Raw genomic sequence first — 56,291 nt, forward strand, 5'->3', positions numbered from 1 at the left:
CCACACACGGGCATCCGCCCGTACCGACCCCCACCCCATATCCACCACAACGCCAAAACTGCCCAACCGTCAACGAAAGAACCGTTGCAGTACTAGGCCGTGGCGAAGTCCGGGAGTTCGGTGGACAGGAGCTCCTCGGCGCCGTTGTCCAGGAGCTCCTGCATCCGGGTCGAGCGGGGCAGCATGGTCTTCTCGTAGGCCCGGACGGCGTCTGCGACGGTGGGCTGGTCCGCGAGGGCGAGGGCCAGTTCGCAGGCGTCGAGCAGGGCCAGGTTGACGCCGACGCCGAGCGGGGGCATGAGGTGGGCGGCGTCGCCGAGGAGGGTGACGGTGGGGTTCGGCTCCCAGGTGTGCGGGACGGGCAGGGCGTTGATGGGGCGGTCGACGTAGCGGCCGTCGTTGTCGCTGATCAGGCGGCGCAGGGCGGGTGACCAGTCGCGGTACTGCTCCAGCAGGTGGGCGCGGATGGCCTCGGTGTCGCCCGTCAGGCCGTTCGCGGCGATCCAGTCGGCGGGGACGCGCTGGATGAGGTAGACGCGGATGTGGCCACCGCTGTTGCGCTGGGCGAAGAGGCCGCGCTCGCCGTCGGCCGCGGCGGCGCCGCCCTGGCCGACGAGTTCGGCGATGGCGGGGTGGCGGGTTTCGACCTCGTGGAACCAGGCTTCGAGGAAGCTGACTCCGGTGTACGCGGGGAGCGCCGGGGAGAGGGCGCGGCGGACCTTGGACCAGGCGCCGTCGGCGCCGATGACGAGGTCGGCTTCGATGGCGGTGCCGTCGTCGAAGTGCACCTGCCGGGGGCCCTCCTCGGGGCCTTCGACGGACCACAGGGTGTGGCCCCAGTGGACGGTACCGGGCTCCAAGGAGTTCAGGAGGAGGTCGCGGAGGTCGCCGCGGTCGATCTCCGGCTTGAAGCGCTCGCCCTCGTCGGGGGTGTGGTGGAAGAGCATCGTGCCGGCCGGGTCCAGCTGGCGCATTTCCTGTCCCTCGGGGCGGGAGAGCCTGAAGAACTCCTCCAGGAGTCCGGCTTCGCGCAGGGCGATCTGGCCGTTGTCCTCGTGGAGGTCGAGGCTGCCGCCCTGGTTGCGGGCGCCGGGACCGCTCTCGCGGTCGTAGACGGTGACGGCGACGCCGTGGCGCTGGAGGATGCGGGCGCAGGTCAGCCCGCCGGGACCTGCTCCGATGATCGCGATGCGGGGTGTGGTGGTGGTCGTGTTCATGGTGGCGCTCCGTTCGTACGGTCGGCAGTGCTGCCGCGTGGAGGGGCGGGGGCGGGGGCGGGGATATCAGCCGGCCGGGGTGGCGGCGGCCTTTTCGGGGGTGGCCGTGGGTGCCGGCGGTCCGGCCTTCTTCAGCGGGACCTCGATGACGAAGAGCGCGGCGATGAAGGCGAGGGCGCAGAGGATCGCGGCGGTGAGGAAGATGCGGCCGGTACCGTCCGTGACCGCGGTGAGGTAGGCCTCCTTGGCCCCGGCGGGCAGGTTCCGCAGGGTGTCCGGGCCGGTGTCCGCGCCGGCCGGCAGGGCGGGCTGTACGGCGCGGGTGAACAGGGAGCCGAAGACGGCGACGCCGAGGGACCCGCCCAGGGTGCGGAAGAGGTTGACCGAGCTCATGGCCGCGCCCATGTCGCGCAGGGAGACGCTGTCCTGGGCGATGGTGCCGGCCATCTGCAGGGTGAAGCCGAGGCCGATGCCGACGAGGATCATGTAGAGGCCGGTCAGCAGGGACGAGGTGGAGGCGTCCATGGTGGCCAGCAGGCCGAGGCCCGCGGTGAGGAAGAGCGTGCCGACGACGGGGAACATCTTGTACTTGCCGGTGGCGGACATGACCTTGCCGGCGAGGGTCGAGACGATCACGACGGGAAGCATCATCGGGAGCATCAGCAGACCGGAGTTGGTGGCCGAGGCGCCCTGGACGGTCTGCTGGAACAGCGGCAGGTAGAGGCCCGCGCCGAACATGACCACACCGGCGGCCAGGACCAGGACCATCGCGAGCGGGTAGTTGCGGTGCCCCGTGAACACGCTCAGCGGCAGCAGCGGTTCGCCGACGCGCTTCTCCACCTGGATGAACAGGGCCAGGGACACGATCGCGGCGGCGCCCAGCGACAGGATCTGCCACGAGCCCCAGGCGTAGGTGCTGCCCGCCCAGGTGGCGGCCAGGACGATCGCGGTGATGGAGAGCGTCAGCAGGGCGATGCCCGCCCAGTCGATCTTCGCTTGGATGCGGCGGGCGGGGATCCGCAGCTTCCGCCACAGCCACACCAGGGCGACCAGGCCGAGCGGGAGGTTGATGTAGAAGGCCCAGCGCCAGTCGAAGTGGCCGGTGACGAATCCGCCCAGGAGCGGTCCTCCGATGGTGCCGATCGCCATCACGGAGGCGGTCATGCCCTGGTACTTGCCACGCTCCCGGGGCGGCACGAGGGCTCCGATCAGCGCGAAGGCGCCCGCGCCGATCCCTCCGGCGCCGACGCCCTGGACGACGCGGTAGGCGATCAGCTCGCCCATCGAACCGGAGGTCCCGCAGAGGGCGGATCCGATGATGAACACGGCGATCGAGGCCAGGTACATGGGCTTGCGGCCGAAGAGGTCGCCGAACTTGCCCCAGACCGGGGTGGTGACGGCGGTGACCAGGGTGTAGGCGGTGACGACCCAGGAGATGTGCTCCAGGCCGCCGAGGTCGCCGACGATCGTGGGCATCGCGGTGCTGACGACCATGTTGTCGAGCATCGACAGCAGCATCGCGAGCATCACGCCGAGCAGTACCCAGCGCACGTTCTTGGGCACGGCCGTGGGTCCGGCCGACGGGTCGGCGGAGGGGAGGGATGTGGTCGTGGACATGACTGATCACCCCTTTCGGGCGTAGGGGAACGAGAAGGAGGCGGAGCGGGGGCGTGTGGAGCGGCGGCCCGGCTCACCTGTCCAGAACACCACACCGGATCAATAAGTGCAACAGCTCAACTTATGAACCCGTAAAACTTAGGCCGAGGGGCGGACCCCCTCGGGGTGAAGGAAGGCCGAGCGGGCATCCGCCGTCCTGCGGTCCGTCTACTGTGCGGACAACGGCGAGCCGCACATCGCGGCGACCTGAGGAGGAATCCCGTGGCATCGCAGTACGACCCCGAGCACGCTCCCGCGGGTGATGTGGGCGCGGCGCTGTTGATGATCGATTCCCGGCTCAAGGGCATTCACGACGGCAAGACCGGCATGGATCCCGAACAGCGGGCCCTGATAGCCCAGTACGCCTCGTCGCTCAGCGACAGGGAGGCCGACGACCTGCTCGACGGAGCGTGCACGCTCATCTACATGTTCATGATGTGGCTGCGCCGGGCCCACGAGGAGCACGGCAAGGACGTAATCGAGTACGTCGTTCCGAACATCGTGGCCACGATGCGCATGATGCCCAGGAGCGTGCGCCCCGAGACCATTCCCACCATGGCCGGACTCGTCATCGCCGCGGGCACCGGCCTGAGCCCCAACCTGTGGCGCAAGCAGTTCGGAGACTGGCGCGAGGCAGAGATGAATCCGCTCGAAGCCACGGCCTTCCTGCTCGCGGAATACATCAACCGCATGACCGGCGACCCCGACTTCGCGACCCGCCTGATCACCGATGCCCTGGCCGGCGCCGAAGAGGACTGAAGCGCGTCACCCGCCCTCGTGCGGCAGCCCTGGGGGGCGATCATGGGGTTTCCGTGGTGTGGTGCCGGGGGCGCCGATGAGTTTTCCCGCGACCGGCTGTCTATCCCTGTGGAAGACCGAAACCCCAGCAGCCGCCCCGGAAGGGTGAGGAACATGAAGTACATGATCCAGATGAACGTGCCTGCCGCCGAGTGGGACGCCATCATGTCGGCGTACTCCGAGGAGGACATGAAGGTCATGTTCGCCCACATGGGAGCTCTCAACGAGGACATCATCGCCGCCGGCGAGTGGGTGGACGGTCAGGGCCTCGGCGGTCCCTCGCTGGTCAAGACGGTACGGGCGGGAAGCGACGGCCGGCCGCAGGTGACCGACGGGCCGGCCCGGGAAGGGCAGATCCTGGCCGGGTACTGGCTGGTCGACGTCAAGAGCCAGGACCGGGCCCTGGAGATCGCCGCACGGGCATCGGCCTGCCCCAGCGCGGGTGGAAAGCCGGGCAGCGACCCGGTCGAAGTGCACCCGATCCCCGAGGGCCCGCCCCAGGCCTGAGCCGAGCGGTCCGGGGCGGTCCGGGCGGGCCCGGGGCTACGGCGAACTCGACTTCGTCCCAGGCGGGGCCGTCGCAGGCGGGGTCGTCCCCTGCGGGGCCGTTCCCGCCGGGGACGGGGCCCGGTCCGCGACGAGGCGGACCGCCGCGATGGTGAGGTCCGGGTCGTGGAGCTGCACGTAGTGGTCGCTGCCGGTGGCCAGCAGGTGCGGGGTCTGCGGCCGCAGGCCCACCAGAGCCTGCTGCGCCGTGGGCCAGGCCTTCTCCAGCTTCGCCACCAGGTCCTTGGACATCGTGGGCGGTACGGCGAAGGGCTCGGTCTTGCTGAGGACCGCGACGGGAACCGGCGGCAGCGGCCCGCCGCGGTCGAGGGCGCCGACCCCGCCCTCGATGTCGACCTGCTCGAACCGCGGATCGGCGTCGAAGGGCGTACCGGGATGCCGCAGCTCTTGCACGTACGCCGCCCAGTCCGCGCCCATCGCGGGCTTCAGCGCCGGCCCCAGCGCGTCGACCAGGACGAGCCCGCGCGTCCGCTCCGGATGCTCCTGCGCGTAGCCCAGCGCGAGCATCCCGCCGAAGGAGTGCCCCACCAGCAGGTACGGGCCGGGCACGTGCCCGGCCGTCAGCACCCGGTCCAGGTCCTCGACCATGGCGGGCAGAGCCCGGGTGCCCCGTACGGGCGTGCTGCGGTCGGTCAGCTCAGGGGGCTGCGTATAGCGGAGCGTCCCCGGCCGGTCGTAGGTGCACACCCGGGTGAACGCCGCGATGCCCGGCAGCACCGCCGGGGCCTTCGGCACGGGCGGGGTGGTGTCGGTCAGGGTCCACGAGTCGGAGGACTCGTGCAGCCCGGACAGCAGCACCACGGTCGGACTGCCCGAGCCCGAGCAGTGCAGGTACAGGCTCCGCCCGCCGCCGATGGACACGGACTGCCCGGTGTCCTCGCCGCCGGGCGGCGGCGCGGCGGCCGCCAGCAGTACGGCGGCCACCGCGGCCACCGCCGCAGCCGGCACGCGCCTTCGCATACCCCAAGCCTCCCTCGCGCCCCTCGACCCCGCCATCCGGGCCCGGTGCTCGGGAAGCGGCCGGTCAGACCATCAGCAGCAGCCGGGTGTTCGACACGAGCTTCCGGTTGACGCTGGTGCTCTGGACGAAGATCGTGAACTCGTCGTTGTGGTCCGGCTTCACCCGTGCCTCCACGGCGGGCAGTCCGAGCAGGGCCCGGGCCTCCGGCCCCGTGTACACCCGGTCCGTCTTCTTCTCCAGCACCGCGATCTGCTTCTTCGCCTGGATCTTCTCCGGCTTGCTCAGCTGGTAGAAGGCCCCACCCGTGCGGTAGGTGTGCCCGGACTCGACGACCCATTCCCGGATCGCCGCGTCCCGGGCCACCGGGATCAGCTCGTACGCCGAGGGGTCCGCCGGAGTGAGGCCGGCCGCCTCGATGGTGTCCTTGTTGACCACCTCCGCGCCCGTGGAGAACACGGCCCGCGAACCCCGGATGCCCTTCGCCCGGCCCACCATGAACTTCTCGGTGGCGTCCTTGATGACCTGCCCGGCCTCCTCCAGACCCTGCGTGCTCGTGGCGTCCCAGATGGCGATGTTCTCCTTCGGGAACCCGCACTGCATCGCCTCGCGCCTGCCCATCTGGTCCGGTACGAGGACGGCCAGGGTCCAGTTGTCCTCCTGCTTGTCGATCATCTCGGCCACGGCCTTCACCAGGGCCTGCGGATCGCGGGAAGGGGCGCCGGGGGAGCGGTGGCTGGCGTTCTCCTGACCGTCGGTCAGCACGAACGTCAGGAAGCTGTGGTCGCCGTACAGCTGAGCGGTCTGCGCCAGCTCGCGCTGCGACTTCAGCGAGGCCGCGAGCAGCGCCGTCATTCCACCGGTCCGGTACAGCTGCTTCAGGGACGGCATCCGCAGCACGTCCTTGTCGTAGACGACGCACTCCACCTTGTCCGCGAAGACGTACACGGTGACGCGCGTCTCCTGGTCCAGTTCGCCCGACCGGCGGGCCAGGTAGGCGATCTGCTGATCGGCGACCTCGACGACCTTGCGGCTGAGGTGCGACATGGACGAACTGGCATCCAACACAAGAGCGACGTGGTTGATGTAGTTCTGGTTTCCGGACATGGAAGCTCCCCCTCGTTTCCGACTGGATGCTCCTACCGTCTCATCCGCCACTGACAATCGACCGGGGCTCCGAAGCCCGGGCGAAGGCCCCCGCCCCGGCGCGAACGGGGGCGCACGAAAGCCCATGTGACGTGTCGAAACGTTACGCCAGTGGCGTTCGAGTGAACGGTCGTTCCTGGCGGCTCCGCCGGGCGTTGAATCCGCTGACGCGTCCGCCCATGGGGGCGTCGACAGATCCTTAAGTCCTTAGGGGAACCAATGCGTATTCGCTCTGCCGTCACCGCCTCCGTCCTCGCCGCCGGCATCCTGCTGGGCGGCGCCGGCGCGGCCCTGGCCAACGACGGTGTCGACATCGGCTACTTCGGTGGCGGCCACAAGGCCTTCTCGTCCAACTGCTCCTCCGCGGCCGCCGTCCCGGCGCCGTTCGGCCCCGCCTACACCTCCTCCTGCGCCAAGGACGGCGAGGCGGAGTGGGTCAAGGGCGGCCACCTCGGCGCCAAGTAGGGACCTCCGGCCCCGGCCGGAATGCGGGGGCGGTCGGACGGCAGCGTCCGCCGCCCCCGCGGTGTGCGCACCGTCAGCGGGCCCGGCCCCGCACCGCGAGCCGCCCCTGGTGCGGGCGCGGGCCCAGGTGCGGGCGTACGGCCAGGACGAGGACGAGCACCGCCGCCGCGAGGACCGCCACACCGCCGAGGCGCAGGATCGCGTCGTAGGCCGCCCCGGGCGAACGCTGCGGCGTCGTCGCCGAGATCCCCGCGGCCGCTCCGGCCAGCGCGGTCGCACCACCGGTGACCAGGAACGTCAGCAGCACTCCCGATGCCTCCCCGGCCCTGGCCGGCGGGACGAGCTGCTGGGTCGCCACGCTGGCGTAGGTCCAGCCCAGCCCGAGACCCAGTCCGCACCACGCGAACACCGGTACGTACAGCCACCAGGCGGAGACCAGGGTCAGCGCGTACATCCCCGTGCCCGCGCCGATCCCGGCGAGGGCCATCACCGTGGTCGGCCGCAGGTGGCGGCCCAGCCGCGCCCCCAGTGGCCCGCTGAGCGCCACGAGCAGGGCCGGGGCCAGGAAGACCGTGCCGGCCAGCAGCGGCGAGAGCCCCCGCACGCCCTGGAGGTAGAGGGTGGCGAGGAAGACGGTGACCCCGTAGCCCATGTTCGTGAGCGTGCCCATCCCGGTGACCAGCACGTACGGGACGTCGCGGAACAGCCCCAGGTCGATCAGCGGGTGCCGGGCCAGCCGCTCCCGGACCAGGAACAGCCCGCCGCTCACCACCGCCACCGCGAAGCCGAGGAAGACGCGGGCGCTGCTCCAGCCCCAGGCGTCCGCGCGCTCCACGGTCAGCGTGACGGCGGCCAGCGCGCCGACGACCAGGGCGCAGCCGAGCACATCGAGCTCGCGCGGCGCCGAGGCATCGCGCGAGTCCGGGACGTACACGAGGGCGGTGAGCAGCGACAGCAGGCTCAGCGGCGCCATCAGCCAGAAGATCCAGCGCCAGCCGGGCCCCTCGGTGAACCCGCCGCCCACGAAGGGCCCGATCGCGGTCCCGATGTTGGCGACGCCGAAGACGCCGCCCAGCGCCCTGGCGCGCGACTCCTCGGGGAAGGTGTTGGTGATCACCGAGACGGCCACCGGGAAGACGAACGCCGCACCCACCCCCTGGGCGATCCGGGCCGCGACCAGCGGACCGAGGCCGGGAGCCAGCGCGCACCCCACGGTTCCGGCGGTGAACAGGGCGGTTCCCGCCAGCAGAGTGCCCCGCCGGCCGAAGACGTCGCCCACCCGGCCGCCGATGATGAAGAAGCAGCCGATGGCGAGCATGTACGCGGACAGGGTCCACTGCGCCGCCGACACGGTGACTCCGAGCTCCGCCGCGATGCCGGGGATGGCGAGGTTGAGCGCGAAGAAGTCGAGCTGGATGCAGAACAGGGCTACGGCGACCGCGATGAAGGCCCCTTTACGCACCGCCGTGGACGCTTCCGCGTGCATGGGGGCGTCCTCTCTGCGGTCCGCGCCGTGGGGTCCCGCGGTCCGCGCTGTGCCGTCCCGCGGTCAGCGGGGTGCCACGGCTCCGGAGTCCGGGGACTGCTGGAGTCCTGACGCGTCGACCGCCTCGAAGTCCGAGCCCTTGAAGGCCTTGAGCGCGTTGAGCTGGGCGTTGTCCCAGCCGGGGTTCTCCTCACCGGTGAGGTACCAGGGTGACCCGTTGTCGGCGACGATGGCCCCGTACGTCTTGAGTGCCTCGGCGACGGCCCGGGCCTGGGGCCCCAGCGCCGAGGTGTCCACCGAGCTCTTGAGCCGCAGCCGCAGCCCCATGGGCGGCAGCGAAGCGTCCGCCGCGGCACCCGCCTGGTGCCGGGCCGGCCAGACGTAGCTCTGATCCGTGCGGGGGACGGTCATCCGGATCGCGTGGTCGACCTGCCCGGCGGCGGCCTCCTCGTAGCGGACCAGCCCGGGCAGGATCGCGAGGCCGGCGGCGTCGGCGGACGTCCAGCCGGCGGGCCGCAGCGCGTTGCTCCGCAGGTCGAAGACGGCGCCCGAGCCGGCCTGCCAGGCGTGATCGCCCTGCTGCCGTGCGTTCCAGAGCTCGTAGGACTTGCAGAGCGCGCGGTCCCAGACGACGACGTGGCGGTCCCCGGTGCTCGCCGGACCGTTCTCGACCGCGGCGTCCTGGGGGATCCGGTACCCGGACGCGTCGCTCTCCCCGGCGATGTCCAGCGCGACCTGGGATTCGGGCACCGTCGTGTCCGAGACGGTGATGGGGATGCCGAAGGGCTGACCGTCGACGAGCCCCGCCCCGAAGTCCGGGTGCAGGGGCTCGGCGGCACCGATCGAGGAGACGTACCGGGCCGAGTCCGGGTGCACGGGCAGCGTGTCCACGGGAGCGTGCCAGAAACTGTCCGGCGGAGCGGTCCGGCAGGAGGCGGCGTCCTGCGGGCCGGCGGCCACCAGGCACGCGGCGGCGAGGGTGGCGACGAGGACGAGGACGGGCGTCCGGCGCCTCGAGCGGAGTGCGGCTCCGTGCACCGTCGTCATGGCCTCACCTCGTCCGGAGGATGCGGACCGGCGTCCGCCGCCCGCGCCCGCTGTTGTCCCGGTGATCCCCTCCAGCGTAGGCACGTTCCGGCGCCAACGCCCCGTGCCCGGCCCCTGCGGAAGCCTCGGGCGCTGGTGCTTTCGGTGGGGCGTCAGGCGGCCTGGGGGTGTGCGGCGCGCTCCTGGCGCCCCACGAGTGCTCCCGATGGCCCGTTGTGGCCGAGGAGCGTCCTGCGTCGCATGAGACGGCCCGGTCAGGACCACGAGGTGACCACACTCATGCCCGAAACGCGGACGTACGAAGCCGGACGCGCCGTAGGCGGGGGCGCACAGCCCCCGTCCGAACGCCGCCGGTATCCCCCCTCGGCGCAGCCCCCTTCGGTCCGGCCCTGCGCGACATCGGGCTCCGGGCGGATGAGATCGCCACCCCGGTCCAGGCCAGGAGGCGGGTCGACGCGATGTGCGGCTGCTTCCTCGCCGAGACCCGCATCGGCGTCGCCCCGACAAGCGCCGTGAAGCCGCAGGACGTGAGCGACTACCTGCTCACCCGCCTGCACTCCGGAGGGGCGCCGACGGTACCTGTGCTCCCGGAGGAGGTCGGTGCCGCACCGCTGTGGCAGGCGAGCCGCAGCGGCAAATTAATCGCCCTCCTGGAAGGCCCGTACGGCCCGGAACCGGGAGCAGGGCCAGGTGCGGGGTCAGGGGCTGCACGCCGTCTCCGTGCTCCGGGAGTCGACCACGCGCCGATTCCTGTACCCGGGCAGGCAGACGCCGAAGGCTCCGGCAGACCCACGGAACCAGTGGTACCTAGAAGCGTTCACCAGTACCTCCGCAGCGCACGGGACTGGTCCGAGGAGCCCTCCCGCCATCACGCGGGAGGGCCGGAAGGCGGCCATCGCCGGTCCCCGGGAGCCGGAGCCGAGTCCGGCCCCCGGAGAAGACCCTCCCCGCACCCCCGCCGTCAACCGCCGGGGCCGCGCCAGATGTTGTCGAAGGCGGCGTTCTCGATGGCCCGGCGCTGCCGTACGCCCGCCAGCTCCACCACGGCGTCACTGACGGCGGCCAGCACCGTCGCGACGGTGTCGTCGGCCACCTCCGGAGCGTCTCCGTCCTGTTCGCCGCCGCCCCCGAGCGACTCCACCAGGAGCACCAGCACGGCATCCTGCGACCGCCACCGCTCCTGCGCCCGTCGGTGGTCGGTGGAGTCGGCCGGCACCAGGTCGCCGGCCCGGAGGGAGAACCCGCGGCGGCGTTGCCGTACGAGCTGTCCTTCCTCCTCGAGGACTGCCTCGTAGTGCGCGGACAGGCCGAGCCCGCGGCGCCACAGCCAGTCGGCGACGGACTCGTACGGCTCCTCCCGGACGAGCGAGGCCGCTGCCGCCTCCAGCAGTGGGTCGCCCGGCGCCGCCTGCTCACCGGGCACGAGGAGATCGCCGTCCAGCCCGACGGCCCCGGCGGCGAGGAGGTCGACCACCTCGGCCCCGGCGAGCGCGAGCGACAGCTCGCCCTGCTCGGCCTTCCGGCCGGACTCCGTTTCCATGGCGATCATCAACAAGTCCCGCGGTGTGGTCATCAGGGGCTCCTCTCAACCGTGCGGGCAGGGCGCTGACCCATTGTCGATCAGCTTGGCCGCACAGGGGCGGGACCGCCCCCGGCCGTTCGCAAGACGTCACATTCTCGCTCCCGGGCCGGGTGGCCGCGCCGGCCGCGGCGGACCGCGCCTTTCTATCGCCAACCTGCACTGTTCCTAGAATGGCCCCGTGGAGGACATCGATGTGATCGCGTTGCTGCAGGAACCGGTGCGACGCCGTCTGTACGAGTACGTGGTGGCGCAGGGCCGCGAGGTCGGACGCAACGAGGCCGCCGAGGCGACCGGGGTCGCGCGCACGCTCGCCGCGCACCATCTGGACAGGCTGACCGAGGCCGGGCTGCTGGAGAGCGGCAGCCGCCGCCTGACCGGCCGTTCCGGGCCGGGGGCGGGCCGCCCCGCCAAGGTGTACACGCGGGCGCGGGTCGAGCGCTCGGTGTCGCTGCCCGCCCGGGACTACCGCACGGCCGCCGAGCTGCTCGCCGAGGTCGCCGAGCAGGCGGGGCTGGACGCCGTGCTCACTGAGGCCGCCCGCCGCCGGGGCGAGGCCCTGCGCGGCTCGGCGGCGCCCTGCGGCGGCCTCGAAGAGGCGATGGAGATGCTGGCCGCCCGCGGCTACGAACCGCACCTGGAAGGCGCCGAGGCCCCGGGGGACGCCGGGGAACCCGAAGTCGCCGAGGCCGCGGCCGGGGCGGCCGCACGGGTCGTCCGCATGCGCAACTGTCCCTTCCACGCCGTCGCCGAGCGCTTCCCGCCGCTCGTCTGCGGCATGAACCTGGCCCTGCTGGAAGGGCTGCTCGGTGCGGACGGTCCCGTCCGTGCGCGGATGGACGCCAGGCCGGGGGAGTGCTGCGTGGTGGTCGAGCCTTCTAAAAATAATGAGCATTGACATAGAAAAGTCGGCCGTGTTGGGATGAGGTCATGACCGCATCCACATCCACGTCCACGCATGCCGCGCACCTCGCCCAGCTCAACGTCTCCACGCTCCGCCACCCCTTGGACGACCCCCGCATGGCGCCCTTCGTCGAGATGCTCGACCCGGTCAACGCCGCCGCCGACGGCGCGCCCGGCTTCGTGTGGCGGCTCGCGGAAGAGGGGGCGGGCGACGCCACCGGCCTGCGCCCGGCCGGCGAGAACGTCATCGTCAACCTGTCGGTGTGGGAGACCCAGGAGGCGCTGTGGGACTTCGCCTACCGCAGCGGGCACTTGGAGGTGATGCGGCGGCGCCGCGAATGGTTCGCACGGCACGTCGAGGCGCACATGGTGCTCTGGTGGGTCCCGGCCGGGCACGTCCCGACCGTCGGGGAGGCCCTGGAGCGACTCGCGGAGCTGCGGGCACAGGGGCCCTCCCCGCACGCGTTCACCTTCGCCTCCTCCTACACCGCCGCCGAGGTCGCGCAGCACCTCCGGGACGCGCCGCAGGGACGGCCCGAGCGGGCCGCACCGGGCGCGTGGGCGACGCTTGCGGGGGACTCGCCGGGGGTCTGAGCCATCGGAGCTGTCGGAGCCTTCGCCGCCGGGGCGTGCACGCTGCCATCGGGCAGGTTGACCCCGTAGGGCAGGACACGCCCTACGGGAGCAGCTCCAGGGTGATGTGCGGGGACAGCGCGCGCAGGAAGTCGGGCGCGTCGAAGATCTCGCCGGCGGAGGCCACGCCGACCGTGCGGGTGCGGCCGGTCAGGACCCGGTCCAGGGCCTCCACGACCAGGGGGGCCGTGACGGCGTAGATGTCCTGACCGCGGGCCACGGCGCGGCGGTCGACGCCGCCCGAGCGGACGACCACGTCGACGAGGAACGTCTGGTCGGACCGCCCGCTGTCGTCGGTCGCCGAAGGCTCCGGCGTGCCGGGGGCCGCGATGTCGCGGACCGCCTCGACCGTCATGTAGGTGGTCACCTCCGGGATCGCCAGGTGGCTGGGCACGGTCACCACGTCGGCCATCGTGAACTCCCCGATCACCTGCCGGGCACCCAGCGGTTCGGGGAAGGGCCACGAGAGGGTGGGCGCGGCGTCCGTGCGGTACTCCCACTGCCCGCCCGTGTAGCGCATGCGCCGCTCGCCGCGCCGCTCCCGTGAGACCGCGCCCGACAGCCGGGTCCCGGCGGTGGGGTGCCAGCTGCTCAGGGCGTACGCGATGTGCGCCTCCTCGGCCTCGGACCAGTCGCCCATCGCCGCGGTGGCCAGCAGGTCGCCGAGACCGCCGAAGAAGGCCATCGCCGGGACGACCACCGCTCCGGCCTCCCGCGCCCGGTCGGCGAAGTGCGCGAAGGTGTCGATGTTGGCCTCGAGCTCGGCAGCCACGTCCAGGTAGGGGATCCCGGCCCGCAGGGCCGCCTCGATCACGGGGCCGGTCGTCGAGGCGAAGGGCCCCGCGCAGTTGATCACGGCGGCCGTGCCGGCGAGTGCGCGGTCCAGGGCGTCGGGGTCGTCCACGGTCGCGGGCCGGGCCTCCAGGCCGGTCTCGTAGGACAGCGCCTTGAGCTTTTCGCTGTCGCGGCCGGAGAGTACCGGCACGAACCCGCGCTCCACCAGCTCCGCCACCACGAACCGCCCGGTGTGCCCGTACGCGCCGAACACCGCCACCGTCTGACCTGATCCCATGATCCCGCTCCCCGTCCCTCGCCCTGACACGAATGACCCGGCCGCAGGCCCTCCGGGCCCGCCGCGCTCCGTCAGGAACATCCTGTCGCGGACGGCGGTTCCCACACCACTGTCCGGAACGACACGACCCGTACACTTCCGGACATGACCACCGTCGCGCTCGCCGTCACCGACGGCATGCTGCACTTCGAGCTGTCCCTGGCCTGCGAGGTCTTCGGCTCCGACCTGACCCATCTCGTGGACCCCTGGTACGAGTTCTCGCTCTGCGGACCGGGCGCCGTACGCATCGACCGCTTCCGCCTGGAACCCGACCACGGACTCGACCACCTCGCGCGGGCGGACACCGTGATCGTCCCCGGCTGGGCCGACGTGGACCGGGACCCGCCGGCCGAACTCATCGACGCGGTGCGCGCGGCCCACCGGGCCGGCGCGCGCGTGGCCTCCCTGTGCACGGGCGCCTTCGTGCTGGCCGCCGCCGGCCTGCTGGACGGCAAGCGTGCGACCACGCACTGGTCGCACACCGAGGAACTGGCCAGACGCCACCCCCTGGTCACCGTGGACCCCGATGTCCTCTACGTGGACAACGGCAGCGTGCTCACCTCCGCGGGCAAGGCCGCCGCCATGGACCTGTGCCTGCACCTGGTGCGCCTCGACCACGGCTCCTCGGCGGCCAACAAGATCGCCCGCCGCCTGGTCGTCCCCCCGCACCGCGACGGCGGCCAGGCCCAGTTCGTCACCACCCCCGTGCCCGCCCCCGGCAACCACCCACTCGCCGACCTGTTCCCCTGGGCGCTGCAACGCCTCGACGAGCCGCTCACCGTGGAAGACCTGGCCCGCCGGGCCCGGATGAGCTCCCGTCATCTGGGCCGCCACTTCAAGTCGGTGACCGGAACCACCCCGTTGCAGTGGCTGCTCACCCAGCGCATCCGCCATGCCCAGGAGCTGCTCGAAACCACCGACGACACCGTCGACACCATCGCGGCGGCCACCGGCATGGGCACCGCCACCACCCTGCGCCGCCACTTCGCCCGCACGGTGGGCGTCCCGCCGGACGCCTACCGCCGCACGTTCCGCTCCCGGAGCGCCCCGGTCCTGACGACGGCGTGAGCGGATCCCTGTACCTTTCCGATCGTCTCGATCGGTACGATCGCATCGATCGAGGCGATCACAGGATTCAGGAGAACCGTTGACGCCACCGGAGCCCGCTCCCTAGATTCGCGGCATGGCGACCACCCCCGAGGACCTTCCCGCGGCGACGGAACCCCGATCCGCAACGGCTTCCGCCTGGTGGCGGAGCGCCGCGATCTACCAGATCTATCCGCGCAGCTTCGCGGACGGCAACGGCGACGGGATCGGCGACCTGGCCGGGATCCGTGCGCGCCTCCCTTACCTGCGGCGGCTCGGTGTGGACGCGGTGTGGATCAGCCCCTGGTACCCGTCCCCGATGGCGGACGGCGGGTACGACATCGCCGACTACCGGGACATCGACCCGGTGTTCGGCACCCTTGCGGAGGCGGAGGCGCTGCTGTCCGAGGCCCACGCGGCGGGCATCCGGGTGCTCGTCGACATCGTCCCCAACCACTGCTCGGACCGGCACCCCTGGTTCCGCGCGGCCCTCGCGGCCGGCCCCGGCTCGCCCGAGCGCGCACGGTTCTGGTTCCGCCCCGGCCGCGGCGAGCACGGCGAACTGCCGCCCAACAACTGGCAGTCCGTCTTCGGCGGCCCCGGCTGGCGGCGGGTGACCGAGGCCGACGGCACGCCCGGCGAGTGGTACCTGCACCGCTTCGCTCCCGAACAGCCCGACTTCAACTGGGACAACCCCGAGGTCCACGCGGAGTTCGAGTCGATCCTGCGGTTCTGGCTGGACCGGGGCGTGGACGGCTTCCGCATCGACGTCGCCGACCACCTGGTCAAGGACCCGGAGCTGCCCGACCACGAGGGCGGACCCAGCCCCTGGGCCGACCAGGACGGCGTCCACGACATCTACCGCGCGTGGCACAAGGTCCTCGACGGATACGACCACGATCCCGTCTTCGTGGGCGAGGTCTGGACCCCCGACCCGGAGCGCTTCGCCCGCTACCTGCGCCCCGACGAACTGCACACGGCGTTCAACTTCCCCTTCCTGCAGAGCCCCTGGGACGCGACCGCGCTGCGCACCGTCATCGAGGCGACGCTCGCCGAGCACGCCCCCGTCGGCGCCGCCGCCACCTGGGTCCTCTCGAACCACGACACCACCCGCCACGTCACCCGCTACGGGCGCCCCGACACCTCCTACGCCCTCGACGGCCGCCGCGTGCACGGCGTCCCCGCCGACCTCGCCCTCGGCCGCCGCCGGGCCCGGGCCGCGGCCCTGCTGACGATGGCCCTGCCCGGCTGCGTGTACGTCTACCAGGGCGACGAGCTCGGCCTGGAGGAGATCGAGGACATCCCGCCGGCGCTCCGCCAGGACCCCCGACGTACTTCCAGACCGCGGGCGAGGACCTCGGCCGGGACGGCTGCCGGATCCCCCTGCCCTGGGGGGACGAGGCCCCGGACGCGCCGTCCTGGCTGCCGCGGCCCGCCGAGTGGGCCGACCGGAGCGTGCGCGCGCAGAGCGCGGACCCGGACTCGATGCTCGGCTTCTACCGCCGGGCGCTGGCCCTGCGTTCCACCCGACCGGCCCTGCTCGACGGCGGATTCGCCTGGCTGCCGGCCCGGCCGGGCGTGCTCGCCTTCGCCCGCACCGCGGCCGGCAGCTCCGTACGCTGCCTGGTGAACCTTTCGGGCAGCCCGGTCCCGCTGCCGCGGCACACCGAAGTCCTCATCGCCGGCCGCCCTCTGGAGGACGGCCTCCTGCCCCCGGACGCCGCGGTCTGGCTGAGCTGACGGAGCTGAGCCGCCGGAGCCGCGCTCATGCGGCCGGGCCGGCGGAGCCGCGCCCTCCCGTACGGGTCCTGCGCGGCAGGGCGACGGCCGCCAGCGGCAGGGTGACGGCCAGGACGCAGCTCGCGACCGTGAAGGCCGCCGAGGTGGCCGCGACGGTGATGACGCCCGCGGCGTCGTCGGCGTCCGCGTTGGCGGCCAGCGCGAAGGCCCCCGCCGCCGCCAGCCCGACCGCGCCGCCCAGTTGCCGGATGCTCTGGCGCAGCACGGAGGCGTCCGGCCTCTTGTCCGGGGGAACCACGCGCATCAGGGCGGCGCTCAGAGCGGGGACCGGCAGTCCCGTCCCGAACCCCGTGAGGATCATCGCGGGCACCTGCCACGCGTACACGAGGGACGGCAGGGCGGCGGTCCAGGCGGCCGCACCGATCGCGGCGGAGGTCAGACCGAGCAGGACGGGCACCCGGACGGACCGGTAGCGGTCGTGCAGGTATCCGGAGAGGAAGGTTCCCGCCGCCGAGGCCGCGACCAGGGGGAGCAGGCAGGTTCCGGTGGCGAGGAGTGAGAGGCCCATGGCCTGGCGCAGGTACACCGTGCCGTGCACCAGCACGATCAGCTGCGGTCCCTGCACCAGAAAGGTGAGCACCACGGCCACGGCGTACGGGCGGACGGACAGGAGCCGCAGGTCGAGGAGGGGCCGGCGGGACCGCAGGATGAGCCGCACCGCCAGGAGCAGCACCCCGGCGCCGACCGCGAGCGCGGTCAGCGTCCTGACGTCGGTGACGCCCCAGACCCCGCACTGGTAGAGCCCGAGGACGAGCACCACCAGGGAGAAGATCACCACGAGGGGCTGGACCACGGACAGCGGGCCGCCGCCGGCCCGGTTGCCCAGCCGTGCCCGGGCGATCATCCACAGGCACGCGGCGCCCACGGGCAGGTTGACGAGGAAGACGGAGCGCCAGCCGAGGAGCTGGGTGAGGACCGCGCCCACGATCGGGCCGAGGACGAGGAACAGCTGCGCCAGACCGGCGTAGACGGCCAGGGCCCTGCCGCGGGACTCCTCCTCGTACACGTCCGTGATCACGGAGGTTGCCACGGGCATCATCAGCGCACCGCCGATGCCCTGCACGGCCCGCACCGCGACCAGGTACGGCTCGGCGGCCTCGCCCGGCGGGGCCAGGGCGCAGAGCCCCGACGCGACGGCGAACAGGGCAGTGCCGGCCCGGAAGGTGGTCAGCCGGCCGAACCTGCGGGCCAGCATGCCTCCGACCGGGACGAACGCCGCCAGCGCGAGGACGTAGACGAGCACCACGCCGTGCATCGCGAAGGTGGTGAGCCCGAGGCTGTGCGCCATCGGATCGAGGGCGACCGCGACGACGGTCTGGTCCAGGGAGACCATCCCCCCGACGCACCCCACGGCCGCGACGACGTAGCGCCTGCGGGGCGGCGGCGGGCCTTCGGGCACGTGCCGCAGTTGCGGAGTCGACTCCTGCTCCCGACGGGTCGAGCACCCCCGGCGCAGGGGGTGGGCGGGGTGCGGGCCTGGTCCCGGGGGCGGTCCGGCCGGATCGCGCGGCCAGGATCCGCGCCCGCCCAGTATGGGCGGTGCCGGCCGGTCCGGCGTGGACCGGAGCACCGGGCGTGGCGGCGGTCGCCCGGCGACTCCGCGGCCACGGACCTCCGCGGCCACGGACCTCTACGGCCACGGACCTCTGCGGCTACGGACCTCCGCGGCTACGGGCCTCCGGACCTCGGTGCCTACAGCACTCCGCCGCACTCCGCCGCACTCCGCCCCTACGGCGTGGCCCACATGCCGCCGAGCAGCAGCCGCAGTTGGCCGGCGAGCCGGCTGGCGTCGATCGCGTCGGCTGAGGTCAGGGCGAGGCGGGCGAAGTGTTCCGCGGAGGCGACCAGGGCGTGGGCGAGGATCTCGGGGTCCGGTGCGGGCCCTGCGCCGGGCGGCGCGGACGCGATCCACGCGGCGACCCTGCGCCGGAACCGCTCCCGGTCGGCCTCGATGCGGGCGTGGACGGCCGGGGGAGTGGCGGCCGGAGTCAGCAGGATCAGGCGCCAGGTGTCCGGGTCCTCGCGCAGCATGCCGGCCATCCGGTGCACCGCCTCGCAGGCGAAGTCGACCGGGTCGCGGGTGCGCAGGCCGTCGGGAACGCTCGCGAGCAGGCGGGTGAAGGCGCGTTCCTGCTGCCGGTCGAGGAGGGTGAGCAGCAGGGCGTCGAGGTCGCCGAAGGCCCCGTAGACGACGGAGCGGGCGACCTGCGCGCGTTTGGCGATCGCGTCGATCGAGACCCGGGCGTAGCCGTCGCTCACGATCACGGCGAGGGCGGCGTCCAGCAGTTGCTCGCGGCGTTCGACGATCGGGACGCGCGGAGCGTAGGGGCGCCGCCTGCGCGGCCTGTCGGTGGGAGACGTCGGTGTCGACACCTTGGCATCTTACGATAGTCGTGTCTTAATTTAAGACAGTCCTGTCTTATTGGGGGAGCGGTACGCACCCGCTGCCAGGAACACGAGGGAGCAGCCGGATGGCCCGACTGAACGGCACAGAGGTCGAACCGCACGCGGACTACGGGTTCTTCGGTCCCGGATCGGTGGTCTGGAAGGTCTGGAGCTACCCGACGGCGCCCACGGTGGGCTTCCAGCGCTCCGTGGTCGTGGAGGAGCTCGACCCGCCGCTGGTGGCCGCGGTGCACGGCACCCAGGGCATCTACGAGCGCACCCGCACCCGCTACGACCGCACCCTGCGCTACTTCGCCATGGTGGCCTTCGCCGGCTCGGACCAGGTGTGCAAGGCGGCGGACGTCCTGGTGAAGGTCCACTCGAAGGCCATAGGTCAGCTGCCTTACGGAGAGGGCACCTACGACGCCAACGACCCCGCCTCGCAGCTGTGGATCCAGCTCACCGGCTGGCACTCGATCCTCTACGCCTACGAGAAGTACGGGCCCGGCAAACTCACCGCCGAGGAGGAGAGGGAGTACTGGGAGTCCTGCGCCCTCGCCGCGGAGTTCCAGACCTGCTCGCCCGACGACGTCCCGCGCGACCGCGCGGGAATCCGGGCGTACTTCGCCCGCATGCGCCCGCGGCTGGAGGCCAGCCCGATCGCCCGGCAGGCCATGAGCCACCTCCTCGACACCGACGTGGTCCTCCCGCCGACACCGTGGTGGATGAAGCCGGCCCGGACGGTCGTCGCGCGCACCCAGCGGATCGCCACCATCGCCACCATGCCGCGGTGGATGCGGGAGATGGCGCAGATCCGGCAGTCGCGCCTCCTGGACGTGCTCGTCGTCCCGGTGATGCGGATGTCCTTCGCGCTCGCCCACCTCAGCCCCCGGGTCGAACTGTTCCTGCTGGGGATGCTCTCCCCGTCCGCGGTGAAGGTGATCGCGCCCGTCAAACTGCGGGTCCCGCCCCGTACCAAGGAGATCCTCACCCCGGAGCAGGCCCGCACCCGGTACGGCTATCCGAGGCCCGCCGAGGCGCACGCCGCGTTCAGGGCCCGCCAGGCGGCACGCGTCTTCGGCGACGGCAAGCCCCCGAGCGACCAGGGCCTCATCGAATCCCAGGAGGTCCTGGGCCCCCTGGCCTGACGCCCCGCCGGGGGGGGGGGGGGGCCCGGGGGGGGCCGGGGGGGGGGGGGGGGGGGGGGTGTGGGGGGGGGGGGGGGGGGGGGGGGGGGGGGGGGGGGGGCCGGCGTGGGGGGGGCCGCCACCCCCCCCCCCCCCCGGGCCCGCCCCCCCCCCCCGGGGGGCGGGGCCCCCCGCCCCCCCCCCCCCGCGGGGCGCCCCCGCCCCCCCGGCCCCCCCCGGCCGTGTCGGCGCCGGACGGTTCTCGTCGGCTGTCGTCGGTTCTAGTCGGCGAAGCGGCCGCAGAGCCAGTTGCCCGGTTCCGCCGGGTCGTCGCTCATCCAGAACTGCTGCCACAGCAGGGCGAATTCCTCGCGGCTGAGGTGGCCGTCGCCGTTGAGGTCGAGGAGTTCGAAGACGCCGGTCATGTCCACGGACCGGCCGTTCCAGGTCTCGACGAGCCGGTGGTGCTCCTCCGGCGAGATGCGGCCGTCGCCGTTGGAGTCCACGGCCGCGAACACCGTCTCGGCGGTCGCGGTGACCTCCGCGACCATGGCCGGCAGCCTGTCGACGAGGGAGAGCAGCTCGCCCATGTCGACGGCGCCGTCGCCGTTCGCGTCCCCCGCTTCGAGCAGCGCCGCCCACCAGCCCATCAGCAGCGCCTCGACCCGTACGCGCAGTTCGGTCCCGGGACCCACGCCGGGGAGCCGGCTCCAGCGGTCCACGAGGGCCGTGAAGTCCTCCTCGCGCAGGTAGCCGTCCCCGTCCGCGTCGAACGCCGCGAACATCCCCCTGAGCTTCCGCTCCTGAAACGCGCTGGCCATGAGCTGCCTCCCTCTTAGCGGACAGCGCGTAACTCTAGGCGGGGGCACGCTCCCGCCTCCACGGGCACATGTGGGCGAAGGATCCCCCGTCAGGGGTGTGCGGCCCGCTCGTCGAGGGAGACGCCCAGGCCGTCGGCCAGGGCGGTCAGGGTCGTTCCGAGGGGGAGCGCGACCCGGGCGACGGCGTCGCGGTCGCCACGGGTCGGGTCCCGGTTGACGATCAGTACGGGCTTCCCGGCCCGGGCCGCCTGCCGGACGAACCGGAGCCCGGACATCACCGTCAGCGAGGAGCCGAGGACCAGCAGGGAGGCCGCCCCGTCGACCAGATCGCGGCAGCGCCCGACCCGCTCCGCCGGGACGTTCTCACCGAAGAACACCACATCCGGTTTGAGGATGCCGCCGCAGACCGTGCAGGGAACCGGGCGGAAGTCGCGGACCTGGTCGTCGGTGAGATCGGCGTCACCGTCCGGATTCAGCGCCGCGGGCGTCGGCTCGAAGCCCGCGTTGGCCTCCTCCAGCCGCAGGGCGAGCTCCCGGCGGGAGCCGACGGCGCCACAGGAGAGGCAGATGACCCGGTTCAGGCTTCCGTGGAGTTCCACCACCCCCTCGCTGCCGGCCGCCTGGTGCAGTCCGTCGACGTTCTGGGTGATCACCCCCGAGAGCATCCCGGCCCGCCCGAACGCCGCGACGGCCCGGTGTCCGGCATTGGGCGCGGCGCGCCCGAACGTGCGCCAGCCGAGGTGGCCGCGCGCCCAGTACCGGCGCCTGGCCCGGGCGCTGGCGGTGAATTCCTGATAGGTCATGGGCGTGTGCCGGCGCAGGCTGCCGCCCTCGCCCCGGTAGTCGGGGATGCCCGACTCGGTGGACATCCCGGCCCCGCTGAGCACCAGCACCCCGCCGGCCCGCAGCGCGTCGGCGACCGGACCCGGGTCCGTGGTGCCGGGCGGCAGGTCCGCTGTCGGGGTCCAGCTCAGAGTGGGACGCGTACGCATGCCGCCAGCGTACGGAAGCGCCCGGACATCGGCACGGGTCGGCGGTCCGGTGCTCTTGCCCTCCGGTGAATAACGCTGTTATTTTCTCGGTACGAAGTTTTTCCGGTCACGGGTGCAGCGGGGGTTCTCATGGACAGCACGCACGTCACGATCCTGGACGACGGCCGGGAGACCGTCGTGGCCGCGCAGACCGACCCGGCGGGCCGGGTGCTCCTGACGCCCGAGGCGGCGCAAGCGGCCCTCGGCTGGGTCCGCAAGCCGCACGGATGGTGCCGTGGCGATCTGTGCGTGCCCTCCGTTGCCGCCGCCCGGGCCGAACACCAGGGTCTGCTCGACCCGGTGGCCTTCGCCGGACTCCTCGACCGCCCGGTGGCGAGCGACAGCGGAGTGATCGCCCTCGGGGTCTCCGCGCAAGAGCGCTCGCAGGCCCTGGCCGGCGCCACCGCCCCCGACTTCACGCTCCCCGACGTCGACGGAGTGCCCCACGCGCTGAGCGATCTGCGCGGCCGCAAGGTCGCCCTGGTCTTCTGGGGCTCGTGGTGCGGCTGCCGCTACGACCTCCCCGAATGGGAGCGCCGCCACGCCGCACTCGCGGAGCACGGCTTCAGCGTCCTCAGCGTCGCGGTGGACCGCCGCGCCGAGGACGCCGCACCGTGGATCGCCGAGGCCGCGGTCACCCACCCCGCCCTCATCGACACCGACGGCGTCGTGGCCGACCTCTACGACGTCCTGAACGTTCCGACCGTGCTGTGGATCGACGAAGAAGGGAAGGTGGCCCGCCCCCACGACACCCAGTTCGCGACGGACCTGTTCCGCGAACTGTCGGGCCTGGACTCCGGCGCGGCGCTGGCCGCACTCGACCGCTGGGTCCTCACCGGCGACAGCGGGCTGTCCGAGGAGGACGTCGCCCGGCACACCCGCCGCGCGACGGCCGCCCAGCAGGAGGCCCGTACCGAGGCGGCCCTGGGCCTGTGGCTCCACCGGGACGGCCGCACGGCGGAAGCCGAAGCGCACTTCGCCCGGGCCGAGGAACTCGCGCCGGAGGACCTGACGATCTGGCGCGGCACCATGCCCCTGCGCGGAGTGGACCCGATGGGCGACGAGTACTTCGCCAAGCGCACCGCGCTCACCGAAGCGGGCATCCCCATCTACCGCCCCCTCGGCGACTGGCAGCAGGCATGACCGGCGACCTCTTCGCCCGCACCCAGGCCCAGGGCCAGGAAGCGCTGCGCACCGCCCTCCTCGACCTCGCGGCCCGGCTCCTCGCCGCCGAGGGGGCCGCCGCACTGACCATGCGCCGCATCGCCACCGCGGCCGGCTGCTCGACCACGGTCCTCTACCGCCACTTCGGTGCGAAGGACGGCATCGCCGAAGCCTTGTACGAAGAGGGCTTCGCCCGCCTGCGCCGCAGTCTGGAGGCCGTCCCCCCGTCCGCCGACCCGGCCGCCCACCTGGCCGATCTGGGCCGCGCCTACCGCGCGAACGCCCTGACCGAACGCAACCTCTACCAGGTCATGTTCGCCGGCCTCATCCCCGGCTTCACCCCCACCCCCGAGGCCCGCGCGGTCGCGGCCGCCAGCCTGGAGGTCCTCCGCGAGGCCGTACGGGGCTGCGTGGCGGCCGGCGTCTTCCGCCCGGACGCCGACGTCGAGGAGGTCACCGACATCATCTGGGCGGCCGCCCACGGCTGCATCACCCTGGAACTCGCCGGCCACTTCACGGCACGCACCGCGGAGCGCCGCTACCAGGCACTCACCAGGGCCGGGGTGGCCGCGTTCCTGCACGTGCCGGGGGAGCCGCGACCCGGCTGAAGGCCGGCCCGCAGTGCGTACGTCAGACCGCCGGAGGGTTGAGGCGGGCGAAGCCCTCCTGCCGGTAGTACGGGAAGTAGGGGTAGGGGGCCGTCCGGCTGCTCGCCGCGTCGAGCTTCGCCATCTGCTCGGAGGTGAGCGTCCAGCCCACGGCCCCGAGGTTCTGGCGCAGCTGCTCCTCGTTGCGGGCGCCGATGATGACGGAGGACACGGTCGGCCGCTGGAGCAGCCACCGCAGGGCGATCTGCGGGACGGCCCGGCCCGTCTCCCCGGCGACCTCGTCCAGGGCGTCGACCACGCGGTAGAGGTACTCCTCCTCCACGGGCGGCCCGTAGTCGGCGGTGTCGTGCAGCCTGCTCCCGGCGGGCAGCGGTCGGCCGCGCCGGATCCTGCCCGTGAGCCGGCCCCAGCCGAGCGGGCTCCAGACGATCGCGCCCAGCCCCTGGTCGAGTCCGAGGGGCATGAGCTCCCATTCGTAGTCGCGGCCCACGAGGGAGTAATGGACCTGGTGGGCGACGTAGCGGGGGCGGCCGTGCCGGTCGGCCGCGGCGAGGGACTTCATCGCCTGCCACCCGGAGAAGTTGGAGATGCCGGTGTAGCGGATCTTTCCCGCCCGGACCAGGTCGTCCAGGGTGGACAGCGCCTCCTCGACGGGGGTGCCGGCGTCGAAGGCGTGCAGCTGGAAGAGGTCGATGCGGTCGGTGTCCAGGCGGCGCAGCGCGTCGTCCACGGAGCCGATCAGCCGGGACCGGGAGGTCCCCGCATCGCCGGGCCCGTCGCCCACGGGCAAGCCGGCCTTGGTGGAGATGAGGACCTGGTCCCGGCGCCCCTTGAGGGCGGCTCCCAGGACCTCCTCCGAGGCGCCCGCGGAGTAGACGTCGGCGGTGTCGAACAGGGTCACCCCGGCGTCGATGCAGATGTCCACGAGGCGCCGCGCCTGCTGCACTCCGGTGTCGCCCCAGGCGCCGAACAGCGGCCCCTGGCCGCCGAAGGTGCCCGCCCCGAAGCTCAGTTCCGGCACCAGAAGCCCGGACGTACCCAGTCGCCTGTATTCCATGACGCATCCCCTCATCACCCGCAGCTCCAGCTAATGGGGCTGCGGTTCCGTTAAGATGGCTCGAGCGTACCAAGCCCTGAGGCTTAAAGGAACTGGAGTCCCGTTATGGAGTTCGCCGCAGCAGAGCCCGACGGCATGCCCGGATCGGCCGACCAAGGGGCCGGGCCGGGATCCGGGCCGGGGAGCGCGCGCCCCGGAGGGCGTACGGCGCGGGTGCGGGAAGCAGTGCTCCGGGCCGCCGAGGGCGTCCTGGCCGAGCGCGGTTTCGCCCACCTGGACCTCGCCGACGTGGCGCGGCGCGCAGACGTCGGGAAGACCACCGTCTACCGCCGCTGGGGCACCGTCGCCGGACTCATGGCCGACGTACTCCTCGACATGGCGCAGCAGTCCGTCCCGCGGGCGCAGACGGGTTCGCTCCTCGGGGACCTGACGGCCAACGCCAGGCTCGTGTGCCGCACCCTCGCCGACCCCCGCCAAGGAGCCCTGTTCAAGGCGGTGATCGCCGCCGCCACCTGCGACCCGAAGGCGGCGCAGGCCCTGCACGGCTTCTACGCCGCGCGCGTCGAGGAATGGGCCCCGTGCGTCCGGGAGGCCGCGGCCCGCGGGGAGGTGCCCGGCGGCACCGACCCGCACGAGGTGATCCGCGCGGTGTCCGCCCCCCTCTACTACCGCCTCCTGACGACGACCCTCCCGCTCGACGAGGCCGCGGCCGACCGCTCGGCGGCCGCGGCGGCGGCGGCCGCCCGCGCCGGGGTGTACGTACGGGAGATCTAGCTAGGGCGTGTCGATCAGGGCCGGGCGGTTCTTCTGCAAGGACGCGCGTGCACGAGGGGCGCCGCGGCCCGGGCGCAGGTTATGGGTAGATTGCCGGATGCGGGGAAACTGCTCGACAACAGCGCGCCGCCGCATAGAGTCCCAGCTCAGGAAGCCGGTTCAGGCAGCTGTGGGAACGAACCGGGGCCGCTGGGTCCGGCCTCCTCGACAACGCCCGGTCACAATGAAGTGCCGGGCGGTGCGGTGGCCGAGAACGGAGAGGGATCTGATGAGCGGGGCCGACGAGGGACGGCAGTGGCCGGACGAGATCAGTGTCGACAACGCGAGGACGACGCTCCTGCAACTCCTCGCGCGCGCAGGGGTTCCCGCCGATGACGCGGGCCAACTGATCGGCCTGCTGGAGGCGGGCGCGCTGGCGCTCGCGCACGAGGAACTGAGCGGCCGGGACCTGAGCGCGCCGGGGGACAAGGGCGAAGCGTACGAGTCGGGATGGCTGGACGGCGCCGGGGACCTGCTGGCGGAGCTGGGCGCCGTCACCGAGCGGACCCTGCTCCGGGTGGTCAGCCCGGAGGGAGAACACGAGGCGGCCGGACAGCGCCCGCGGGCCAGGCGCATGGAGGTGGAGCGGACGCAGGTCGCCCTCACGCCCCTGTACCTGTCGTTCACCGAGGTCTCGGAACTGGACCCGGAGGCCACCGAGGAGGTGCTCACCGCCGTCCTCGCCACGATGACCCCGAGGCAGCGGGCCCGCTACGCCGGGCGGCTGACGGAGTTCGCCGAGGACCACCGGGCCCGGCTGGGGCGGCTGTTCGCGACGTTCGGGGCCGGCAGCGCCATCACGGTGCACGGCCGCTTCTCGCTCGTCCACTCCGCCACGAGCATCGCCGTACTCGAGCGGCTCGCCGCCGAGCCGCGGGCCCTGCGGGAGGAGTGGGACGCGGCGGAGCTGCCGCCCGCATGGCTGGACGGGCTGACGACCGCCTGGGACTCCGCGGCCTGACCCCCGGCCGGCGGTTCCGGCCCGCGGCCCGGCCGGGGAGCCACCCTGATCCGCTCCCTTGACCCGGTGTGGCCGGTCGATCAAGATCCCCGCATGAACCTTCCCGGACTGCCCGCCGAAGACCGCGGGTTGAGCCCGTACACCGGCTACACCCGCGCGCACTGGGAGGCAGTGGCCGACGGGCTGCTGGGCGCCGCCTGGCGCTGGGCCACGCCGCGCGGGGCCCTGCTGGAGCTGCCGGGGCGGCCGTCCGTCTCGGGCGTGCGCTCCGACGGGCTCGAAGGCTACGCGCGCACCTTCCTCGCGGCGGCGTTCCGGGTGTCCGGAGCCGGGGGCGCGGACCCGTACGGCTGGCTGGAGCGGTACGCGCAGGGGCTGGCGGCGGGTACCGCGACGCCGGGCCGCGACGACGCGGAGTCCTGGCCGGTCATCCGCGACGTCCACACGGGCGGCCAGCCGATGGTCGAGTCGGCGTCGGTGGCCCTCGGGCTCCGGCTGACCCGGCCGTGGCTGTGGGACCGCCTCGACGGCGCGGTGCAGGACCGCACCGAGGCGTGGCTGCGCGGCGCCCTGCGCCACGTGCCCAGCCCCAACAACTGGTACCTCTTCCCGTACACCGTGGCCGGATTCCTGGAATCGGTGGGACGCGGCGACGCCGAGACGGACAGGGCCCGCAGCCGGGCCCTCGACCTCCTGGAGGGCTGGTACGCGGGCCAGGGCTGGTACGCCGACGGCGACGGGCGGGCCTTCGACCACTACAACGGCTGGGCGCTGCACCTCTATCCGGTGCTCGACGCCCACCTCGCCGGCGGGCCGGGCGGCCTCGCCGGGCCGGATAGCCTCTCCGCCGGGCCGGATCGCCCGGATCCGGCGGGCCACCCGGCGGCCCCGCCGGCCCCACACGGCGACCGCCTGCGGGAGCACCTGGACGGCTTCTCCCTCCTCTTCGGGGCGGACGGGGCGCCGATCCACTTCGGGCGCTCCCTCACCTACCGCTTCGCCGCCGCATCGGCCGTCGGCCTCGGTGCGGTCACCGGCCACACCCCGCTCACCCCGGGCACCTCACGACGCCTCATCAGCGGATCGCTGCGCTACTTCCTCGACCGGGGCGCCGTCGACGCCGACGGCCTGCTGGGCCTCGGCTGGCACGGCCCGCACCGGGCCACCCTGCAACGCTATTCCGGTCCGGCCTCGCCGTACTGGGCCTCCAAGGCCTTCGTCTGCCTGCTCGCACCGGCGACGCACCCCCTGTGGACGGCGACGGAGCAGCCGGCGCCCAGTGAGGGGCCCGACCGGGTGCTCGCCCTGCCCGCGCCCGGGCTGCTCGTCCAGACCACCCGCGCCGACGGGATCGTACGACTGCACAACCACGGGAGCGACCACGTGGGGCCGGACCAGCCGGAAGAGGCCGACGACGAGGACCCGCTCTACTCCCGCCAGGCCTATTCCACGCGCACCGGCCCCACCGAGAGCGCCAACCCCGCGGACAACCACCTCGCCGTGGTCCTGGCGGGAGCCCGCAGTGTCCGGCGGCGCATCCACCCGCTGGGCGGCGGTCAGGGCGACGGCTGGGGCTGGGCCGCGTCCTGGCACCGGCCGGCCTTCCCGGGCGGCGCGCCCGGTGTCCCCGGCCTGCGCGTGGAGAGCGTCACCTTCGTCCGCGGCCGGTACGAACTGCGCGTGCACCGGGTCTGCGGAGCCCCGTACGGGGCCCACGTGGAACAGACGGGCTGGGCCACGGGACCCGAGGAGCCCCTGCGCTCGGAGCTCCACCCGGTGCACGGCTGGGAGGCGCGCGACGAGGTGCGGGCACCAGCCGGTACCGCCTTCACGCGGTGGGCGACCGTGCCCCGCCTGACAGCCGGGACCGGGGGCACGGGCCTGTACGCGGCGCTGGCCGTGCTCACCGGGGAGGCGGGTCCGGCGACGCCGACGACCGAGGCGGTCACCGACGCAGTGACCGACGCAGTGACCGAGGCGGTCACCGACCTGACGGCGGGGCCGGGATCCATCGAGGTGCGATGGGCGCAGGACGGGTCCCTGACCCGCATCGCCTTCGAGCCGCTGCGCGTGGAGCACTTGCCGCCCGCCGCCGGTTAGCGACGGCGAGGACGAGCCCCGCACCCTCCTCGTGCCGGTGGACCGGCCCTACTGGTCCTGGATGCGCCGGAAGGGCCGGTCCGCCTCCAGCTCGAAGGCGAGCTCCAGCAGCTTGCGCTCGGCGCCGGGCCGCGCGGCGAACATCACGCCGACGGGCAGGCCGTCCGGCGTCGCGCTCGCGGAGGGCACCGAGATCGAGGGAGTGCCGACGACGTTGTCGACCGGCGTGAACGCCACGTACGCGAGGATCCGCTCGATGAGCTTCGCGTAGGGAACGGTCGGGCTGAGGTGGCCGATCGGCGGTGTGGTGTGGGCGAGCACCGGCGACATCACGAGGTCGAGGCCGCGGAAGGAGGCCGCGTAGGCCTCCTTCGTCCGCTTCAGCCGCCGCAGCACGCCGGGTGTGCGCCGCCAGTTGCGCAGGTACTCCTCGCGCAGTCCCTGGCTGAGGCCGTCCATGCGGCGCCGGTCGAAGTCCGCGCCGAGGGTCCGGCCCGTGACGCCGAGGAGGAAGGACATCATTCCCCAGTAGGTGAGGAAGTCGTCGGTGAAACTCGGATCCATGGCCAGCTCCACCGGTGCCACGGTGTGGCCGAGCCGTTCGAGCGTCGCCGCGGTGTCCGTGACCGCGGCCCGGGTGGAGGCGTCGGCGTGCACGCCGTTCGGCGAGTCCAGGAGGAACCCGATGCGCAGCCGCCGGGCCGAGGGTCCTTCGACCAGCCCGACGGGCGGCAGCCCGGGGCTCCGCCGGTACGTTTCCGCAGCGGCGAGGAACGCGGCGGCGTCCCGTACCGAACGGCTCACGACCCCGTCGGAGATGATGTCGAGGGGCAGCTGGCGGCCCAGTGCGCTCGCCACGACCCGTCCACGGCTCGGCTTCAGGCCGACGAGGCCGCAGCAGGCCGCGGGTATGCGGATCGAGCCGCCGCCGTCGTTGGCGTGCGCGATCGGTACGGCCCCGGCCGCGACCAGTGCCGCGCTGCCGCCGGAGGAGCCGCCGGCCGAGTAGTCCGTGTGCCACGGGTTGCGCACCGGCTCCGCGCCGTCGTACTCGGTGGTCGGGCTGAACCCGAACTCGGGCAACCGGGTCTTGCCGAGGACCGTGACGCCGCTGCTCAGGAGCTGCCGGGTGAACGGTGCGTGCTCCTTGGCGGCCCGCGGCCGGAAGGAGGCGCTGCCGTGGCCCGTCGGCAGGCCCTGGTAGTCGGTGTTGTCCTTGACGAAGGTCGGAACCCCGACGAAGGCGCCGGCCGTTGCGGCCGAGGGCACCGTTCCGTACGCGGGCCCCGTTCCGGACGCGTGCACCGTTCCGGCCGCGGGCTCCGGGCCGTCGGTGTGCACCTGGACCGCACCGAGCCGGGCGTCGACCACCCGCACCCTTTCCCTGGCGTCCCGGGCGGCCTCGGCGGGGGAGACCTCGCCCCGCCGGATCGCCGCGGCGAGACCGACGGCGTCGTGCTCTCCCAGGGCGTCGTCCCGGAACGCGTGCACGATGGTCGGTTCGTCGAAAGTCGTCACCGCTGCCTCAGCCTCCGCCGTGTGGATGGTTGCCCGCCATCATTGCCTACCGTCAAGTAACACGCGAGGAGTTCTCCGGCCGATCATCATTTATGCTTCATGGCGGCCGCGGGGCGGTGGCTCGTCGCTGTCCGCGGCACCTACGGAACGGCCGGTCAGGCCCGTCGAGGAGGGCGTCCTGTGTCCGGGCCCCGGTCCGGACGGGGACCGCATGACGCTGATCATGAAGATCCGGGATCCGGAATCGGAAGGATCCGAGATCCGGGTTCCGGGGATCCCGAAGGTCATGGGGAATCGAGCGACCGCCGATACGCGTCTCAGTGGGGTGGGGGCGCCCGGCCCACGCGCCCGCGAACAGAAGACCCCCAGGGAGAAGTGAGGAATGCCAGTGATCTGCGTCGGAGGCATGATCGGAATCGGCAAGACGAGCGTGGCCGAGCTGCTCGCCAAGGAGCTGGGCAGCGAAGTCTTCTACGAGAGCGTGGAAGACAATCCGATCCTCCCGCTCTTCTACACGGCGAGCCCCGAGGAGATCGAGGCGAAGCGCTACCCCTTCCTCCTCCAGCTGTACTTCCTCCAGACGCGCTTCGCCGCGATCAAGGAGGCGTACAAGCAGGGCAACAACGTCCTGGACCGCTCCATCTACGAGGACTGGTACTTCGCCAAGGTCAATCACGACCTGGGCCGGATCAGCTCCCTCGAGATGCGGGTGTACGAGGGTCTGCTGGGCGAGATGATGCGCGAGATCGACGGCCTGCCGTACCGCAAGGCGCCCGATCTCATGGTCTACCTCAAGGCGGACTTCGAGACGGTGCTGCACCGCATCGGACTGCGCGGCCGCGATTTCGAGCAGGACGAGGGCCTCGTCGAGTACTACCGGACGCTGTGGTCCGGCTACGACGACTGGGTGAACAAGCACTACTCGGCCAGCGAGGTCCTCGTCATCGACATGAACCGGACGGACGTGGTGCACAACCCGGACGACGCGGCCCGCGTGGCGCGCGAGGTCAGGGAGGCCCTGGCGGCGGGCCGGCTCCGGGGCTGAGACCGGATGTCACGAACTGCCGGAGCAACGAGTCTCGACGCGATGTGACCGGAGCGGGCCGGGGACGCCTTCCCCGGCACCGCTCCAGCACCCTCCCCGTACGGGGATGATCGCCATCCTGGAAGCCCCCTGCCCGGGCCCGGCAGCCCCGCCGCCCCGTGCGTCACTCACCCGCACAGGGCTTCGCGGTCCCCGCTGGGCCTGGTCCTAGGCCTCCCGGCCGTTACGGGCGTCCCGCCTGCCGCTTAGGGTCGGCGTCATGGATACGACGGGCATTCTCGACGAGGCGCTTCAGCGCTTGCACGGTTCCGGTCCCGAGCGGCTCGGACGGCTGACCAATCACGCGCCGATGGCCGTCGAGGCCCTGTCCGCACACGGGCAGGCGGGCTCGGTGCACCGCTGGGTCGACCTCTACGCGGACAAGCTGGAGGAGTTCCCGGCACGCGTCGAGCGGATCACCGCCGCCAACTGGCAGGCCGCCCTCGGCGATCCGCGCCGCTCCGCCGACTGGATCGGGTACTTCGAGCGGGAGATAGCCGACCGGCCCTGGCGCGAAGTGCTGGCGAAGTGGTGGCCGCGCCTGCTCCCCGGCATGTACGGCGGCTCCACGCATCCGCTGATCCGGGTCGGCCACGCCGTGCGCACCCTCCTCGCCGGCGAGAACACCGCGCCGCGCCTGGCCGAACTGGCGCACGGCCTCGGGTACTGGGCCGCCCGCCACCACCCCGTCGCGGAACTCACCCCGTTGCCCGGCGCCCGCAGCGCGGCCGCCGCCCTCGACGCGGTACCTCCCCTCGGCGACCGGAACGGCAGCTTCCCCGACCGCCTCGGCCGGGTCACGGCCCTGCCGCTGTGGGCGGCCGCGAGCACGGACCCCGACCAGGCACGCCTGCACCTCACCGAGCTGGTCCGAGCGGCCACCCACCGCTACGCCACCCACGGCCACGGCGACGAAACCATGCTGGTCCACGCCGCCACCGCCCCCAACGCCGTCCTGCGCACCCTGCCCGCACTCCCGCGCGCCCTGTGGGCCCCCAGCCTGCACGCCGCCTGGACGGCCTCCGCGGCCGTCACCGCGATGTACGCGCCCGACGCCCCCGTCGCGTACACCCCGCCGGGCACCTTCACCGCCGAGGAGGTCTTCGAACGGGCCCGCGCGCACGGCGACGAACACGTCATCAAGCTCACCGACACGGCACTCGACGTGGGCGACGCAACAGCCCTGGCGGCAGCGCTCCGCTCCATCGAGCTGAGCGAACCCCTGCGGTAGCCCTGCCGCATGCCGTTCGCAGGGCGCGGCCGCAGCTCTCAGCCACCGAGGAGCTTGCGCACCTGCTCCATCTTGGCCCGGCCTTCGGGGGATTCCAGCGCGCGCTCGAAGGCCTCGTAGCTCGGATTGACCAAGGAGGCGATGGGATCTCGGACTTCGAGCACCCAGTTGGGATTGCGCGGCACCCGCCACGATCCCTTTTCCAGGAGGCGGCCGCCGTCACTGATCTCGTAGATGCGGACCTGGACGTTGCCGGTCGATTCGATGACCGAGAGGATCCATTGCCCGGGACCGAGGTCTGGGCTCCCGCCGAAACGGAGGTAGAAGCCACTGAATGCGCTTGAATCGCTCTTGGTCTGATCGACCTCTGAAAGGAGCATCAACCAGCTATCCGTCACCGGCAGCCCGGAGTGCTCCTCGGACGGCAGATTAACCCGCAAGGCACATCACGCGGGAAACGCTAGCATCGACGGCTGCGCGCATCTACCCACCCGTCGCGTCAACGGCGTGCGGTTCAGGCGGTGTTGGGGCTGACGGCCGGGCGCCGCCCCGGCCGGACGGCGTCGCCCGTGGGCGGGACCGTCGCGGTCGGGGCAGGGCCGGATCAGGCTGTTACTTGAGGTGCTTCAGGTGGCGGTCGAAGAAGCGGTTGCCGTCCTCCACCTCGAACCACGGGGTGCCGGTGTGGCCGCCCAGGTTGGCGTGGAGGGTCTTCTCCTTGCTGCCGAAGGCGTCGAACAGGTCCAGGGCCCGCTGCCTGGGGTTGCCCTCGTCGTCCCACTGGAGCAGCAGGAGCAGGGGGACGGTGACCTGCCGGGCCTCCTCGCGCTGGGCGCGCGGTACGAAGCCCCCGGCGAAGAAGCCCGCGGCAGCGATCCGCGGCTCGGCCACCGCGAGGCGGATGCCGACGGCGGTCCACCCCGAGTAGCCGACCGGGCCGCCGATGCCGGGCAGCGCGAGGAGGGCGTCCAGGGTGGTCCGCCATTCCGGGACCGCCCCTTCGACCAGCGGGCCCACGAGGGACTCGAAGATCTCGTCGGCCGGCTCGCCCGCCCGCATCGCCCGGCGGAGATCCTCGCGCACCCGCTCGTCGGCTGCGGAACGGGGCCGGTCACCGCACCCGGCCGCGTCGATGGTGGCCACCGCGTAGCCGGCCGCCGCGCAGTGCCGCGCCCGGGCCACCAGCCGGGGCTGGTTCTTGGGCAGGCCGTTGTTGTGGGCCATCAGGATCAGCGGGGCCGGTGCGGCGGATCGGGGCGTCCACAGGGTGCCGGGGATCTCGCCGAGGACGAACTCGCGCTCGATGACGCCGTCGTCGAGACGCTGCTCGGAAGTGAATTCCATGGTCGTGCCTTTCGGGAGTGCTCGGAGAGGCGCTCCCGGACGACCTATCGTCCGACCGTGACCCCGGAGGGGAGCACCCACGTCGATACTGCGTTCACGGGTACCACCTCCTGGTTCTTCTGCACGGACTCCGGGAACGTAGCAGGAGCCGTCGCACCCCGCCAAACCAATTTCCGCCCCGGCCGCACCACCCCCTCGTGCCTGCGTGCTTGGGTGCGTGCGCCGCCGGTTCCCATCTCGTCCACAGCCGCGGCGCCTTTGTCAGTGGCTCCGCCTAACGTCCCGTTCATGACGCGAACCGCACACACCTTCGCCTATGCCCGCGCCTCCTCGCTGACCTCCGCCGACGCGGGCCGGTCCCTCGGACTGGAGACCGCGGGCGGTCTGACCCCGGCCGGGGCCGAGGCCCACCCGCGGTTCTTCGCAGGGTTCCTGAGCGCCCCTCAGGCAGCCGCCCGCGCGCTGCTCGCCGTCGCGGACGTGGCCGCGGCCCGCTACCACCGGCGCACCCTGCGGGCCTCCCTCGACCCGGTGGTCACGGGCAACGGCGACCGGCTGCGGTTCGAATCCTTCTCCGGCTGCTGCGGCGTGTACGCCCGCCTCGACGTGCTGCCCGAGGGCCTGCGCGGCGCCGACACCGGCCACGGCACCACCAACGTCGACGTCAACAACCCGCTGCGCGAAGCGCTGTCCCGGCTCACCGGAGACGATCCGCTGCACCTGCGCGTCGGCCCCGACGAGATGGCGGTCACCACCCTGGACGGCGCGGTCGTGGAGAAGAAGGTGCCGCTGCCCGACCGCTGGCTGCGGGGCTTCGCCGAGTCCCAGGCCATCACCACCGGATTCGACCTGCGTGCCGAACTGGGCCCCGCCGAAACGGCCCGCTTCCTGCGCTCCCTGCCGCGCACCCCGGCGGGCGGCGGATCCGTGGGCGGCCCGCTCTGGGTGGTTCCCGCCGGCCCCGCCCTGCGCCCCACCACCCGGCCCGTCCCCGGCGCCGTCTGCCTGCCCGGCCCCGAGCGGCTCGCCGCCCTCCAGCGGGTCCTGCGCCAGGCCACCGGCCTGCGCGTCTACGGTCCTGCGCCCGACGGCGCCCACCCCACCGCCTCCGCCTGGGAGATCGGCCTGCCCGGCATGCGGCTGACGCTCACCCTCTCCCCGGAGACCGACCGCGGATTCTCCGGCGAGGGGGCCGTCCTGGAGGCCCTCGCGACCGATGCGGCGGCCGGGGACGCCGAGCTGATCTCCGTCCTGCTCGCCTGGGAACCGCGCATCGACCCGGCCGACCTCGCCGACCAGTCGGGCCTCCCGGTCGAGCGGGTCCGGGCCGCCCTCACCCGCCTCGGCACCGCCGGACGGGTCGGCTACGACATCGCCGAAGCCGCGTACTTCCACCGCGAACTGCCCTACGACGCCCGGCGCGCCGAACGGCACAACCCGCGCCTCGTCGCCGCCCGCGCGCTGCTCGAAGCAGGGGCGGTCACCCTGGACCGGACCGGCACCTCCGTCGTGGCCTCCGGTGAACGCCGCTACCAGGTCCGCGAGTCCGGCGGCGCCCTCAGCTGCACCTGCCAGTGGTGGGCCGACCACCGGGGCCGCCGGGGCCCCTGCAAACACGCCCTCGCCACCCGGATGGCCCTGCGCGCCGCCACCGGCACGCCCGCCGCCCCCGCCGCGCCCGCGCACGGCACCGCTTCCACCGGAGCAGCCCGATGAACATCACCTCCACCCCCGAGCAGGCTCCCGCCGACGGCGTCCTGGAGGCGGTACGCCAGGGACGTACGGCCGAACTGCCCGGACTCCTCAAGCTCCCGGACCGCGCGCAGCGCCGCCGGCTGCTCGTCGGTCTGAAGGAGCTGCGCGGCGAACTGCGCGCCCAGGGCTGGGACGGCCGGCAGCAACGGGACCTGATGAACCCGGCCCTGGTCGTCGCCGGAGCCGGCTGCCACACCGGCGCGGCAGCGGCCGCCGCCTGGATCGGCGCCCGGGACATGCGCCGCTGGCAGCAGCTGCCCCTGGGCATCCTGCTCGACGTCCTGGCCGACCGGGACCCCGCGTGGCTCGGCGACCTCGCCCACCGGCTGGCCGCCCGCGCCGCCACCGCCGAGCAGGACTACCCGCTGATCAGCGAACTCGTCCGGATCGCCCGCTGTCCGATGCCCACCACCGACGGATGCGTCGAAGGCTGGGCGATGGCCCTGGGCACCTCGCGCGCCCCGCTCGCCCGGGCCCTGCGCAGCGACCCGCACGTCGCCGCCCTCGTGCCGTGCCTCTTCGAGACGGCAGAGCCGGTCCGCTCCCTCGGCTGGCGCTGCGACCCGGACGATCCCCACCAATGGCCGGCGGTCCTGACCGGGCTCGCCGCGGACGGCATCGTGGACCGGGCCGTCCTCCTCGACGGATGCACGGCCCGCCTCCTGCGCGGCGGGAAGCACCAGCAGCTGAAGCCCTACCAGGCCGTCTGGCAGGCGCTGCGTCCGACCGAGGAGGAAGAGCGCGAGCGCGCCGCCGACTGGATCGCGCTGACCGCCGACGCCCCGTCCCCGGTGGCGGGGTACGCCCAGCAGACGCTGGCCCGGCTCGCCGCGGCGGGCCACCTCGCCCCCCGACTGCTGGCCGAGATGTCGGCGGCCGTGCTCTTCCGCCCCGAGAAGAAGCTCGTCCGCGCCCAGTTGGTACTGATCGGCAAGGAGCTCCGCCGCGACCCGGCCACCGCACCCGAGCTGCTGCCCGTGCTCGGCGAGGCCTTCGCTCACACCGACACCGACATCCAGGAGCGGGCGCTCAAACTGGCCGCCCTCCACCTCACCGGCGATCCTGCCCTGCGCGCCGAACTCGCCGAGCAGGCCCGGTCGCTGAGCCCGGCCCACCGGACCCGCGCCGTGGAACTCCTCGGACAGGACGCCGCCGCCCCCGCCGAGGACACCGAGCCCTACCAGGAACTCCTTCCGCCGCCCCCGATGGCGGTCCCGCTCGCCCCGGCTCCGGGAACGATCGCCGAGACCGTGGAACTCGTCGCCGCCGTCATCAACTCGCGCACCACGACCGTAGAAGAGTTCGAACGGGCCCTGGACGGCCTCGTCCGGCACGCGCACCGGGACCGTTCGGCCCTCGCCGCAGCCCTGCGGCCGGCGCTCGCCGGCCAGTGGTGGCTCGACCCCGCCCGGTCCCGCTGGTACACCGGAGACCTCCCCGGACTGGCGCACGTCGCCGCCGCCGTGCTCGACGCGCAGCCGACGGGGGAAGAGCCGGAGGCGCTCGGGAGCTGGCGCAGCGACTGCCACCACACGGCATTCGCCGTCGCCCGCCACGCCCGCCTGGCCGAGGCCGCCCGGCACATCAGGATCCGGCCGCTGCCCTTCCTGCTCGCCACGCCCACCGAGCAGACCGGCACCCTGGACCCCCGCGTACTCGCCGAACGCCTCGCAGCCTACGAGCGCCTCCGCGAACAGCCGGCCCCGGTGGACTTCGCGCAGGCCCTGCTGCGGGTACGCCGTGACACCGCCGTCGCTCCCGCCGCGGCAGCCCTCGGCACACCGGAGGGGGACAGGCTGGCAGCCTGGCTCGGAGCGGCCGGAGAGCCCGCGGGCCTCACCCGCCGCACGGCGCCGGCCGTACCGTACGCGTACGGGGAGACTCCTGCTCACCTCGTGCTCGACACAGCCGAACGCCCCACCGTACTGGGGGAGTTCCCGGACGCCTTCCGCGAACTCGCGCAGGCCCGCAAGGCCGCCGACCGGTGCTGGGACGGAGGGCAGGACGCCGACGCCCTGCTGATCGCGGCCATGCCCGAGGACCGCGAGACCCTGGCAGCCTGGTGGCTCCCCGAGGTCACGGCCTGCGCCGTCCACGAAGGGCGCGGCGGGCTCAGCGCTCTCCCGGGGCTCGCGGCGGCCGGCGGACCCGCCGGTCCGGCCCTGCACCTCGCCGTGGCCACCGGCCTCGGCGCGCGCCATGCCGATGACCGGCTGCGGGCCGTGGACGCGCTGCTCACCCTCGCGGCACGGGAGGAACTGGACGCAGGGCGCCTGGGCGGGGACCTGGGCGAGCTCCTCAACCTGGGCACGGTCAAACCCAACCGGCTCGCCGACTCGCTGCGCACCGCCGCCGCGACCGGTGCCTGCGCCACCACCTGGGCCGTCCTGGCCCCCGTGCTCCCCGTGCTGCTCACTGGCAGGGCCGACCCGAAGGGGGCCGGCGACCTCCTCGCGACGGCGGCCGACTGCGTGGAGCAGTCCGGAGCCTCGTCACCCGAGCCCGCGGGCCTCGCCGAGACCGCGACCCGCCCCGGCCGCTCCCGCCTGGTCACCCAGGCCAAGCGCCTGCGCGAAGCCCTCCGCCGCAACGCGCCCGCTCCTGCAAACGGGTGATCTTGCAGGGGCGGTCGTCACGGGATCACGGACGGATTGTCCTATGAGCATGACGACTACGCGCACGCTGTCCCGGCAGTCGGCTCCGTCCACTGCCCCGCAAGGCCTTCCCGTACCCGCTGAACGCCGCAGGCTCCGGGAACTGTGGGACCTGACCCCGCAGCAGGTCGCCGTGGCCTTCGGGGTCCGGGCCGCGACCGTCCGTTCCTGGGAGGCGGGGCGCAGCGCGCCCACGGGCAAGCGCCGCGAGGCGTACCGGCGGTTCCTCCAAGGGCTCGCCCAGCGCGCGGACCTCGGGGAGCGCGAGGCCTGCCTGCCGGCGAGCCGCAGCCCCGAGTCGCCCGTGCGTCCCCGCCCCGCTCTCCCGGGCGAGAGCCGGCTCCAGACCGGGCCCCTGCCGAAGCGGGACGGGGAGGGGCCGGCGAACTCCGCCGCGCCGGGCGGAGCCGGGACCGCCGGGCTCGTGGAGCAGGAGGGACAGGAGGGGCAGGAGGTGCAGGACGAGCAGCCGGGGGACGCCGGGTGGCAGGGTCTGGCCGCGGGCGTCGCGATCCTCTCCGGCTGGCTGCTGGTCCTCGTACTGCTCGGCATGCACCTGCCCGGATGGACCCGTTGACCCGAAGGGGTCAGGTCAGACGATCCCGGTCACGGTGACGGTGACCGGGACCGGCTGCGCCGTCGCGGGCTGGAGGGCCCGGACGGCGCTGCGGACCGCCCGGGTCACGTGCAGGGCCCGGTGACCGCGCAGCACCACGATGTGGATCTCCACCGCCGGTCCCGTGCGCGCGCTCCGGGTGAGGCGAACCCCGGCCGCGCGAGGGGGCGGGGCACCCGGTGGGCGGCGGCACGTCCCGAGGGGGACGCCGGTGACGGCGGAGCGCAGCAGGTCGGTCAGGGCGGGCCGGAGGAACGCTACGCCCTCGACGCCCAGTACGGCGGCGCCGATCGCCTCCGGGGTGGGCAGCCCGTCTGCTGTCGTGGTCATCGCGTGTCCTCGCCGGTGGCTTGAGGGTCGTCGGGCTCTTCAGGGGCATCATCTTCGGGGTCTTCGGTGTGGAGGTCGGTGACGGCGACCTCCACGGCTGTGATCCGCAGGCCCAGATCCTGAGCGGCAGCCCGTGCGATGCACCGGCGGATCCGCTCCGCGGCCCCTTGCAGGTCGAGGTGCATCGCGGCCGTCACCTCGATCCGAACCCGGGCCGGGGTCCGCGCTCCCGCGGACGGGGCCGGTTCGGGGCTGATGAGGCAGCTGCCCGCCCTGATGCCGGGCACGAGCTCGGCCGCGGACCGGAAGGCGCGGGCGGCGACGGCCTCGTAGATCCAGGCGTCCTCGTCCATCTCGCCCAGCGCGAGGGTTCGTCCCGGGCGCCGTTCGAGGCGTACGACGTCCATGATTCCGGCGGTCAGCCGTGCCGCGGCCGCCTCCCAGTCGGTCGCGGTCTCCCGGGCGTCGCGGCGGACGCCGTCGCGCAGCCGGGCGAGGTCCTCGCGCGCCGCGGCACAGTGCGGGCAGTCGGCCGGGTGGGGGCCGGCAGCGGGGGAGGCCTGCGGATCTCGGTCCGCCTGCTCCCCGTCCCACAGGGCCGCCAGGTCGCGGCCGCAGGGCAGGAGGGCGCCGCTGTCCTCGTCCTCGGCACGGCCGGCTGCGGGGGCGCCGTCCGGTTGCTCGTACGGTCGGTTCATCGCCATGTGCCCATCGCCTCCGTCAGACAGCGCCGTGCTCTGAACACCCTGGCCCGTACGGCTTCCTGGCTGATGCCGACGGTCTGCGCGATCGTCTCGTACGGAACGGCCTCGATCTCCCGCAGGACCCAGCACGCACGCTGCTCCGGGGAGAGGGCGGCCAGTGCCTTGCCAAGTGCGTGGACGGCGGCTTGGGATTCGGCCGCCCGTTCCGGGGAGCTCTGGTGCTCGGGCGCGGCCCGCTCCGGGAGTTCGTCGATGTCGGTGACCGGGCGCCGGGCCCGCAGCGCGTTCAGGCACCGGTTGGTCACGATGCGGTGCAGCCAGGTCCCGAACGCCGCGTCACCCCGGAACTCGGGCAGTTTGCGCCACACGCTGACGAAGGCCTCCTGGACCGTGTCCTCGGCCTCCGCGGCACTGCCGAGGAGGCCTGCCGCCAGCCGGAGCATGGCCGGCCCGTACCTGCGCACCAGCACCTCGAAGGCCTCCTCGTCCCCTTCCGCCGCCCGCACGGCGAGCAGGGCGTCATCGGACCGTTCGGCCGTTCGTCGGCCCGGTGGGGCCTGGTCCTGCTCAGCAGCCACCCGCCGGCTCCTTTCACGTTCACCTCGTTGGACACCCGACCGCCCGCTTCGTTACGGCAGGGGCCGGAAAACTTTCCGACCGGCTGATTCGCAGCGGATGCGTAACGGGACTGCCCCGTCGGGTGTCGAACGTGAGCAAGAGCGTTTCGGCGACGAAGCCGACGAGGATTTTCGAAGGAGCCAGGATGACCATCCAGGAGCAGGTCCCGGCCACGAGCGCCCGTGAGAACGGGACCGCGACGACGGTGAGCAGCGGACGGAGCGGTGCGTCCGAGCCGGCCCCCACGCGCGGCAAGACGTCCATCGCGGACGTGGTCGTGGTGAAGATCGCCGGTATGGCGGCCCGCGAGATCCCCGGTGTCCACGACATGGGCGGCGGTCTGTCCCGGACGCTGGGCGCGGTCCGCGACCGGGTGCCCGGCGGGCGCCCCCACGTGGGCCGGGGGGTCAAGGTGGAGGTCGGCGAGCGCCAGGCGGCCATCGACGTCGAGCTCGTCGTGGAGTACGGGGTCCCGATCACCGACGTCGCCCGCGACGTGCGGGAGAACGTGATCGCGGCGGTGGAGCGGATCACCGGGTTGGAGGTCGTCGAAGTGAACGTGGCCGTCAATGACGTCCACCTCCCCGACGAGGACGAACCCGCGGTGCCGGCGGATGCGCGCGTGGCGTGAACGGCGAGCCGACCGCCGCTTTCCGTTCGATCTCTTGAGAGGTGCAGCGATGGGCAAGGACGTGCTGGGGCTCTTGGTGGGCATGGCGCTGGCGTTCGCCGGATGGTTCGGAGGCTTCGGGGCCTTCGCCCTGGTCTCCGCACTCGGGGCGCTCGGCTTCGCGGCCGGCCGGTACCTGGACGGGGGCGGCGACCTGCGCGAGCTCCTCGTCTCCCGCGACCGGGGCAGGAGGTGACGGCCCGTCGGCGGGGCACGACCACGATCGCGGACCGGGTGGTCCGCAGGATCGCGGAGCAGGCCGCCCGGGAAGCCGCCGCCGACCACGGCGGCAGCGTCACCGGCGGCGCGGCAACCGTGCGGGGACGGTCGGCGCAGGTGCGCGTGGACATCGCGCTGGCCTACCGCGGCTCGGCCGGCGACGCCGCGCGGGCCGTGCAGGAGCATCTGGCCGCCCGCACGTCCCTGTTGACGGGCATGAGCGTGCCGGTCGCCCGCATCCGGATCCGGAAGCTGACCGCGACGGCCGCCCCGCCGACGGGCCCGACCGATGGCGAAGCCGATGGCGGGCCCGATGCGGGGTCTGATGCGGGGTCTGATGCCGGGCCGGGCGTGGCTCGCGGCCCGGCACCTGACCGGGCACCGGGCCCGGCACCTGACCGGTCGGCTGGCAAGGCGCCCGGGCGCCCCTGGTCGGGGCGACGTCTCCCCGTGGCCGGTGTGGCGGCCCTGGTCCTGGCCGGCGCCGGGTCCCTCCTGTGGGACGCGGCCGTCGCGCAGGGGCAGGGCACGGGGGGAGGCACCTGGCGCAGGCAACTGACCGGCTGGCTCACCGGCCACGGCCCGGCCGAAACGTCGCCCTGGGCCGCGGCGGTACTCGCCCTGGCAGGGCTGTGGCTGATCACCCTGGCACTCACACCGGGGCGCCGCCGGGACCTCGTACTGGTCGCCCCCGGCCCTGCTGCGAGGGCCGTGATCAGCCGCCGGTCGGCCGCCCGGCTGATCCACGCCGGGCTCACCGCCCGGCTGCCCGGCCTCACGCGGGCGCGCGTACGGGTGAGCCGAAGGCGGCTGACCGTACGCGCCGAACTCGCCTGCGCCGGCGAGGCGAAGCTCCGCGAACGCGAAGCGGTCACCCAGGCGGTGACGGCTGCCGCTAGGGACCTGGACCTGGCGGCCCCACTGCGGACCAGCGTCCGCGTCCGGGACCGGGACCGGGACCGGGATCAGCAAGCGGGTCTGGACCGGGACTGGGACCGGCAACCGGGTCAGGACCGGGATCAGGGTCTGGACCGGGCCCAGGATCAGCAACCGGGTCCGGACCGGGCCCAGGATCAGCAACCGGGTCCGGACCGGGCCCAGGATCAGCAACCGGGTCCGGACCGGGACCGGGATCAGCAACCGGGTCTGGACCGGGACCTGAATCAGGACCAGGGACCGGGTCCGGACCGGGACCGCACGAGAGCCCGGCGTCTGCCCGCGACAGCAACCGAAGAGGAGGGGTGACACCCGTGGACCGCACCCGTGGCCTCGTCAACCGGCTCGTCCTGTTCACCCCTGGAGCCCTGCTCCTCGCGATCGCCGTCCCCCTGCTGATCCGGAACACCCCGGCCGAGGACCGGCTGCCCGGGCGGTGGACGGCCTTCGCCGGGACCGACAGGTGGGTTCCCGCGCACGCGGGGGAGACCTGGAGCGGCGGCCGCCCTCTCGCCGGCGCGGCAGGCATCGCGGTCCTGATCCTGCTCGCCGTGGCGGCGGGCGGGCTGCTCCTCCTGCAAGGGCGTCGGGGAGCCCTCCGCCGACTGCCGCTGCCCTCACCCGGCACCGTGCTGGAGACCAGGGCCCTCACGGCCGCGGTCAGCTCCCGGCTCCGGTCCCTGCCCGGAGTGCGCTCCGTCCGTACGGTGCTGCGCGGAACGGCGGACGGGGCGCACCTGCGGATCCGTGTGGTCCTGGAGGACTCCGCGGCGCCCCGCGAGCTGCTGACCGTCCTGTCCACGGCGGCACTGCCCGAGGCCCGGGCCTTCCTTGCCCCGTGCCCGCTCGCGGCGGAGGTGCGCTTCACCGTCCGGCCCGGCAGTCGGCCGCGGCGCGGACAGCGATAGGGCGGCGGTGCGCTCCGGCGCGGGCAGGGCTGTACCGGTAGGCCGGATGCACTAGCGGGGCCAGCCCTTCGAGGGAACGGGCCTGCGCAGGCCAATCCGCCTGCGGTACCCCGGCGAAGAGGCAAGTGCGGGCACCGGTACCGGTGCCCGCCGGCCCGCACGCGGCGCCGTGGCGGCAAGGCGAGTGCCCCTCGCAGATGCCCCCGCGCGCCGCGCTGCCTGTCCGACCGAGTGGCCAACCCCACCTGAATGTCCCTGTCCGGCCGTGCCGGTGTGTGCGGTGGCCAGGGTGCGCAGTCGAGAGGAACACCCTTGAAGTCCCCTTCCGCACGGCCCCGTTCGCGGCGCGTGCTCGACCAGTCCCTGCTCGTCCTGGGCGCCGGCGCGCTGGCGACCGGCCTCGCCGTCCTCACGCTGGCCCCGGGGGTCAGCGCCGCGTCCAGCCACCGCGAGGCCCCGCTGATCGCGGGCGACCCGCGGGCGGACAACACCGACGTGTACGCCTACACCAGCGGCGACAAGTCCGACTCGGTGACGTTCCTCGCGAACTGGATCCCGTTCGAGGAGCCCAACGGCGGCCCGAACTTCTACGCGTTCGGTGAGGACCTGCGGTACAACATCAAGATCGACAACACGGGTGACGGCGTCTCCGACATCACCTACACCTGGCGCTTCCGCAACAGCTACCGCGACGCCGCGAACCAGTTCCTCTACAACACCGGCCCGGTCACCTCGCTGGACGACCCGGACCTCAACTTCCGCCAGGTCTACGACCTCGTGGTCTCCCACGGCAACGAGAGCAAGGTCCTGCTCTCGAACGTGCCCGCGGCCCCGTCCCGCGTGGGCCCGGCGTCGATGCCGAACTACGCCGCGCTGCGCAACCAGGCCATCCGTACCGTCCCCGGCGGCGGCAAGACCTTCGCGGGCCAGGCCGAGGACCCGTTCTTCGCGGACCTGCGGGTCTTCGACCTCCTCTACGGCGGCAACCTGTCCGAGCGCGGCCAGGACACCCTCGCCGGCTACAACGTCAACTCCGTCGCCCTGCAGATCCCCAAGAAGACGCTCGCGCTGAAGGGCGACCCCGGCCGCAACCCGGTCATCGGCGTGTGGTCGACCACCGACCGCCAGGGCGTGCAGGTCTCCGACTCCCGCGACAAGCACGCCGACAAGTGGAAGCAGGTCTCCCGCCTGGGCAACCCGCTGGTCAACGAGGTCGTCGTCCCGCTGAAGTACAAGGACGCCTTCAACACGCTCAACCCCGACCAGGACCGCACGGTCCAGCCGGTCGTCGACAAGGTCCTCGACCCGATCCTGCCCAAGCTGATCCAGCAGGTCTACGGAGTCCCGGCCCCGGCCGCTCCGCGCAGGGACCTCTTCGAGATCTACCTGACGGGCATCTGCAAGGCGTGCGGCCCGATCCAGGCCGATCTCAACGCCCACAGCCTCAACAAGGACGCGAAGCGCCGTGACATCGTGCCCGCGGAGGAGCTGCGCCTGAACATGGCCGTGCCGCCCACGGCCAACCCCAAGCGCTACGGAGTCCTCGCCGGTGACCTGGCGGGCTTCCCCAACGGCCGGCGGCTGACGGACGACGTCATCGACATCTCCCTCCAGGCGGTGGAAGGCGCCGCCCAGACGGGGCAGCTCGTCCCCGCCCTGGCCGACGGCGACAAGGTCAACGCCAACGACGTGCCGTTCGGCACCTCGTTCCCGTACCTGGCGCTCCCGCACACCAAGTCCGTCAACAGCGGCCCGACCGGGATGCAGAGGTCCGGGGACTCGAAGGCCGCGGCCCTGGGCGGATTCGGCGCGCTGCTCCTCGGTGCGGGCGGTTACCGCCTGCGCCGCGGCCGCAAGACCAGCTGATCCGACGCGCATCCGGGCGGGGGCCGAGGCCGGTCCTCCGGTCCTCCGGTTCCCGCCCGGAACCCGCACTGCCGCACTTCCCCGGGGAGGATCCCGTGCAACGGCCCGAAGACGAACCCGCTCCCGCGAACGGCACCAACAGCGCGAACAGCAGGAGCAGCAGGAGCAGCAGGAGCAGCTGGAACGGCCGAGGCCGTGGCCGCAGGCATCTGCGCACCACCGCGATCACCCTCGCGCTGGGCGTGGTCATGTTCACCGTCGGTGCGATCGGCCTCGCCCCGTCCGGCACGGGCGGGCCCGACTCCGCCGCCACGGCATCACCCGCCTCCGGCCCGGCGCGGGGGATCGCGGCGCTGCGCGAACGCGTCGTACGCCTGCCGAAGGATCCGGTCAGCTGGGCGGACCTCGGCCTGGCGCTGGTCGAGCAGGCCCGCACCACCGCCGACCAGGGCGCGTACGCCCAGGCGGAGAAGGCCCTGCGCCACTCCCTGCGGCTCCAGCCGGCGGAGAACCTGCACGCCGAGATCGGCATGGGAGCCCTCGCGGCAGCCCGCCACCGGTTCCGCGAAGCCCTCACCTGGGCCGAGACGGCGATCGCGACCAGCCCCGCCACCCCCGCCCCCTACGGGGTGCTCGCCGATGCGCAGACCCAGCTCGGTCGGTACGAGGAAGCGGAGGAGGCGGTCCAGCGGATGGCCGACCTGCGACCGGACAGCGCCTCCCTGGCCCGTGCCTCCTACACCTTCGAACTCCGTGGTGACACCGCCGAAGCGACGGCCTTGATGGAGCGCGCTCTGCGGGCGGCCGGCACCCCGGGCGAGCGTGCCTTCGCCCTCACCCACCTGTCCTCCCTCGCCCTGGAGAACGGCGACTCCGCCACCGGGCTGCGCCGGGCGGAGGCAGGGCTGGCCATCGCGCCCCACGACGCGGGCCTGCTGGAAGCCCGCGCCAAAGCCCACGCGGCCCTCGGGCAGTCCGGCCGGGCGGTCGCCGACTACACCGCGGCCATCGAGACGGCCCCACTGCCCCAGTACCTCCTGGGACTCGGCGAACTCCAGCAGGCTCTCGGCCACCCCGACCGGTCCGAGGCTCCGTACGCGGTGCTGCGCGCCCAGGAAACGCTCCGCCAGGCAGGCGGAGCACCCGCCGACACCGACGCGATCCTCTTCGAAGCCGACCACGGCGACCCCGGCCGAGCCGTCACGATGGCCGAAGCCGCCCTGCGCGAGCGGCCGTTCATCGCCGTCCACGACGCCTACGCCTGGGCCCTGCACCGGGCCGGCCGCGACCGGGAGGCCCTCGGCCAGTCCGACGGAGCCCTCGCGCTCGGCACGCGCAGCGCGCTCTTCCGCTCCCACCGCGGGGTCATCCACCAGGCCCTCGGCGACCCGGTGGCCGCCCGCCGGGACCTCCGGCAGGCACTGGCCATCGCCCCCTCCTTCCACCCGCTCCACGCCCCCGCGGCGCGCGACGCCCTCCGGCGAATCGACGACACCCCATGAACCCCACCCTCCGCCGGCGCCCGACCGCCGCCCCGCTCGCGGCAGCCCTCCTCGCCCCGCTCGCGCTCCTCGCCTCCGCGCACCCCGCCGGCGCGCACCCGCTCGGCAACTTCACCGTCAACTACGCGACCAGCCTCACCCTGCGCCCCGACGCGGTCGGGGCCGAGATCGTGGTCGACCGCGCCGAGATCGCCGCCGCGCAGGAGCGCCCCCTCATCGACCGGGACCACAACGGATCCCTCACTCCCGACGAGCAGGACGCGTACGCGGTCACGGCATGCACCGCGCTGGCCGGGCAACTCGCCGCGGACGTGGGCGGCGTGCGCCTCTCGTGGAAGCAGAGCACGGACCGGCTGACCTTCCACACGGGCGAGGCCGGACTCCAGACCAGTCGCCTCACCTGCGGGCTCACCGCCGACGCGCGCCTCACCTCGCCGTCCGGGGTCCACGTGGTCACGCACTACGACACCCGGCGCATCGGATGGCACGAGATCACCGCCCGGGGCGAGGGCCTCACCCTCACCACCTCCACCGTCCCGGCGGCATCCACCACCGACCACCTGCGCCACTATCCGCAGGATCCGCTCGCCGACCCGCTCGACCAGCACACCGCCGACCTGCGGACCGCACCGGGCCCCGGCCCCGCGGCCCGGATCGTGCCGCCCGGGCTGCCCGGCGCGGGCCCCGTCACCGCCCTGCTGAACAAGGTCACCGCCCTCTTCGACACCCTAGTCGGCAGCCGCGAACTGACCGTGCCCGTCGGCCTCCTCGCCCTGCTCCTCGCCGTGGTCCTGGGGGCCTCCCACGCCGCCATGCCCGGCCACGGCAAGACGATCATGGCCGCCTGCCTGGCGGGCCGCCGCGGAACCCCGCGCGACGCCGTCACCGTCGGCGCCACCGTCACCCTCACCCACACCGCGGGCGTGCTCGCCCTCGGCCTCGCCCTCCCGCTCGCCACCCACCTCGCCGGTGAAACCGTCCTCGCCTGGCTGGGCCTGGCCAGCGGCCTCCTCGTCACCGCCATCGGCCTGCGGCTCCTGCACTCGGCCCTCCGCGGTCACCCCCTCCAGCACGGCCACAGCCACGACCACGGCTACGGCCATCACCACCACGGCGACCACGCGCACGATCACACGCACACCCACCACCCTGCGCACGACCACGACCACGACCACACGCCCGACCACGCGCACGTCCACGAAGCGGGCCACACCCACGGCCACCCGCACGACGAAGTCCCCGCCCATGCTCATGAGGCGCCGACCAGCCTGCCGTCCTCACGCCGCGCGCCCGACACCACGACGACCCCCGCCCCCGGCACCACCGTCGTCCTGACCAAACCCGCCACCGGACTCCCGTACGCCCACCAGCACGCCCACACCCCAGCGCCGGCAGGCCGAAGGCGGCGGTCGCTCATCGCCGTCGGTATCGCGGGCGGCCTCGTCCCCAGTCCCTCGGCGCTGGTCGTCCTCCTCGGCGCCGTGGCCCTCGGCCGGACCGCCTTCGGGATCCTCCTGGTCATCGGCTACGGGCTCGGCATGGCCGCCACGCTCACCCTGGCCGGCCTCCTCCTCGTACGGCTGCGCGACCGCATCACCGCCCGCACCGCCGGACGGGCCTCCACGCGGCTGAGGGCGCTCGGCCGCATCGGACCAGCCGCCACCTCGGCGCTCGTCCTCCTGGTCGGCATCGGCCTCAGCGCCCGCGCCCTCACCGGCCTGTGAGCCGGACCCGCCCGCGCGGACGCCGCCGGGCCGCACCGCCGCGCGGCCCGCGGTCCAGCCGCCCGCCTTCTATACGCTGACCCGGTGGCCCATACGAATGTGCGGAATTCCAGCGGAGGCGTCCCGGAAGGGAACGGGGAGGTGGGCCTCCATGCGTTCGCCGTGCAACTGAGGCGGCTGAACGGCGAGATCAACCGGCTGGTCCACGGATTCGCGCACGGACAAGGCCTGCACCCCACGGACGTGCAGGCCCTGTCCGTCATCCTGGACAGCGCCGAGCCCCTCACCCCGGGACGGCTGCGCGAGCATCTCGGTCTCACCTCGGGCGCCGTCACGGCCTGCCTCGACCGGCTGGAGCGCGCCGGGCACGTCACCCGCTCGCGGGAGAGCGAGGACCGCCGGGTCATCCACATCCGCTACGCGGACCAGGGCAGGGCGGCGGCGCGCTCGTCGTTCAAGCCCCTGGCCGAGGCCACCGACAGCGCCCGGCAGCGCTTCAGCGAGGAGGAACTCGCGGTCGCCCTGCGGTTCCTCGCCGCCATGAACGAGGAACTCGGCGACCTGCGAGCGCCGGGGCGCTGAATCCCCGGCCGGTCCGCATCCGGACCGGCCCTTCCGGGCGAAGACCGGGTACGGGCGAACAGCGTCGGCCAACGGCCAGTGCCAGGGCCAGTGCCCATCTGGCCTACGTACCGCCGGTGGTCTAATCTATCTTGATCATTGAGATTGTTAACTGTCGAGAGAGATCGACAGGGACCGACAGAAACCGACGGATACCCAGGAGTGACATGTCCGCCCCACCACGCTTCACCCGATGGCTGATCCCGGTCGTCCTGCTCGTGGCCTGGCTGCTCATCGGCGGCGGCTTGGGCCCCTACGCGGGGAAGCTCGGCGAGGTGGCCACCAACGACCAGAGCGCCTTCCTGCCGCGCAGCGCCGAGTCCACCCGGGCCGCCGAGGCGAAGAAGGCCTTCCGGCAGGAGGAGACCCTGCCCGTGATCGTCGTGTGGACGGCGAAGACGCCGGGCGCGCAGGTGGGGCCCCAGCAGCAGGAGGACGCCACACGGGTCCTGGCCGGCCTGAGCGGCGCCGGCCTGCCTGCGGGCTCCTCCGCCCCGGCTTCGTCCGCCCCGGCTTCCCCCGCCGTCCTCTCCGCCGACGGCCGGGCCCTGCAGGGCGTCGTACAGCTCCCACCCGACCTGGGGGAGGAGCTGCCCCGCACCCTGGAGGAGATCGAGGCCGCCGCGGCGAAGGTCCCGGGCACCGTCGCCCAGCTGGCCGGACCCGCCGCGAGCCAGGCCGATCTCGCCGACGCCTTCGCCGGAATCGACGGACTGCTGCTGGCCGTCGCCCTGACCGCCGTCCTGCTGATCCTCCTGCTGGTCTACCGCAGCCTGCTGCTCCCCCTGGTGATCATCATCGGGGCCGTGTTCGCCCTGGGACTCGCCTGCGCGATCGTCTACGTGCTGGCCGACCACGGCATCGTCCGCGTTGACGGGCAGGTGCAGGGCATCCTCTCGATCCTCGTGATCGGCGCGGCCACCGACTACGCCCTCCTGCTCACGGCGCGCTTCCGCGAGGAGCTCCAGGCCGGCCCCGACGACCGGTTCGCCGCCGTACGGGCCGCCCTGCGGCGGTCGGCCGGACCGATCACGGCGAGCGCGGGCACCGTCGCCCTCGGCCTGCTCGCCCTGCTGCTGAGCGACCTCACCAACAACCGCGCCCTGGGCCCGGTGGGGGCGATCGGCATCGTGTGCGCGGTGCTGAGCACCCTGACCTTCCTGCCCGCCGTCCTCGTCCTGCTCGGCCGCGCCGCCTACTGGCCCGCCAGGATCGGCCGCACCGCCGAGGACGGCGCCGGCCACGGAATCTGGAAGAGCGTGGCCGCGCTGGTGGACCGCGCCCCGCGCAAGGTCTGGGCCCTCAGCCTCGCCGCCCTCCTGGCCTGCGCGGCCTTCGCCCCCACGCTCAACGCCAGGGGAGTGCCGCTGGACGAGATCTTCGTGCACGACGCCCCGTCGGTCGCCGCCCAGCAGACCCTGAGCGCGCACTTCCCCGGCGGATCGGGCAACCCGGCCGTGGTGATCGCGGACGCCGGCCGGCTCGACCAGGTCGTGCGGGCGGCCGAGCGCACCGAAGGCGTCGCCGCCGTCACGCCCTTCACCGCACCGGGTCCGCCGGGCGGCGCACCGCTCGTGGCCGGCGGGCGGGTCCGCCTCGACGCCACGCTCGCGGCGCCCTCGGACAGCACGGCGGCGCAGCAGACCGTCGTACGACTGCGCGAGGCGGTCCACGCCGTACCGGACGCGAACGCCGTCGTCGGCGGCTACAGCGCGCAGCAGTACGACACCCAGCGCACCGCCGAGCAGGACCGCATGCTCATCATCCCCGTCGTCCTGGTGATCATCCTGGTCATCCTCGTCGGGCTGCTGCGCTCGGTCCTCATGCCGGTCCTCCTGGTCGCCACCGTCGCCCTCAGCTTCGTCGCGACCCTGGGCATCTCCGCGGTGGTGTTCCAGCAGATCCTCGGGTTCAGCGGGACCGACTCCTCCGTACCGCTCTACGGGTTCGTCTTCCTCGTGGCGCTCGGCGTCGACTACAACATCTTCCTGATGACCCGCGTCCGAGAGGAATCCCTTCTGCACGGCACCCGCCAGGGAGTGCTGAGAGGGCTGGTCGCCACCGGCGGCGTGATCACCTCCGCGGGTGTGGTCCTCGCCGCCACCTTCGCCGCGCTCGGGGTCATCCCGCTGGCGTTCATGCTCCAGATCGCCTTCATCGTGGCCTTCGGCGTCCTCCTCGACACCCTCCTCGTCCGGTCGCTCCTCGTACCGGCCCTCGTCCGGGACATCGGCCCGGCCGCATGGTGGCCCGGCGTGCTCAGCCGCGCCACCGACAGGGACGTACCGCACTGACCCCGCCCTCCGAGACGCACCGCCGGGACCCGGCCGAAGCATTGAACCGGGCCCCGGGCGGGCAGGACACCACCATGGACAAGCCCTCTGCCGGCAACCGGAACCTACGGGAACGGCTCGGCTCGACGCTGTTCAGCCGCGTGGCGGGACCATCGGGCCCCGCCAACCGCGTACGCATCCACACCACACCGGGACCTCGCTGGTTCGGCCCCGACCGCCCCATCCGCACGGTCCACGGCGACGCCTCGATGTTCATCGGAGGCCTCAGCGCCCTCCTGCTGCAGTCCCTGCACCCCCTGGCCATGACCGCCGTGGCGGCGCACTCCGGCTTCCGCGGCGACCCGTGGGGCAGGCTCCAGCGCACCAGCACCTTCCTCGCCGTCACCACCTACGGCACGGCGCAGGACGCGCAGCTCGCCGTCGACGGCGTCCGGGCGGTCCACGAGCGGGTGCGCGGCACCACGGCGGCGGGGAAGCCCTACCGCGCCGCCGATCCGCACCTGCTGGGCTGGGTGCACGCGGCGGAGGTCGACAGTTTCCTGCGCGCCCACGAGCGTTTCGGCGCGCACCCGTTGGACGCGGCCGGATACGACGCCTACGTCGCGGACGCCGCACGGGTGGCCACGGCCCTCGGCGTGGTGGACCCGCCCCGCGACCGGTCCGCGCTCCTGGACCTTCTGGCCGCGTACCGGCCGGAGTTGGAGGCCACGCCCGAGGCACTCGAAGCGGCGCGCTTCCTCCTGCGCCATCCGCCCCTGCCCTGGCCGGCCAGGGCTCCGTACGCACTGCTCGCCGCGAACGCGACGGCCCTGCTGCCCCCGTGGGCATCGGGCATGCTCGGCCTGCACCGTGCGACCGCCCCGGTGGACAGCTGCGTACGGCTGTCCGGCCGGGCCCTGACCCGGTCGATCCGATGGGCGATGGCGCCGCCGCCGGGCCGGGCCTCGTAACACCCTCCGCTGGGGTCGCGCCCCGGCCGGTGCCCTGGTACGCGGGCCGGCGGCCGGGCAGGTACGTTGCTCGGATGAGTCTTCTTGATGATGTGGCCGAGCGTGACGGCTGGCGGTGCTGGGTCTGCGACGAGCCGGTCGATCCCGACGAGTCGGTCAACGACCCGCGGGGTCCCAGTGTCGACAGCCGGACCGCCGACCGGAAGGCGAAGGTCGCCGAGCGGCTCGCGCACCGCGGGTGCAACACCCGCAAGGGCGCGGTCAAGGCGGTCATCGCCTGGCCCGAGCGCCTGTACGTGGTCGAACCCGCGCCGCTGATCGCCGTCGCCGAACGGCTGGAGCGCAAGGGGGGACGCGAGATGGTGGGCCGCTGTCCGACGAAGAAGGACGCCCAGAAGGCGGCGGACTGGCTGGTGGACCGCTTCTCCCGACTGGTCCCCGGGACGCCGGTGACCGCCGACGTCCAGGCCGGCGGCGGCCAGTTCCTCGTCGTCCTCGCCGCAGGCCGGCGCTGACCGGGGAGCACCCCGCGCGGCCGTTCGTTCCCGCTGTCCGGACCCGCCCTCCCGGGCGGGCCCTTCCGCTCGAAGGACTTCCCTGTTTTAATAAATGCACGAGCATTTATTAATGAGAGGTGGCGGTGATGGCACGACCCCGGGGGATCGAGGACGCGGTGATCCTGCGCGCGGCGGCGCGGGTCATGGGCCGGCTGGGTCCGGCGGGTCTGACCCTGGCCGCCGTGGCGCACGAGGTCGGGCTGGTGCCGGGCACCCTGGTGCAGCGATTCGGTTCCAAGCGCGGCCTGCTCCTGGCGCTCGCGGACCAGTCCGAGAAGGACGCGCACGAGACGGCCGGGCGCGTGCGCGCGTCGCACGACTCGGCGCTCGCCGCCCTGGCGGCCCTGACGGTGGAGTCGGCGGCCGTGATGGCCACACCGGAGGCCTTCGCCCATCACCTGGCGTTCCTGTGCATGGATCTCGCCGATCCGCAGCTCTACGAGCGAGCCCTCGCCATCCACCGCACGCACCGGCGCACCATCGAGGACCTCCTGACGGAGGCGGCCGGCACGGGCGAGCTCCGCTCCGGAACCGATCCCGCGGCGCTGGCCCGCACCGTGCAGGTGGTCATCGCGGGCGCGGGCCTGACCTGGGCACTCGAACGCGAAGGCACCCTCGAAGCGCGGCTCCGGCAGGAACTCGCCGACGCACTGTCCCCGCACCTTCCGCCGCCCGGCTCCCACCACCTGGAGGAATCATGACGACCGACGCACTCCCGCTCGCCGGAAAGGTGGCCCTGGTGGCCGGCGGTACCCGGGGCGGTGGCAGGGGCATAGCCGTCGAACTCGGCGCCGCCGGCGCCACGGTGTACGTCACCGGCCGCAGCAGTACGGGTGCACGCTCCGACCTGGACCGGCCGGAAACCATCGAGCAGACCGCCGCGCAGGTCACGGCGGCGGGCGGCCTGGGCATTCCCGCACGGACCGACCACAGCCGTCCCGAAGAGGTCCGGGCCCTCGTCGAGAAGATCGCGGCCGAACAGGACGGACGGCTCGACATCCTGGTGAACTCCGTATGGGGCGGAGACCCGCTGACCGACTGGGAACACCCCTTGTGGGAGCAGGACCTGGACACCGGCCTGCGGCTGCTGCGGCAGGCGGTGGAGACCCACGTCATCACCAGCCGCTTCGCCCTCCCCCTCATGGTCGCCCGCAAGAGCGGCCTGGTCGTGGAGGTCACCGACGGCAACACCGCCCGCTACCGGGGCACCTTCTTCTACGACCTGGCGAAGTCCGCGGTCATCCGCCTCGCCGTCGCCCAGGCCGCCGAGCTCAAGCCCCACGGCGTCGCGGCCGTGTCCCTCACGCCCGGCTTCCTGCGCTCGGAAGCCCTGCTGGAGCACTTCGGCGTCACCGAGGCCAACTGGCGCGACGGCGCGGCCCAGGACCCGAACTTCGCCCACTCCGAAACCCCGGCCTACCTCGGCCGGGCCGTCGCCGCACTGGCCGCCGACCCCGGCATCATGGCCAAGACCGGACGGGCCCTGGCCACCTGGGGCCTGTACGAGGAGTACGGGTTCACCGACGCCGACGGCACACAGCCGGACTTCGCCGCCCACTGGGCCGAGAACCTCCAAGAGGAGTTCGGACCCCTCGGAGACCCGCTGTAGCCCGGCGCGGATGACGTCCGGTCACGGCGCGGCCCACGTGAGATGTCTCATGCCGCCCCCGTGGTGGTGCGCGGGGCCGACGGGACCGGGTAACGTCTTTGTATGTTCTTCCAGACGCCGATTTACGAGTGAGAGCGTGATGGGCCTCTGCTGACGTCCGTCGACGTCGCCGCCCGTCCCTCACCGATGCAGCCGTAGATCACTTCACATCATTTCCTGGAGAACCCGTGACCGTGAGCAAGAACATCAACAACCCCGTCGGCCAGGGCGGCGGCCAGCGCAAGCGGCAGTCCCGTGCCGAGCGGGCGAACAACGGTCCGCACCGCAACCTCGACCGCCAGGGTGCGGCCGACCAGAAGGCGGAGCTCGTGCGCAAGATGCGCGAGAAGGCCGGCGAAGCCGAGGGCGCCGCTCAGGCGGACGAGGACTCCGCACAGAGCTGACGCACCGCCACCGCCTGGCGGCACCGTACGGGGCAGGGCCCGGACCGCGACGCGCGGTCCGGGCCCTGCTGCCGTTTCCTAACGGTCCGGCCCGGCCGTGAACGAGGCGGAACGGACGAAAGCACCGCGGGCCGGGACGACGGAGCATACGATTCCGGCACGAGCCGCGCCGTGGGGGGAACCGTGGATCCGTTGCACACGCAGGATGCGCACGCCCAGGACCCGCCCACCCCCATCAGGGTGGCCGCGGTCGACGACCATCCCATCGTGCTGGCCGGGCTGCGCGCCTCCCTGGCCGACACCACCCCCGACATCGCCCTGGTGGCGATCGCGGAGGACGTGGACTCCCTCCTCGCCCAGGAGGACGGGGCCACCGCTTCCGTCGTCCTGCTCGACCTGAGGCTGCGCGACGACAGCGACATCGGCGAGAACGTGCGCCGGATCCGGGCCACCGGCGCCCGCGTGCTCGCCTACACCACCGAGCAGCGGCCCGCCCTGATCCGCAGGGCGCTCGACGCGGGCGCCCTGGGACTGATCCTCAAGGAGGACCCGCAGACCAGGCTCGCCGAGGCCGTCCGGGCCGCGCACGCCGGAGAGGCGTACGTGTCCAGCCGGCTCGCCCACCAGATCGTCAACGACCCGCGCAGCGGCATCCGGCTCTCCCGGCAACAGCACCGCGTGCTCGAACTGATAGCGCGGGGCCTGCCGCACGGGCAGATCGCGAAGCTCCTCCACATCACCGAGGACACCGTCCGTACGCACCGCAAGCGGGCCATCGAGGCCTACACCGACGCCGGCGACGGCCTCATCGGGCAGAACACCGAGATCGTCTGGCGGGCCGTTGCCGACGGCCACATCGACATCGGCCCGGAGCGGCCGGAAACCCCGGAGCGGCCCGGAACCCCGGAGCGGCCCCCCGCCCCGGGCCGATGACCGGGCATTCCTACCGGTACGGGGTCGAGGCCGGGCTCTCCCGGTCCGTGGCCGCCGTCTCGGTCCTGTTCGCCGTCAACTGGGCGACGATCCCACTCTCGGGCGACCGGCCGCCACCCGGCGTGACGGCCGTGGCGGTCGCCTTCGTCGCGCTGTGCCTCCACCTCGCGGTCCGGGGCGCACGGGTCCGGTTGAACGGGACCGACGCCCTGGCGGCCGTCGCCTTCGCCGTCGTCGCGCACCCGGTCCTCGTCCTCGCCGGCGGATCGCCGTACGTCCTGATCGGGCAGCGCTGCATGCTGACCGTGCCCGCGGTGCTCCTCGCCACCGGATTCCTGCCCCCGGCCGTCGGACGAGGGGCCTGCCTCGCCGCCCTCGGCGCCCAACTGGGCACCAGCTGGCCCGCCGACGGCCCGGCGGCGGCCGCGGAGGGCAGCTGGCCGCCCCTGGCCACCGCGGTCGCCGCCACCGTCCTCGCCCCGCTCATGCGCGCCGCCGGAGACGGCGCGGACCGCTCCGAGCGCGCGGCGGCAGCGGCCCGTGCCGAGGCCGCACGGGCGGCCGCCCGACGCGAAGCCCACCGGGACTTCCAGGGGATGCTGCACGACGAGGTCAGCGCCGCCCTGCGCGCCATCAGCCAGCCGGGGATCGCGGCCGACCGGGTGCGGGAGGCGGCGCGCGGGGCC

The 56,291-nt window shown here is 73.4% G+C and carries 52 protein-coding genes and 1 pseudogene (1 of these 53 running past the window's edge); 34 read left to right on the forward strand and 19 right to left on the reverse strand.

Annotated elements, in window-relative coordinates; translation table 11 throughout:
* Positions 1-92 precede the first annotated feature (92 nt).
* Both ACIA8F_RS32825 and ACIA8F_RS32830 read right to left on the reverse strand, forming a co-directional pair.
* Positions 93-1,217, reverse strand: a complete 1,125-nt coding sequence (locus tag ACIA8F_RS32825) for an FAD-dependent oxidoreductase (protein ID WP_399384310.1) — start codon at positions 1,215-1,217, stop codon at positions 93-95.
* A 66-nt stretch (positions 1,218-1,283) separates the two neighbouring features.
* Positions 1,284-2,834 carry an MDR family MFS transporter gene (locus ACIA8F_RS32830; protein WP_399384311.1) on the reverse strand — a complete coding sequence of 517 codons (1,551 nt, stop codon included), beginning with the start codon at positions 2,832-2,834 and terminating at the stop codon, positions 1,284-1,286.
* Between the two features lie 261 nt (positions 2,835-3,095).
* Between ACIA8F_RS32830 and ACIA8F_RS32835 the strand changes: the two genes are divergently transcribed.
* Positions 3,096-3,632, forward strand: coding sequence for a hypothetical protein (locus ACIA8F_RS32835; RefSeq protein ID WP_399384313.1), 537 nt, complete (start codon positions 3,096-3,098; stop codon positions 3,630-3,632).
* Between the two features lie 153 nt (positions 3,633-3,785).
* The gene (locus ACIA8F_RS32840) at positions 3,786-4,178 is read left to right on the forward strand and encodes a YciI family protein (protein ID WP_399384314.1); all 393 of its coding nucleotides are present in this window, start codon (positions 3,786-3,788) and stop codon (positions 4,176-4,178) included.
* A 36-nt stretch (positions 4,179-4,214) separates the two neighbouring features.
* Here the strand turns inward: ACIA8F_RS32840 and ACIA8F_RS32845 are convergent, their stop codons facing one another.
* Entirely contained in the window at positions 4,215-5,198 is a 984-nt protein-coding gene (locus ACIA8F_RS32845) for an alpha/beta fold hydrolase (RefSeq protein WP_399384315.1), read from the reverse strand.
* Positions 5,199-5,262: 64 nt separating this feature from the next.
* Positions 5,263-6,303: a VWA domain-containing protein gene (locus ACIA8F_RS32850; RefSeq protein ID WP_399384317.1), complete on the reverse strand. Its 1,041-nt coding sequence runs from the start codon at positions 6,301-6,303 to the stop codon at positions 5,263-5,265.
* 258 nt (positions 6,304-6,561) lie between these two features.
* Between ACIA8F_RS32850 and ACIA8F_RS32855 the strand changes: the two genes are divergently transcribed.
* Positions 6,562-6,807, forward strand: a complete 246-nt coding sequence (locus ACIA8F_RS32855) for a hypothetical protein (protein ID WP_399384319.1) — start codon at positions 6,562-6,564, stop codon at positions 6,805-6,807.
* Positions 6,808-6,880: 73 nt separating this feature from the next.
* Here ACIA8F_RS32855 and ACIA8F_RS32860 read toward each other — a convergent pair whose 3' ends face one another.
* From ACIA8F_RS32860 to ACIA8F_RS32870, 3 genes are all read right to left on the reverse strand, one after another.
* Positions 6,881-8,293: an MFS transporter gene (locus ACIA8F_RS32860; protein WP_399384320.1), complete on the reverse strand. Its 1,413-nt coding sequence runs from the start codon at positions 8,291-8,293 to the stop codon at positions 6,881-6,883.
* A 63-nt stretch (positions 8,294-8,356) separates the two neighbouring features.
* Positions 8,357-9,340, reverse strand: a complete 984-nt coding sequence (locus ACIA8F_RS32865; protein ID WP_399384322.1) for a hypothetical protein — start codon at positions 9,338-9,340, stop codon at positions 8,357-8,359.
* A 961-nt stretch (positions 9,341-10,301) separates the two neighbouring features.
* A complete protein-coding gene (locus tag ACIA8F_RS32870) occupies positions 10,302-10,913 on the reverse strand; it encodes a GPP34 family phosphoprotein (RefSeq protein WP_399384323.1) in 612 nt (203 codons plus the stop codon).
* Between the two features lie 187 nt (positions 10,914-11,100).
* Between ACIA8F_RS32870 and ACIA8F_RS32875 the strand changes: the two genes are divergently transcribed.
* Positions 11,101-11,817, forward strand: coding sequence for a helix-turn-helix transcriptional regulator (locus tag ACIA8F_RS32875; RefSeq protein ID WP_399384325.1), 717 nt, complete (start codon positions 11,101-11,103; stop codon positions 11,815-11,817).
* A gap of 32 nt (positions 11,818-11,849) precedes the next feature.
* Positions 11,850-12,416, forward strand: coding sequence for a DUF3291 domain-containing protein (locus ACIA8F_RS32880; protein WP_399384326.1), 567 nt, complete (start codon positions 11,850-11,852; stop codon positions 12,414-12,416).
* An 82-nt stretch (positions 12,417-12,498) separates the two neighbouring features.
* Here the strand turns inward: ACIA8F_RS32880 and ACIA8F_RS32885 are convergent, their stop codons facing one another.
* On the reverse strand, positions 12,499-13,527 hold the full coding sequence (locus tag ACIA8F_RS32885; RefSeq protein ID WP_399384327.1) for a saccharopine dehydrogenase family protein: 1,029 nt from the start codon (positions 13,525-13,527) through the stop codon (positions 12,499-12,501).
* A 144-nt stretch (positions 13,528-13,671) separates the two neighbouring features.
* On the opposite strand from ACIA8F_RS32885, the gene ACIA8F_RS32890 reads away from it, so the two are divergent.
* Entirely contained in the window at positions 13,672-14,634 is a 963-nt protein-coding gene (locus tag ACIA8F_RS32890; RefSeq protein WP_399384329.1) for a helix-turn-helix domain-containing protein, read from the forward strand.
* Positions 14,635-14,749: 115 nt separating this feature from the next.
* Positions 14,750-16,392 (forward strand): annotated as a pseudogene (locus tag ACIA8F_RS32895) (glycoside hydrolase family 13 protein).
* A gap of 25 nt (positions 16,393-16,417) precedes the next feature.
* On the opposite strand, the gene ACIA8F_RS32900 reads toward ACIA8F_RS32895, so the two are convergent.
* Positions 16,418-17,851 (reverse strand): MFS transporter, encoded by a 1,434-nt coding sequence (locus tag ACIA8F_RS32900; RefSeq protein WP_399384332.1) that lies wholly within the window; start codon positions 17,849-17,851, stop codon positions 16,418-16,420.
* Positions 17,852-18,180: 329 nt separating this feature from the next.
* Positions 18,181-18,825, reverse strand: a complete 645-nt coding sequence (locus ACIA8F_RS32905; protein ID WP_399384334.1) for a TetR/AcrR family transcriptional regulator — start codon at positions 18,823-18,825, stop codon at positions 18,181-18,183.
* 98 nt (positions 18,826-18,923) lie between these two features.
* On the opposite strand from ACIA8F_RS32905, the gene ACIA8F_RS32910 reads away from it, so the two are divergent.
* On the forward strand, positions 18,924-19,985 hold the full coding sequence (locus tag ACIA8F_RS32910) for an oxygenase MpaB family protein (RefSeq protein WP_399384335.1): 1,062 nt from the start codon (positions 18,924-18,926) through the stop codon (positions 19,983-19,985).
* Between the two features lie 260 nt (positions 19,986-20,245).
* On the opposite strand, the gene ACIA8F_RS32915 is transcribed toward ACIA8F_RS32910, so the two are convergent.
* Both ACIA8F_RS32915 and ACIA8F_RS32920 read right to left on the reverse strand, forming a co-directional pair.
* On the reverse strand, positions 20,246-20,785 hold the full coding sequence (locus ACIA8F_RS32915) for an EF-hand domain-containing protein (protein ID WP_399384337.1): 540 nt from the start codon (positions 20,783-20,785) through the stop codon (positions 20,246-20,248).
* An 89-nt stretch (positions 20,786-20,874) separates the two neighbouring features.
* A complete protein-coding gene (locus ACIA8F_RS32920) occupies positions 20,875-21,777 on the reverse strand; it encodes an NAD-dependent protein deacetylase (RefSeq protein ID WP_399384339.1) in 903 nt (300 codons plus the stop codon).
* 129 nt (positions 21,778-21,906) lie between these two features.
* Here ACIA8F_RS32920 and ACIA8F_RS32925 point away from each other — a divergent pair, with 129 nt between their 5' ends.
* Both ACIA8F_RS32925 and ACIA8F_RS32930 read left to right on the forward strand, forming a co-directional pair.
* Positions 21,907-22,959, forward strand: a complete 1,053-nt coding sequence (locus ACIA8F_RS32925; RefSeq protein ID WP_399384341.1) for a redoxin domain-containing protein — start codon at positions 21,907-21,909, stop codon at positions 22,957-22,959.
* The gene (locus ACIA8F_RS32930) at positions 22,956-23,588 is read left to right on the forward strand and encodes a TetR/AcrR family transcriptional regulator (protein ID WP_399384342.1); all 633 of its coding nucleotides are present in this window, start codon (positions 22,956-22,958) and stop codon (positions 23,586-23,588) included. Before ACIA8F_RS32925 ends, ACIA8F_RS32930 begins: the two co-directional genes overlap by 4 nt.
* A gap of 22 nt (positions 23,589-23,610) precedes the next feature.
* Here the strand turns inward: ACIA8F_RS32930 and ACIA8F_RS32935 are convergent, their stop codons facing one another.
* Positions 23,611-24,645 carry an aldo/keto reductase gene (locus ACIA8F_RS32935; RefSeq protein WP_399384344.1) on the reverse strand — a complete coding sequence of 345 codons (1,035 nt, stop codon included), beginning with the start codon at positions 24,643-24,645 and terminating at the stop codon, positions 23,611-23,613.
* Positions 24,646-24,780: 135 nt separating this feature from the next.
* Here ACIA8F_RS32935 and ACIA8F_RS32940 point away from each other — a divergent pair, with 135 nt between their 5' ends.
* The 3 genes from ACIA8F_RS32940 to ACIA8F_RS32950 all read left to right on the forward strand — a co-directional run bounded on the left by ACIA8F_RS32940 (position 24,781) and on the right by ACIA8F_RS32950 (position 28,519).
* On the forward strand, positions 24,781-25,419 hold the full coding sequence (locus ACIA8F_RS32940; RefSeq protein WP_399384426.1) for a TetR/AcrR family transcriptional regulator: 639 nt from the start codon (positions 24,781-24,783) through the stop codon (positions 25,417-25,419).
* Positions 25,420-25,687: 268 nt separating this feature from the next.
* On the forward strand, positions 25,688-26,419 hold the full coding sequence (locus tag ACIA8F_RS32945) for a hypothetical protein (RefSeq protein WP_399384346.1): 732 nt from the start codon (positions 25,688-25,690) through the stop codon (positions 26,417-26,419).
* Between the two features lie 93 nt (positions 26,420-26,512).
* On the forward strand, positions 26,513-28,519 hold the full coding sequence (locus ACIA8F_RS32950; RefSeq protein ID WP_399384348.1) for a DUF2264 domain-containing protein: 2,007 nt from the start codon (positions 26,513-26,515) through the stop codon (positions 28,517-28,519).
* Between the two features lie 48 nt (positions 28,520-28,567).
* Here ACIA8F_RS32950 and ACIA8F_RS32955 read toward each other — a convergent pair whose 3' ends face one another.
* Positions 28,568-30,037 (reverse strand): amidase, encoded by a 1,470-nt coding sequence (locus ACIA8F_RS32955; protein WP_399384349.1) that lies wholly within the window; start codon positions 30,035-30,037, stop codon positions 28,568-28,570.
* A gap of 382 nt (positions 30,038-30,419) precedes the next feature.
* Here ACIA8F_RS32955 and ACIA8F_RS32960 point away from each other — a divergent pair, with 382 nt between their 5' ends.
* Positions 30,420-31,082 (forward strand): deoxynucleoside kinase, encoded by a 663-nt coding sequence (locus ACIA8F_RS32960; protein WP_399384351.1) that lies wholly within the window; start codon positions 30,420-30,422, stop codon positions 31,080-31,082.
* 259 nt (positions 31,083-31,341) lie between these two features.
* The gene (locus ACIA8F_RS32965) at positions 31,342-32,352 is read left to right on the forward strand and encodes a questin oxidase family protein (protein ID WP_399384353.1); all 1,011 of its coding nucleotides are present in this window, start codon (positions 31,342-31,344) and stop codon (positions 32,350-32,352) included.
* A gap of 38 nt (positions 32,353-32,390) precedes the next feature.
* On the opposite strand, the gene ACIA8F_RS32970 is transcribed toward ACIA8F_RS32965, so the two are convergent.
* Both ACIA8F_RS32970 and ACIA8F_RS32975 read right to left on the reverse strand, forming a co-directional pair.
* Positions 32,391-32,732, reverse strand: coding sequence for a hypothetical protein (locus ACIA8F_RS32970; protein ID WP_399384355.1), 342 nt, complete (start codon positions 32,730-32,732; stop codon positions 32,391-32,393).
* 232 nt (positions 32,733-32,964) lie between these two features.
* Positions 32,965-33,696 carry an alpha/beta hydrolase gene (locus ACIA8F_RS32975; RefSeq protein ID WP_399384357.1) on the reverse strand — a complete coding sequence of 244 codons (732 nt, stop codon included), beginning with the start codon at positions 33,694-33,696 and terminating at the stop codon, positions 32,965-32,967.
* Positions 33,697-33,984: 288 nt separating this feature from the next.
* Here ACIA8F_RS32975 and ACIA8F_RS32980 point away from each other — a divergent pair, with 288 nt between their 5' ends.
* From ACIA8F_RS32980 to ACIA8F_RS32990, 3 genes are read left to right on the forward strand one after another with little or no spacing between them, the layout of a single operon-like run.
* Positions 33,985-35,412 carry an SWIM zinc finger family protein gene (locus ACIA8F_RS32980; protein ID WP_399384359.1) on the forward strand — a complete coding sequence of 476 codons (1,428 nt, stop codon included), beginning with the start codon at positions 33,985-33,987 and terminating at the stop codon, positions 35,410-35,412.
* Positions 35,409-38,066 (forward strand): DUF6493 family protein, encoded by a 2,658-nt coding sequence (locus tag ACIA8F_RS32985; RefSeq protein WP_399384360.1) that lies wholly within the window; start codon positions 35,409-35,411, stop codon positions 38,064-38,066. Before ACIA8F_RS32980 ends, ACIA8F_RS32985 begins: the two co-directional genes overlap by 4 nt.
* Positions 38,067-38,115: 49 nt before the next feature.
* A complete protein-coding gene (locus tag ACIA8F_RS32990; RefSeq protein WP_399384362.1) occupies positions 38,116-38,682 on the forward strand; it encodes a helix-turn-helix domain-containing protein in 567 nt (188 codons plus the stop codon).
* Between the two features lie 15 nt (positions 38,683-38,697).
* On the opposite strand, the gene ACIA8F_RS32995 is transcribed toward ACIA8F_RS32990, so the two are convergent.
* The 3 genes from ACIA8F_RS32995 to ACIA8F_RS33005 are packed head-to-tail and all read right to left on the reverse strand — an operon-like array spanning position 38,698 to position 40,333.
* On the reverse strand, positions 38,698-39,051 hold the full coding sequence (locus ACIA8F_RS32995) for an Asp23/Gls24 family envelope stress response protein (RefSeq protein WP_399384364.1): 354 nt from the start codon (positions 39,049-39,051) through the stop codon (positions 38,698-38,700).
* The gene (locus tag ACIA8F_RS33000) at positions 39,048-39,755 is read right to left on the reverse strand and encodes a hypothetical protein (protein ID WP_399384366.1); all 708 of its coding nucleotides are present in this window, start codon (positions 39,753-39,755) and stop codon (positions 39,048-39,050) included. The genes ACIA8F_RS32995 and ACIA8F_RS33000 overlap by 4 nt, the downstream gene beginning before the upstream one ends.
* Positions 39,746-40,333: an RNA polymerase sigma factor gene (locus ACIA8F_RS33005; protein WP_399384368.1), complete on the reverse strand. Its 588-nt coding sequence runs from the start codon at positions 40,331-40,333 to the stop codon at positions 39,746-39,748. The genes ACIA8F_RS33000 and ACIA8F_RS33005 overlap by 10 nt, the downstream gene beginning before the upstream one ends.
* Positions 40,334-40,518: 185 nt before the next feature.
* Between ACIA8F_RS33005 and ACIA8F_RS33010 the strand changes: the two genes are divergently transcribed.
* From ACIA8F_RS33010 to ACIA8F_RS33085, 16 genes are all read left to right on the forward strand, one after another.
* Entirely contained in the window at positions 40,519-41,004 is a 486-nt protein-coding gene (locus ACIA8F_RS33010; protein ID WP_399384370.1) for an Asp23/Gls24 family envelope stress response protein, read from the forward strand.
* 49 nt (positions 41,005-41,053) lie between these two features.
* A complete protein-coding gene (locus ACIA8F_RS33015) occupies positions 41,054-41,239 on the forward strand; it encodes a hypothetical protein (protein ID WP_399384372.1) in 186 nt (61 codons plus the stop codon).
* Positions 41,236-42,507: a DUF6286 domain-containing protein gene (locus ACIA8F_RS33020; protein WP_399384374.1), complete on the forward strand. Its 1,272-nt coding sequence runs from the start codon at positions 41,236-41,238 to the stop codon at positions 42,505-42,507. The genes ACIA8F_RS33015 and ACIA8F_RS33020 overlap by 4 nt, the downstream gene beginning before the upstream one ends.
* A 5-nt stretch (positions 42,508-42,512) precedes the next feature.
* Entirely contained in the window at positions 42,513-43,106 is a 594-nt protein-coding gene (locus ACIA8F_RS33025; protein ID WP_399384375.1) for a hypothetical protein, read from the forward strand.
* Positions 43,107-43,418: 312 nt separating this feature from the next.
* Positions 43,419-44,972, forward strand: a complete 1,554-nt coding sequence (locus tag ACIA8F_RS33030; RefSeq protein WP_399384377.1) for a DUF4331 domain-containing protein — start codon at positions 43,419-43,421, stop codon at positions 44,970-44,972.
* A gap of 95 nt (positions 44,973-45,067) precedes the next feature.
* A complete protein-coding gene (locus ACIA8F_RS33035; RefSeq protein WP_399384378.1) occupies positions 45,068-46,474 on the forward strand; it encodes a tetratricopeptide repeat protein in 1,407 nt (468 codons plus the stop codon).
* Positions 46,471-48,198 (forward strand): nickel transporter, encoded by a 1,728-nt coding sequence (locus ACIA8F_RS33040; protein WP_399384380.1) that lies wholly within the window; start codon positions 46,471-46,473, stop codon positions 48,196-48,198. Before ACIA8F_RS33035 ends, ACIA8F_RS33040 begins: the two co-directional genes overlap by 4 nt.
* Positions 48,199-48,297: 99 nt before the next feature.
* The gene (locus tag ACIA8F_RS33045) at positions 48,298-48,780 is read left to right on the forward strand and encodes a MarR family winged helix-turn-helix transcriptional regulator (RefSeq protein ID WP_399384428.1); all 483 of its coding nucleotides are present in this window, start codon (positions 48,298-48,300) and stop codon (positions 48,778-48,780) included.
* Between the two features lie 206 nt (positions 48,781-48,986).
* Positions 48,987-51,113 carry an MMPL family transporter gene (locus tag ACIA8F_RS33050; RefSeq protein WP_399384381.1) on the forward strand — a complete coding sequence of 709 codons (2,127 nt, stop codon included), beginning with the start codon at positions 48,987-48,989 and terminating at the stop codon, positions 51,111-51,113.
* A gap of 74 nt (positions 51,114-51,187) precedes the next feature.
* Positions 51,188-52,063 (forward strand): oxygenase MpaB family protein, encoded by an 876-nt coding sequence (locus ACIA8F_RS33055; protein ID WP_399384383.1) that lies wholly within the window; start codon positions 51,188-51,190, stop codon positions 52,061-52,063.
* A gap of 74 nt (positions 52,064-52,137) precedes the next feature.
* Entirely contained in the window at positions 52,138-52,578 is a 441-nt protein-coding gene (locus tag ACIA8F_RS33060) for a hypothetical protein (protein WP_399384384.1), read from the forward strand.
* 128 nt (positions 52,579-52,706) lie between these two features.
* Complete coding sequence (locus tag ACIA8F_RS33065; RefSeq protein WP_399384385.1) at positions 52,707-53,321, forward strand: TetR/AcrR family transcriptional regulator; 615 nt, start codon at positions 52,707-52,709, stop codon at positions 53,319-53,321.
* Positions 53,318-54,229 (forward strand): SDR family oxidoreductase, encoded by a 912-nt coding sequence (locus ACIA8F_RS33070; RefSeq protein ID WP_399384387.1) that lies wholly within the window; start codon positions 53,318-53,320, stop codon positions 54,227-54,229. The genes ACIA8F_RS33065 and ACIA8F_RS33070 overlap by 4 nt, the downstream gene beginning before the upstream one ends.
* A gap of 227 nt (positions 54,230-54,456) precedes the next feature.
* Positions 54,457-54,672: a DUF6243 family protein gene (locus tag ACIA8F_RS33075; RefSeq protein ID WP_399384389.1), complete on the forward strand. Its 216-nt coding sequence runs from the start codon at positions 54,457-54,459 to the stop codon at positions 54,670-54,672.
* A 192-nt stretch (positions 54,673-54,864) separates the two neighbouring features.
* Entirely contained in the window at positions 54,865-55,605 is a 741-nt protein-coding gene (locus ACIA8F_RS33080; RefSeq protein WP_399384390.1) for a response regulator, read from the forward strand.
* Positions 55,602-56,291 carry the 5' end (the start) of a sensor histidine kinase gene (locus ACIA8F_RS33085; protein WP_399384392.1) on the forward strand. It continues 1,602 nt past the right edge of the window, so the window shows 690 of its 2,292 coding nt (coding positions 1-690); the start codon lies at positions 55,602-55,604; its stop codon lies beyond the right edge, outside the window. The genes ACIA8F_RS33080 and ACIA8F_RS33085 overlap by 4 nt, the downstream gene beginning before the upstream one ends.

Source organism: Streptomyces sp. NPDC051563 (genome assembly GCF_044454225.1).
Classification (GTDB): domain Bacteria; phylum Actinomycetota; class Actinomycetes; order Streptomycetales; family Streptomycetaceae; genus Streptomyces.

Bases quoted from the DNA above. Each gene is read 5' to 3' on its own strand.
- ACIA8F_RS32825 (WP_399384310.1), bottom strand. From the start codon at position 1,217: ATGAACACGACCACCACCACACCCCGCATCGCGATCATCGGAGCAGGT.
- ACIA8F_RS32830 (WP_399384311.1), bottom strand. From the start codon at position 2,834: ATGTCCACGACCACATCCCTCCCCTCCGCCGACCCGTCGGCCGGACCC.
- ACIA8F_RS32840 (WP_399384314.1), top strand. From the start codon at position 3,786: ATGAAGTACATGATCCAGATGAACGTGCCTGCCGCCGAGTGGGACGCC.
- ACIA8F_RS32845 (WP_399384315.1), bottom strand. From the start codon at position 5,198: ATGCGAAGGCGCGTGCCGGCTGCGGCGGTGGCCGCGGTGGCCGCCGTA.
- ACIA8F_RS32850 (WP_399384317.1), bottom strand. From the start codon at position 6,303: ATGTCCGGAAACCAGAACTACATCAACCACGTCGCTCTTGTGTTGGAT.
- ACIA8F_RS32855 (WP_399384319.1), top strand. From the start codon at position 6,562: ATGCGTATTCGCTCTGCCGTCACCGCCTCCGTCCTCGCCGCCGGCATC.
- ACIA8F_RS32860 (WP_399384320.1), bottom strand. From the start codon at position 8,293: ATGCACGCGGAAGCGTCCACGGCGGTGCGTAAAGGGGCCTTCATCGCG.
- ACIA8F_RS32865 (WP_399384322.1), bottom strand. From the start codon at position 9,340: ATGACGACGGTGCACGGAGCCGCACTCCGCTCGAGGCGCCGGACGCCC.
- ACIA8F_RS32870 (WP_399384323.1), bottom strand. From the start codon at position 10,913: ATGACCACACCGCGGGACTTGTTGATGATCGCCATGGAAACGGAGTCC.
- ACIA8F_RS32880 (WP_399384326.1), top strand. From the start codon at position 11,850: ATGACCGCATCCACATCCACGTCCACGCATGCCGCGCACCTCGCCCAG.
- ACIA8F_RS32885 (WP_399384327.1), bottom strand. From the start codon at position 13,527: ATGGGATCAGGTCAGACGGTGGCGGTGTTCGGCGCGTACGGGCACACC.
- ACIA8F_RS32890 (WP_399384329.1), top strand. From the start codon at position 13,672: ATGACCACCGTCGCGCTCGCCGTCACCGACGGCATGCTGCACTTCGAG.
- ACIA8F_RS32910 (WP_399384335.1), top strand. From the start codon at position 18,924: ATGGCCCGACTGAACGGCACAGAGGTCGAACCGCACGCGGACTACGGG.
- ACIA8F_RS32915 (WP_399384337.1), bottom strand. From the start codon at position 20,785: ATGGCCAGCGCGTTTCAGGAGCGGAAGCTCAGGGGGATGTTCGCGGCG.
- ACIA8F_RS32920 (WP_399384339.1), bottom strand. From the start codon at position 21,777: ATGCGTACGCGTCCCACTCTGAGCTGGACCCCGACAGCGGACCTGCCG.
- ACIA8F_RS32925 (WP_399384341.1), top strand. From the start codon at position 21,907: ATGGACAGCACGCACGTCACGATCCTGGACGACGGCCGGGAGACCGTC.
- ACIA8F_RS32930 (WP_399384342.1), top strand. From the start codon at position 22,956: ATGACCGGCGACCTCTTCGCCCGCACCCAGGCCCAGGGCCAGGAAGCG.
- ACIA8F_RS32935 (WP_399384344.1), bottom strand. From the start codon at position 24,645: ATGGAATACAGGCGACTGGGTACGTCCGGGCTTCTGGTGCCGGAACTG.
- ACIA8F_RS32940 (WP_399384426.1), top strand. From the start codon at position 24,781: ATGCCCGGATCGGCCGACCAAGGGGCCGGGCCGGGATCCGGGCCGGGG.
- ACIA8F_RS32945 (WP_399384346.1), top strand. From the start codon at position 25,688: ATGAGCGGGGCCGACGAGGGACGGCAGTGGCCGGACGAGATCAGTGTC.
- ACIA8F_RS32950 (WP_399384348.1), top strand. From the start codon at position 26,513: ATGAACCTTCCCGGACTGCCCGCCGAAGACCGCGGGTTGAGCCCGTAC.
- ACIA8F_RS32960 (WP_399384351.1), top strand. From the start codon at position 30,420: ATGCCAGTGATCTGCGTCGGAGGCATGATCGGAATCGGCAAGACGAGC.
- ACIA8F_RS32965 (WP_399384353.1), top strand. From the start codon at position 31,342: ATGGATACGACGGGCATTCTCGACGAGGCGCTTCAGCGCTTGCACGGT.
- ACIA8F_RS32970 (WP_399384355.1), bottom strand. From the start codon at position 32,732: ATGCTCCTTTCAGAGGTCGATCAGACCAAGAGCGATTCAAGCGCATTC.
- ACIA8F_RS32975 (WP_399384357.1), bottom strand. From the start codon at position 33,696: ATGGAATTCACTTCCGAGCAGCGTCTCGACGACGGCGTCATCGAGCGC.
- ACIA8F_RS32980 (WP_399384359.1), top strand. From the start codon at position 33,985: ATGACGCGAACCGCACACACCTTCGCCTATGCCCGCGCCTCCTCGCTG.
- ACIA8F_RS32985 (WP_399384360.1), top strand. From the start codon at position 35,409: ATGAACATCACCTCCACCCCCGAGCAGGCTCCCGCCGACGGCGTCCTG.
- ACIA8F_RS32990 (WP_399384362.1), top strand. From the start codon at position 38,116: ATGACGACTACGCGCACGCTGTCCCGGCAGTCGGCTCCGTCCACTGCC.
- ACIA8F_RS32995 (WP_399384364.1), bottom strand. From the start codon at position 39,051: ATGACCACGACAGCAGACGGGCTGCCCACCCCGGAGGCGATCGGCGCC.
- ACIA8F_RS33000 (WP_399384366.1), bottom strand. From the start codon at position 39,755: ATGGCGATGAACCGACCGTACGAGCAACCGGACGGCGCCCCCGCAGCC.
- ACIA8F_RS33010 (WP_399384370.1), top strand. From the start codon at position 40,519: ATGACCATCCAGGAGCAGGTCCCGGCCACGAGCGCCCGTGAGAACGGG.
- ACIA8F_RS33015 (WP_399384372.1), top strand. From the start codon at position 41,054: ATGGGCAAGGACGTGCTGGGGCTCTTGGTGGGCATGGCGCTGGCGTTC.
- ACIA8F_RS33040 (WP_399384380.1), top strand. From the start codon at position 46,471: ATGAACCCCACCCTCCGCCGGCGCCCGACCGCCGCCCCGCTCGCGGCA.
- ACIA8F_RS33050 (WP_399384381.1), top strand. From the start codon at position 48,987: ATGTCCGCCCCACCACGCTTCACCCGATGGCTGATCCCGGTCGTCCTG.
- ACIA8F_RS33055 (WP_399384383.1), top strand. From the start codon at position 51,188: ATGGACAAGCCCTCTGCCGGCAACCGGAACCTACGGGAACGGCTCGGC.
- ACIA8F_RS33060 (WP_399384384.1), top strand. From the start codon at position 52,138: ATGAGTCTTCTTGATGATGTGGCCGAGCGTGACGGCTGGCGGTGCTGG.
- ACIA8F_RS33065 (WP_399384385.1), top strand. From the start codon at position 52,707: ATGGCACGACCCCGGGGGATCGAGGACGCGGTGATCCTGCGCGCGGCG.
- ACIA8F_RS33070 (WP_399384387.1), top strand. From the start codon at position 53,318: ATGACGACCGACGCACTCCCGCTCGCCGGAAAGGTGGCCCTGGTGGCC.